Source organism: Pseudonocardia sp. ICBG1034, assembly GCF_020131375.1.
GTDB classification, from domain to species: Bacteria; Actinomycetota; Actinomycetes; order Mycobacteriales; family Pseudonocardiaceae; genus Pseudonocardia; species Pseudonocardia alni.
On sequence record NZ_JAHLEK010000015.1, the window covers coordinates 56274 to 112920 of the forward strand.

The 56647-nt window shown below is 73.8% G+C and carries 55 protein-coding genes, 2 tRNA genes and 2 pseudogenes (2 of these 59 only partly in view); 23 read left to right on the plus strand and 36 right to left on the minus strand.

The window, feature by feature from the left end:
- The 3 genes from KPF22_RS01800 to KPF22_RS01810 form a co-directional block, all read right to left on the minus strand.
- Window positions 1–30: the 5' portion of a SpoIIE family protein phosphatase gene (locus KPF22_RS01800; RefSeq protein ID WP_224401037.1), read on the minus strand. 1677 nt of this gene lie to the left of the window's left edge; 30 of the gene's 1707 nt are visible here — the first part of the coding sequence; the start codon lies at window positions 28–30; the stop codon falls past the left edge of the window.
- A gap of 84 nt (window positions 31–114) precedes the next feature.
- Window positions 115–1281: an RNA polymerase sigma factor gene (locus KPF22_RS01805; RefSeq protein WP_224401038.1), complete on the minus strand. Its 1167-nt coding sequence runs from the start codon at window positions 1279–1281 to the stop codon at window positions 115–117.
- Entirely contained in the window at window positions 1278–1685 is a 408-nt protein-coding gene (locus KPF22_RS01810; protein ID WP_224401039.1) for a YciI family protein, read from the minus strand. Before KPF22_RS01810 ends, KPF22_RS01805 begins: the two co-directional genes overlap by 4 nt.
- A gap of 122 nt (window positions 1686–1807) precedes the next feature.
- On the opposite strand from KPF22_RS01810, the gene KPF22_RS01815 reads away from it, so the two are divergent.
- Window positions 1808–2236 carry an SRPBCC family protein gene (locus KPF22_RS01815; RefSeq protein ID WP_208820438.1) on the plus strand — a complete coding sequence of 143 codons (429 nt, stop codon included), beginning with the start codon at window positions 1808–1810 and terminating at the stop codon, window positions 2234–2236.
- Between the two features lie 18 nt (window positions 2237–2254).
- On the opposite strand, the gene KPF22_RS01820 is transcribed toward KPF22_RS01815, so the two are convergent.
- Window positions 2255–3139 (minus strand): helix-turn-helix transcriptional regulator, encoded by an 885-nt coding sequence (locus KPF22_RS01820; RefSeq protein WP_208820440.1) that lies wholly within the window; start codon window positions 3137–3139, stop codon window positions 2255–2257.
- A 184-nt stretch (window positions 3140–3323) separates the two neighbouring features.
- On the opposite strand from KPF22_RS01820, the gene KPF22_RS01825 reads away from it, so the two are divergent.
- The 3 genes from KPF22_RS01825 to KPF22_RS01835 all read left to right on the plus strand — a co-directional run bounded on the left by KPF22_RS01825 (window position 3324) and on the right by KPF22_RS01835 (window position 5411).
- Window positions 3324–4037: a DUF3159 domain-containing protein gene (locus KPF22_RS01825; RefSeq protein ID WP_208820442.1), complete on the plus strand. Its 714-nt coding sequence runs from the start codon at window positions 3324–3326 to the stop codon at window positions 4035–4037.
- 42 nt (window positions 4038–4079) lie between these two features.
- On the plus strand, window positions 4080–5072 hold the full coding sequence (locus tag KPF22_RS01830; RefSeq protein ID WP_224401040.1) for an SDR family oxidoreductase: 993 nt from the start codon (window positions 4080–4082) through the stop codon (window positions 5070–5072).
- Between the two features lie 156 nt (window positions 5073–5228).
- A complete protein-coding gene (locus KPF22_RS01835; protein ID WP_062399053.1) occupies window positions 5229–5411 on the plus strand; it encodes a hypothetical protein in 183 nt (60 codons plus the stop codon).
- A gap of 221 nt (window positions 5412–5632) precedes the next feature.
- Here KPF22_RS01835 and KPF22_RS01840 read toward each other — a convergent pair.
- From KPF22_RS01840 to dnaA, 11 genes are all read right to left on the minus strand, one after another.
- Window positions 5633–5708 (minus strand) — tRNA-Ala (locus KPF22_RS01840).
- A 36-nt stretch (window positions 5709–5744) separates the two neighbouring features.
- On the minus strand, window positions 5745–5855 hold the full coding sequence (locus KPF22_RS01845; RefSeq protein WP_208820446.1) for a DLW-39 family protein: 111 nt from the start codon (window positions 5853–5855) through the stop codon (window positions 5745–5747).
- 40 nt (window positions 5856–5895) lie between these two features.
- Window positions 5896–5969: transfer RNA gene (locus KPF22_RS01850), tRNA-Ile, on the minus strand.
- A 95-nt stretch (window positions 5970–6064) separates the two neighbouring features.
- Window positions 6065–6787, minus strand: a complete 723-nt coding sequence (locus tag KPF22_RS32900; protein ID WP_224401041.1) for a DUF3566 domain-containing protein — start codon at window positions 6785–6787, stop codon at window positions 6065–6067.
- Between the two features lie 98 nt (window positions 6788–6885).
- Complete coding sequence (gene gyrA, locus KPF22_RS01860) at window positions 6886–9396, minus strand: DNA gyrase subunit A (protein WP_208820449.1); 2511 nt, start codon at window positions 9394–9396, stop codon at window positions 6886–6888.
- A gap of 49 nt (window positions 9397–9445) precedes the next feature.
- Window positions 9446–11512 carry a DNA topoisomerase (ATP-hydrolyzing) subunit B gene (gyrB, locus tag KPF22_RS01865; protein WP_208820451.1) on the minus strand — a complete coding sequence of 689 codons (2067 nt, stop codon included), beginning with the start codon at window positions 11510–11512 and terminating at the stop codon, window positions 9446–9448.
- A gap of 508 nt (window positions 11513–12020) precedes the next feature.
- Window positions 12021–12737, minus strand: a complete 717-nt coding sequence (locus KPF22_RS01870) for a DciA family protein (protein ID WP_307799202.1) — start codon at window positions 12735–12737, stop codon at window positions 12021–12023.
- Window positions 12738–12794: 57 nt separating this feature from the next.
- Entirely contained in the window at window positions 12795–13982 is a 1188-nt protein-coding gene (gene recF, locus KPF22_RS01875) for a DNA replication/repair protein RecF (protein ID WP_224401042.1), read from the minus strand.
- A 36-nt stretch (window positions 13983–14018) separates the two neighbouring features.
- Window positions 14019–14963 carry a phosphogluconate dehydrogenase (NAD(+)-dependent, decarboxylating) gene (gene gnd, locus KPF22_RS01880; RefSeq protein ID WP_208820455.1) on the minus strand — a complete coding sequence of 315 codons (945 nt, stop codon included), beginning with the start codon at window positions 14961–14963 and terminating at the stop codon, window positions 14019–14021.
- A gap of 116 nt (window positions 14964–15079) precedes the next feature.
- Window positions 15080–16234 carry a DNA polymerase III subunit beta gene (gene dnaN, locus KPF22_RS01885; RefSeq protein ID WP_020628488.1) on the minus strand — a complete coding sequence of 385 codons (1155 nt, stop codon included), beginning with the start codon at window positions 16232–16234 and terminating at the stop codon, window positions 15080–15082.
- A 1042-nt stretch (window positions 16235–17276) separates the two neighbouring features.
- Window positions 17277–19040, minus strand: a complete 1764-nt coding sequence (dnaA, locus tag KPF22_RS01890) for a chromosomal replication initiator protein DnaA (protein WP_224401043.1) — start codon at window positions 19038–19040, stop codon at window positions 17277–17279.
- A gap of 507 nt (window positions 19041–19547) precedes the next feature.
- Here dnaA and rpmH point away from each other — a divergent pair.
- The 9 genes from rpmH (at window position 19548) to KPF22_RS01940 (ending at window position 27419) form a co-directional block, all read left to right on the plus strand.
- A complete protein-coding gene (rpmH, locus tag KPF22_RS01895; RefSeq protein WP_020622600.1) occupies window positions 19548–19685 on the plus strand; it encodes a 50S ribosomal protein L34 in 138 nt (45 codons plus the stop codon).
- A 27-nt stretch (window positions 19686–19712) separates the two neighbouring features.
- Entirely contained in the window at window positions 19713–20099 is a 387-nt protein-coding gene (gene rnpA / locus KPF22_RS01900; protein WP_208820459.1) for a ribonuclease P protein component, read from the plus strand.
- A gap of 41 nt (window positions 20100–20140) precedes the next feature.
- Window positions 20141–20506 carry a membrane protein insertion efficiency factor YidD gene (gene yidD, locus KPF22_RS01905; RefSeq protein WP_208820461.1) on the plus strand — a complete coding sequence of 122 codons (366 nt, stop codon included), beginning with the start codon at window positions 20141–20143 and terminating at the stop codon, window positions 20504–20506.
- Between the two features lie 40 nt (window positions 20507–20546).
- On the plus strand, window positions 20547–21692 hold the full coding sequence (gene yidC, locus KPF22_RS01910) for a membrane protein insertase YidC (RefSeq protein ID WP_208820463.1): 1146 nt from the start codon (window positions 20547–20549) through the stop codon (window positions 21690–21692).
- A gap of 154 nt (window positions 21693–21846) precedes the next feature.
- Window positions 21847–22338, plus strand: a complete 492-nt coding sequence (locus tag KPF22_RS01915) for a R3H domain-containing nucleic acid-binding protein (protein ID WP_145983423.1) — start codon at window positions 21847–21849, stop codon at window positions 22336–22338.
- Complete coding sequence (gene rsmG, locus KPF22_RS01920; RefSeq protein ID WP_062399027.1) at window positions 22335–23009, plus strand: 16S rRNA (guanine(527)-N(7))-methyltransferase RsmG; 675 nt, start codon at window positions 22335–22337, stop codon at window positions 23007–23009. Before KPF22_RS01915 ends, rsmG begins: the two co-directional genes overlap by 4 nt.
- 70 nt (window positions 23010–23079) lie before the next feature.
- Window positions 23080–23973, plus strand: coding sequence for a ParA family protein (locus KPF22_RS01925; protein ID WP_060713924.1), 894 nt, complete (start codon window positions 23080–23082; stop codon window positions 23971–23973).
- Window position 23974: 1 nt separating this feature from the next.
- The gene (locus KPF22_RS01930) at window positions 23975–24946 is read left to right on the plus strand and encodes a ParB/RepB/Spo0J family partition protein (RefSeq protein ID WP_208820465.1); all 972 of its coding nucleotides are present in this window, start codon (window positions 23975–23977) and stop codon (window positions 24944–24946) included.
- Window positions 24947–26480: 1534 nt separating this feature from the next.
- Window positions 26481–27419: a phosphotransferase gene (locus tag KPF22_RS01940; RefSeq protein WP_224401044.1), complete on the plus strand. Its 939-nt coding sequence runs from the start codon at window positions 26481–26483 to the stop codon at window positions 27417–27419.
- Between the two features lie 46 nt (window positions 27420–27465).
- On the opposite strand, the gene KPF22_RS01945 is transcribed toward KPF22_RS01940, so the two are convergent.
- Together KPF22_RS01945 and KPF22_RS01950 are read right to left on the minus strand one after the other, a co-directional pair.
- A complete protein-coding gene (locus KPF22_RS01945) occupies window positions 27466–28416 on the minus strand; it encodes a D-alanine--D-alanine ligase (protein WP_062399020.1) in 951 nt (316 codons plus the stop codon).
- Between the two features lie 89 nt (window positions 28417–28505).
- A complete protein-coding gene (locus KPF22_RS01950; protein WP_224401045.1) occupies window positions 28506–29876 on the minus strand; it encodes a PLP-dependent aminotransferase family protein in 1371 nt (456 codons plus the stop codon).
- Window positions 29877–30150: 274 nt separating this feature from the next.
- Here KPF22_RS01950 and KPF22_RS01955 point away from each other — a divergent pair, with 274 nt between their 5' ends.
- Window positions 30151–30840: a GNAT family N-acetyltransferase gene (locus KPF22_RS01955; protein ID WP_224401046.1), complete on the plus strand. Its 690-nt coding sequence runs from the start codon at window positions 30151–30153 to the stop codon at window positions 30838–30840.
- An 86-nt stretch (window positions 30841–30926) separates the two neighbouring features.
- Here KPF22_RS01955 and KPF22_RS01960 read toward each other — a convergent pair whose 3' ends face one another.
- From KPF22_RS01960 to KPF22_RS01995, 8 genes are all read right to left on the minus strand, one after another.
- Window positions 30927–32087, minus strand: coding sequence for an N-acetylmuramoyl-L-alanine amidase (locus tag KPF22_RS01960; RefSeq protein ID WP_224401047.1), 1161 nt, complete (start codon window positions 32085–32087; stop codon window positions 30927–30929).
- Between the two features lie 202 nt (window positions 32088–32289).
- Entirely contained in the window at window positions 32290–32616 is a 327-nt protein-coding gene (trxA, locus tag KPF22_RS01965; RefSeq protein ID WP_020622767.1) for a thioredoxin, read from the minus strand.
- A 50-nt stretch (window positions 32617–32666) separates the two neighbouring features.
- Window positions 32667–33680: a thioredoxin-disulfide reductase gene (gene trxB, locus KPF22_RS01970; protein WP_224401048.1), complete on the minus strand. Its 1014-nt coding sequence runs from the start codon at window positions 33678–33680 to the stop codon at window positions 32667–32669.
- A gap of 191 nt (window positions 33681–33871) precedes the next feature.
- Complete coding sequence (locus KPF22_RS01975) at window positions 33872–34522, minus strand: hypothetical protein (RefSeq protein WP_224401049.1); 651 nt, start codon at window positions 34520–34522, stop codon at window positions 33872–33874.
- Window positions 34519–35031 (minus strand): sigma-70 family RNA polymerase sigma factor, encoded by a 513-nt coding sequence (locus KPF22_RS01980; protein ID WP_073573699.1) that lies wholly within the window; start codon window positions 35029–35031, stop codon window positions 34519–34521. Before KPF22_RS01980 ends, KPF22_RS01975 begins: the two co-directional genes overlap by 4 nt.
- A gap of 77 nt (window positions 35032–35108) precedes the next feature.
- The gene (locus KPF22_RS01985) at window positions 35109–36872 is read right to left on the minus strand and encodes a protein kinase family protein (RefSeq protein ID WP_224401050.1); all 1764 of its coding nucleotides are present in this window, start codon (window positions 36870–36872) and stop codon (window positions 35109–35111) included.
- 242 nt (window positions 36873–37114) lie between these two features.
- Window positions 37115–39397: a DUF6049 family protein gene (locus KPF22_RS01990; protein ID WP_224401051.1), complete on the minus strand. Its 2283-nt coding sequence runs from the start codon at window positions 39395–39397 to the stop codon at window positions 37115–37117.
- Window positions 39394–39942, minus strand: a complete 549-nt coding sequence (locus KPF22_RS01995) for an NUDIX hydrolase (protein WP_062399002.1) — start codon at window positions 39940–39942, stop codon at window positions 39394–39396. Before KPF22_RS01995 ends, KPF22_RS01990 begins: the two co-directional genes overlap by 4 nt.
- A gap of 196 nt (window positions 39943–40138) precedes the next feature.
- On the opposite strand from KPF22_RS01995, the gene KPF22_RS02000 reads away from it, so the two are divergent.
- The 3 genes from KPF22_RS02000 to KPF22_RS02010 all read left to right on the plus strand — a co-directional run bounded on the left by KPF22_RS02000 (window position 40139) and on the right by KPF22_RS02010 (window position 42995).
- On the plus strand, window positions 40139–41623 hold the full coding sequence (locus KPF22_RS02000) for a CCA tRNA nucleotidyltransferase (protein ID WP_073573696.1): 1485 nt from the start codon (window positions 40139–40141) through the stop codon (window positions 41621–41623).
- A gap of 141 nt (window positions 41624–41764) precedes the next feature.
- Window positions 41765–42361 (plus strand): YqgE/AlgH family protein, encoded by a 597-nt coding sequence (locus KPF22_RS02005; RefSeq protein ID WP_073573695.1) that lies wholly within the window; start codon window positions 41765–41767, stop codon window positions 42359–42361.
- Window positions 42362–42485: 124 nt separating this feature from the next.
- Window positions 42486–42995, plus strand: coding sequence for a DUF427 domain-containing protein (locus tag KPF22_RS02010; RefSeq protein WP_208825942.1), 510 nt, complete (start codon window positions 42486–42488; stop codon window positions 42993–42995).
- 58 nt (window positions 42996–43053) lie between these two features.
- Here KPF22_RS02010 and KPF22_RS02015 read toward each other — a convergent pair whose 3' ends face one another.
- The gene (locus tag KPF22_RS02015; RefSeq protein ID WP_208825944.1) at window positions 43054–43539 is read right to left on the minus strand and encodes an SdpI family protein; all 486 of its coding nucleotides are present in this window, start codon (window positions 43537–43539) and stop codon (window positions 43054–43056) included.
- Between the two features lie 206 nt (window positions 43540–43745).
- Between KPF22_RS02015 and leuS the strand changes: the two genes are divergently transcribed.
- The 3 genes from leuS (at window position 43746) to KPF22_RS02030 (ending at window position 47923) form a co-directional block, all read left to right on the plus strand.
- Window positions 43746–46607 (plus strand): leucine--tRNA ligase, encoded by a 2862-nt coding sequence (gene leuS, locus KPF22_RS02020; RefSeq protein ID WP_208825946.1) that lies wholly within the window; start codon window positions 43746–43748, stop codon window positions 46605–46607.
- Window positions 46608–46653: 46 nt separating this feature from the next.
- Window positions 46654–47409 carry a hypothetical protein gene (locus KPF22_RS02025; RefSeq protein ID WP_224401052.1) on the plus strand — a complete coding sequence of 252 codons (756 nt, stop codon included), beginning with the start codon at window positions 46654–46656 and terminating at the stop codon, window positions 47407–47409.
- Between the two features lie 85 nt (window positions 47410–47494).
- A complete protein-coding gene (locus KPF22_RS02030) occupies window positions 47495–47923 on the plus strand; it encodes a DUF805 domain-containing protein (protein ID WP_224401053.1) in 429 nt (142 codons plus the stop codon).
- Between the two features lie 13 nt (window positions 47924–47936).
- Here the strand turns inward: KPF22_RS02030 and KPF22_RS02035 are convergent, their stop codons facing one another.
- The 6 genes and pseudogenes from KPF22_RS02035 to KPF22_RS31780 all read right to left on the minus strand — a co-directional run bounded on the left by KPF22_RS02035 (window position 47937) and on the right by KPF22_RS31780 (window position 50745).
- Complete coding sequence (locus KPF22_RS02035; protein ID WP_224401054.1) at window positions 47937–48392, minus strand: HEPN domain-containing protein; 456 nt, start codon at window positions 48390–48392, stop codon at window positions 47937–47939.
- A complete protein-coding gene (locus KPF22_RS02040; RefSeq protein WP_062398985.1) occupies window positions 48389–49144 on the minus strand; it encodes a UPF0158 family protein in 756 nt (251 codons plus the stop codon). The genes KPF22_RS02035 and KPF22_RS02040 overlap by 4 nt, the downstream gene beginning before the upstream one ends.
- A 50-nt stretch (window positions 49145–49194) precedes the next feature.
- Window positions 49195–49434: a hypothetical protein gene (locus tag KPF22_RS32905; protein ID WP_224402437.1), complete on the minus strand. Its 240-nt coding sequence runs from the start codon at window positions 49432–49434 to the stop codon at window positions 49195–49197.
- Between the two features lie 87 nt (window positions 49435–49521).
- Window positions 49522–49653, minus strand: a pseudogene (locus KPF22_RS32910) (DUF1707 domain-containing protein); the annotation flags it as partial.
- A 94-nt stretch (window positions 49654–49747) separates the two neighbouring features.
- Window positions 49748–50614: pseudogene (locus KPF22_RS02055) on the minus strand (DMT family transporter); the annotation flags it as partial.
- Entirely contained in the window at window positions 50611–50745 is a 135-nt protein-coding gene (locus tag KPF22_RS31780) for a hypothetical protein (protein ID WP_255624105.1), read from the minus strand. The pseudogene KPF22_RS02055 and the gene KPF22_RS31780, both read right to left, overlap by 4 nt.
- An 82-nt stretch (window positions 50746–50827) precedes the next feature.
- On the opposite strand from KPF22_RS31780, the gene KPF22_RS02060 reads away from it, so the two are divergent.
- Window positions 50828–51742, plus strand: a complete 915-nt coding sequence (locus KPF22_RS02060; RefSeq protein WP_208825952.1) for a LysR family transcriptional regulator — start codon at window positions 50828–50830, stop codon at window positions 51740–51742.
- Here KPF22_RS02060 and KPF22_RS02065 read toward each other — a convergent pair.
- The 4 genes from KPF22_RS02065 to KPF22_RS02080 form a co-directional block, all read right to left on the minus strand.
- On the minus strand, window positions 51711–52430 hold the full coding sequence (locus KPF22_RS02065) for an SDR family oxidoreductase (protein WP_208825954.1): 720 nt from the start codon (window positions 52428–52430) through the stop codon (window positions 51711–51713). The two genes, KPF22_RS02060 and KPF22_RS02065, sit on opposite strands and share 32 nt — an antisense overlap.
- A gap of 105 nt (window positions 52431–52535) precedes the next feature.
- The gene (locus KPF22_RS32915) at window positions 52536–53135 is read right to left on the minus strand and encodes a C40 family peptidase (RefSeq protein ID WP_224401055.1); all 600 of its coding nucleotides are present in this window, start codon (window positions 53133–53135) and stop codon (window positions 52536–52538) included.
- A 363-nt stretch (window positions 53136–53498) separates the two neighbouring features.
- Entirely contained in the window at window positions 53499–54578 is a 1080-nt protein-coding gene (locus KPF22_RS02075; protein ID WP_208825956.1) for an inositol-3-phosphate synthase, read from the minus strand.
- A gap of 1 nt (window position 54579) precedes the next feature.
- Entirely contained in the window at window positions 54580–55224 is a 645-nt protein-coding gene (locus KPF22_RS02080; protein ID WP_208825958.1) for a PadR family transcriptional regulator, read from the minus strand.
- A gap of 194 nt (window positions 55225–55418) precedes the next feature.
- Here KPF22_RS02080 and KPF22_RS02085 point away from each other — a divergent pair, with 194 nt between their 5' ends.
- Both KPF22_RS02085 and KPF22_RS02090 read left to right on the plus strand, forming a co-directional pair.
- Complete coding sequence (locus KPF22_RS02085; RefSeq protein ID WP_062403958.1) at window positions 55419–55814, plus strand: DUF5318 family protein; 396 nt, start codon at window positions 55419–55421, stop codon at window positions 55812–55814.
- 288 nt (window positions 55815–56102) lie between these two features.
- Window positions 56103–56647 carry the 5' end (the start) of a transglycosylase domain-containing protein gene (locus KPF22_RS02090; protein WP_224401056.1) on the plus strand. 1885 nt of this gene lie beyond the right edge of the window, so only the first 545 of its 2430 coding nucleotides appear in the window; the start codon lies at window positions 56103–56105; its stop codon lies beyond the right edge, outside the window.

The window sequence follows — 56647 nt, forward strand, 5'->3', positions numbered from 1 at the left end:
GACCGCAACGGGATCCGACACCAGGCTCATTCGCATGATCCTTGCACCGCTGCGCGCCGGCGTCCTGTCGGTGTGCCTCGGAGGCCTGGTGATCGTCAATTGTGACGATGCGGTTCAGCCCGCCGATCCGGAGTGGAGACGGGCGGCGCACCGGGTCAGGTGGTCCCGTTCGGCCGTGGAGGACGCCCGTGCCGCGGCCTCGGCGTAGAGACGCGCGGCCGTGGCCCGCTCCCCCGCCCGTTCGTGCAGGTGGGCGCTGACCGCGGTCCAGCGGGGCAGCGCCGGGTCGAGATCGGCGAGAGCCGCCAGCCCGGCCCGTGGCCCGTCGGCCTCTCCGACGGCGACGGCCCGGTTCAGCCGGGCGACCGGGCTGCCGGTGAGCCGGACCAGCTCGTCGTACCACTCGACGATCTGGGGCCAGTCGGTCTCCCCGGCGGCCGGCGCGTCGGCGTGCAGGGCGGCGACGGCCGCCTGGGCCTGGAACTCCCCCAGCCGGTCGCGGGCCAGCGCGGCCTGCAGCACCGCCACCCCCTCGGTGATCAGGGCGGTGTCCCAGCGGCCGCGGTCCTGCTCGGCCAGCGGCACCAGCTCGCCGGCCGGGCCGGTGCGGGCGGCGCGTCGGGCGTGGTGCAGCAGCATCAGCGCGAGCAGGCCCGCGACCTCGGGATGGTCGACCGACGCCGCGAGGCGCCGGGTCAGCCGGATCGCCTCGGCGGCGAGGTCGACGTCGCCGGAGTAGCCCTCGTTGAACACCAGGTAGAGCACCCGCAGGACGGTCGCGACGTCGCCGGGGCGGTCGAACCGCTCCCCCGCGACGGTGCGTTTGGCGCGGCTGATCCGCTGCGCCATCGTCGCCTCGGGCACCAGGTAGGCCGCGGCGATCTGCCGGGTGGTGAGCCCGCCGACCGCGCGCAGGGTGAGCGCGACCGCCGACGACGGCGACAGCGACGGGTGCGCGCACAGGAAGTACAGCTCGAGCGCGTCGTCGTGGTCCGGCGCCGGGCCGGGCGCCGGCTCGGCCTCGGCCCGTTCCTCCCGGCCACGACGCGCGGTCTCCGACCGGGTGGCGTCGAGGAAGCGGCGCCAGGCCACCGTCACGAGCCAGCCCTTCGGGTCCCGCGGCGGGTCCGCGGGCCAGGCCCGCAGGGCCTCGACGAGCGCGTCCTGCACGGCGTCCTCGGCCGCCGCGAAGTCCGCACCGCGGCGGCCGAGGATCCCCAGTACCTCCGGGACGAGGCCGCGCAGCAGCGCTGCGTCGGCGCCGGCCACCTCGCCGCTCACTCCGTGACGGTCGGCGGGGCCTCGAGGAACGGGCGCAGCTCGATCCACTCGTGGATCGGCTCCCCACCGGCGCCGGGGGCCGCCGACAGCCCACCGGTCAGCTCGACGGCCCGCTCGTAGCTGTCGACGTCGACGATCATCCAGCCGGCGATGAGGTCCTTGGTCTCCGCGAACGGACCGTCGGTGACCGGCGGGCGGCCCTCGCCGTCGTAGCGGACGAAGGTGCCCTCCGGCGCCAGCGCCTGGGCGTCGACGAACTCGCCGGTCTCCTTCAGGGACTCGGCGAAGTCCTGCATGAAGCGGATGTGCGCGGTGACCTCCTCGGGAGCCCAGCGGTCCATCGGGACGTCGTTCTTCGGGGCCGGGGCGCCGCGGTAGTGCTTGAGCAGCAGGTACTTGGCCATGGTGGGTCTCCTCGGTGCTCGTCGCGGCCCATCCTGGCCGCGTTCACCCCGGGGACGGAACCGGACGCGCGTTCTCGACATGTCCGCTCGATTTTTCTCCTACCCGTCAGTAAGTTCCGCACATGATCAGAGCGACGTCCGTCCGCACCGTGTCCGCGACGCCCGAGACGGTGTGGTCGGTGCTGTCCGACCACGAGGGCATGTCGGCGTGGGCGCCGGGGCTGAAGGTGGCCGTGACGCGGGCCGGGACGCCGGATCCCAACGGTGTCGGCACCGTCCGCAAGGTCGGCATCGGCTCGCCCGGTCCGATCGTCGAGGAGGTCACCGCGTTCGAGCCGGGGCGACGCCTCGGGTACCGCGCGCTGGCCGGTGTGCCGCTGAAGAACTACCGCGGCGAGGTCACGCTGCGCCCGGTCGGCACCGGTACCGAGATCACCTACGCGGTCGAGGCCGACAAGCGGCTGCCGGCGGGCGAGACGCTGCTCGCGAAGGGACTGTCGAAGGTGCTGCTGTCCGGCCTGGTCCGCGGGGTCGGCGCCGGTCCGCGTTGACCGGCCCTCCTTCTCGGGTCAGGTCTCGTCCGGCCGCGGGCCGACCGGCTCGCCGTGCCGGTACCAGGCGGCGGACTGTGCCCCGATGACCGAGAGCAGCTGCAGCTTCTCGTGGGTCTCGCTGCCCGGGACCGCGGTGTAGACCAGCAGCAGGTGGGACTGATCGGGGTCGAGCAGCGTCTGGCAGTGCAGCTCCAGTGCGCCGACCTCGGGGTGGAGGAGGCGTTTGACGTCGTCGGTCCGGACGCCGACCTCGTGGGAGTCCCACAGCGCGCGGAACTCCTCGTTCTCCGGGTACAGGAGATCGGCGAGGTGGGCCGCGCGGGATCCCGGCCCACGCCGGGCCGCGACCGCCCGCAGTCCGGAGACGTAGCGCCGCGACAGGAACGCGTGGTCCTCCTGCGGGTAGAGCAGACGGACGCCGGGGTCGGTGAACCAGCGGTAGCCGATGCTCCGCGACGGGCCGGTGAACCCGGTGGTGTCGCCGGTCAACGCGACCCCCAGTGAGGTCTGGCGCAGCGTCTCCCCGAGCTCGGTGACGATCTCGGCGGGTGTGTCGACGAGGCGGTCGAGGATGCGCAGCAGGCCGGGGCCGATGTGGTCGCTGGTCGCGCCCCGGGCGGGCGGATGCTGCCCGGCGAGGCGGAACAGGTGGTCGCGCTCGTCGAGCGAGAGGTGCAGCCCCTGGGCGATCGCGGCGATCATCTGCTCCGACGGCCGCGGGCCACGCTCCCGTTCGAGGCGCGCGTAGTAGTCGGTCGACATGTGGCACAGCGCCGCGGCCTCCTCGCGGCGCAGCCCGCTGGTACGACGCCGCTGCCCCCGCGGCAGCCCCACGTCCTCCGGTTGCAGTACCTCACGGCGCCGCCGCAGGAACTGGGCCAGACCCACCCGGTCGATCATCCGTACCGCCTCTCGGTCGCCTCCGTCCGTTCCTACCGGGACACACGGCGCGGAGCCACGGACCGTCGATCCGCCCCACCCGGTCGGGGCCGCACGGTCCAGGGGTGGATCGGGAGGCCGTGGTTGCGGGCCGGCGGTGGGGCGAACGTGGTCGGCACACGGCCACCGACCCGAGGAGCCCACCGTGCCGAACGAACTCTTCCCGCTCGACCCGACCACCGCCGTGCCGCCGGGCCGCCCGGAGGAGCACCGCACCGGCGAGCCGACCCGGGTCGAGGGTGCCGCCACGCTGTCCGCGGCGATGCGGGCCAGCCTGGACCGCTCCGGCGGCGCCGTCGGGATCCTCCTCGCCGCCACGCCTGCCGTCGCCTTCGTGGCAGCCGACGCGGCGGGCGGGCTGACCTGGGCGTTCATCGCGCTCGCCGTCGCCGCGCCGGTGACGTTCGGGGTGCGCCTGGCCCGCCGGGAGTCGCTGCGGGCCGCCGTCGTCGGTCTGGCGGTCGCCGGCGTGTGCGCCGCCGCCGCCGCGTTCTCCGGCGAGGCCCGGGCGTTCTTCCTGCTCCCCACCCTGATCCCGGCCGCACTCGGCGTGCTGTTCCTCGGCTCGGTCCTCGTCCGCCGCCCGGTGACCGGGACCCTGTTCAACCGGCTGGTCGGCGGCCCCGAGGACTGGCGTGGGCACCCCCGGCTGATGCGCGTCTACACCGTCAGCACGCTGGCCGGCGTCGTGCTGCACGCGCTCAACCTCACCCTGCGCGCCGTGGCCTACCTCGCGGACCGGCCCGCCGTCCTGGCCGCGCTCGGCGTCGCCGCCGTACCGGTCTTCGCCGCACTCGCCGCGGGCACCCTCGTCGCCGCCCGGCGCGCGATCGGCCCCCGCGTCGCCACCGCCGCCTGACCACCGCCCGACCTCGACCACCGCACCCACCAGGGAGACAGCATGTCCCGCACCCGCGACATCACCATCGGCGACCTCACCGGCCGGCTCGCCGTCGTCACCGGCGCCGGCGACGGCATCGGACTCGGTATCGCCACCCGGCTCGCCGCCGCAGGAGCCGAGATCGTGCTGCCCGTCCGCAACCGGCGCAAGGGCGAGGCGGCGGTCGACGCGATCCGCACCCGCGCCCCCGGCGCGACCGTGTCCCTGCGCGAGCTCGACCTGTCGTCGCTGGGCTCCGTCGCCGCACTCGGCGTCATGCTGCGGGGCGAGGGCCGCCCGATCCACATCCTGGTCAACAACGCCGGCGTCATGACCCCGCCCCGGCGGGCGACGACCGTCGACGGCTTCGAGCTGCAGTTCGGCACCAACCACCTCGGTCACGTGGCCCTCGTCGCGCACCTGCTTCCGCTGCTGCGCGCCGGCCGGGCACGGGTGACCTCCCAGCTCAGCGTCGCCGCCCGCCGCGGCCGGATCGCCTGGGACGACCTCCAGGCGCAGGTCGGCTACGGCAACGGCATGGCCGCCTACGCCCGGTCGAAGATCGCGTTCGGGCTGTTCGCCCTCGAGCTCGACCGCCGCAGCCGCGCCGGGCGCTGGGGCATCGCCGGCAACGTGTCCCACCCCGGGATCGCCCCGACCAGCCTGCTCGCCGCGCGTGCCGAGGTCGGTCGCGAGCAGCCCGCGCGGGGACGACGGGTGATCGGCGCGCTCTCGGCCCGCGGCATCCTCGTCGGGACCGCGCAGAGCGCCGGGCTGCCCGCGCTGTACGCCGCGACCTCCCCGGACGCACACGGTGGGCGGTTCTACGGGCCCGACGGGTTCGGGGGTCTGGGCGGTGCGCCCACCGAGCTGGGCCTCTACCGGCCCCTGCGCAGCACCGACGACGCCGAGCGCATCTGGCGCGTCTCGCAGGAGCTCACCGGGGTCTCGTTCGACGGTGGGGACACCGTCGCGACCGAGGACACGGTCGTCCTGCACCGCGACGCCCGGTGAGCACGGGGGGTCGGGCCCCGGCGGCGCGCCGCCACCACTCCTCGACGCCGCGACCGACCTCGCCCTCCCACTCGTCAGCACCGTCCCGGGTGCTCGGCTCGCTGCCGGTGTGCCCGAGCGCGCATGGATCGGCCGGGAACGGGCACGACACAGGACATGAGCAACCACGAACGCCGACGGGGCCTGGACGAGGTCATCGACCCGGAGGAGGGCGCGACGCCCGACCACCGTGAGCACGCCAAGGCTCCGCACCCGCCGGACGACGAGGAGCTGGAGCGCCGCGCGCAGCGCGAGCGTGAGCAGACGGGTGCTGGCGGCCCGCTGCGCGAGGACGGCTGAGCAGGCCGGACGACGGGTGGGTCGGTCGGCTCGCGGAGTCGGTCGGCCCGTCCGCGCCACGGCCCGCGGCACCGGCATCGAGGGGCGACCTGCGCCGGAGAGTCGTGTTCCACGTGGAACAGCTGGGCACCCGGGAGAACGGCAGGTGGTGGGTGGTCGACCACCGGAACACCGCCCCGAACCCAGACACCGACGAGAGGTGCGGAGAAGTGCGAATCAGCTGGTGGAGACAAGGGGAATCGAACCCCTAACCCCCGCCTTGCAAAGGCGGTGCTCTGCCAATTGAGCTATGTCCCCTGGTGGGTCCCGATCACGGTACCCCGGGAGGCGGGGTCAGCGGGTGGTGGCCTCGTGCCACAGGTCGTCGGACCCGACGCCGCGGAAGCGGGACCAGCCGAAGTACGCAGCGCCGGCGGCCACGGCCAGCACGAACAGCTTCTTCATCGCAGGTCTCCTCGCGAGTGACTGTCGGAGGGGGAAGGTGTGGGCCTAGCTGGATTTGAACCAGCGACCTCATCGTTATCAGCGATGCGCTCTAACCAACTGAGCTATAGGCCCGTGCAACAGGAGAAACACTACCGCACGGGGTCGAGCGGGTTACGAGGGGGTCCCCCTCCGCCCGGCCCCGTGCGGGGTGCGTGACGACGCTCCGGTCAGTCCCGCTCGGAGAGCGTGACCTCGATGCCGCCGACCAGGTCGGCGGCCACGTTGTAGACGAACGCGACCACGGTGATGGCCACCGCGAACAGCAGGCTGTTCACCGCGCCGACGACGGCGGCGAGCCCGAAGACCCGTCCGACGCTGATCAGCGAGCCCCCGGTCTCCTGCTGCGAGGTGACCAGGTCGGCATAGGTGCCGTTGAGCCGGTCCCAGACGCCCATGCCGCCGAGCACGCCGTAGAGGACGCCCGCGGCGACCATCCACACCAGCCACAGCACCACGGCCAGCGCCAGGGCCATCTTCAGCACCGACCACGGGTCGAGCCGCTTGAGCTGCAGCAGCGCCTGGCGCGGGGGCCGGTTGCGGACCGACGCGCGCGGCGTGTCCGCCGGGGCCGTGCCGTTCTCGCGCTGCTCCGGGTCGCGGACGGCGGTCGTCGCGCCGGCCGCACCTGCGCCGGGGGCGGTCATGAACGCGGTCGGGGCCTCGCTCAGCAGCGAGTCCGCGACCGAGCCGCCGTCGCGGTCGTCGTGGGTGTCGGGCACCCGGCGCCACGGGGGCGGCGAGGCCGCGGCCGGGTCGGCCGCGGGCTCGGCGTCGTCGCGCGGGCCGGGGACGTGGTCGGCCGGGGCCGCCGTCGTCGACGGGTCGTGGTCGGCGTCGGTGGCGACGGTGCGGGCCTCGTCCTGCGACGGGGTGCGGTCGTCGGTGCTCACGAGTGGGAGCTCTCCTCGCTGGTCGTCGCTCGGTACTGCCCCGGTCCCACGGCGTGTGCCGGGTGGCCGGCCCCGCGGGGCCGGCCACCCGACGTGCACTACGCCTGCTGGCCCGGGTCCTCCTCGGTCTCCTCCGCGTTGCGGGCGACGGCCAGCAGCGTGGAGCTCTCGCCCAGGTTCATCAGGCGGACTCCCTTCGTCTGCCGGCCGGCCTTCCGCACCTCGCGGGCGGAGGTCCGGATGACCCCGCCGGTGGAGGTGATCGCGTACAGCTCGTCGTCGATACCGACGATGAGCGCACCGACCAGCGTGCCACGCCGACGGTCGTACTGGAGGGTCAACACTCCCTTCCCGCCACGGCCCTGAACGGGGTAGTCCTCGATCGGGGTGCGCTTCGCGTAGCCACCGGTGGTGGCCACGAGCAGGTAGGTGTCGGAGCGGATCACGCCGAGGGCCAGCAGCTTGTCGCCCTCGTTGAACCGCATCCCCAGCACACCGGAGGTGGCGCGGCCCATCGGGCGCAGCGCGTCGTCGGACGCGGTGAACCGGATGGACTGGCCCTCGGCGGACACGAGGAGCAGATCGTCATCACCCGAACAGAGGACGGCGCCGACCAGCTCGTCGTCGTCGCGCAGGTTGATCCCGATGAGGCCGCCGGCCCGGTTGGAGTCGAAGTCGGTCAGGCGCGACTTCTTCACCAGGCCGTTGCGGGTGGCCAGGACCAGGTACGGCCGCGCCGAGTAGTCCTTGATCTGCATGACCTGGGCGATCTCCTCCTCCGGCTGCAGGGCCAGGAGGTTCGCCAGGTGCTGGCCGCGCGCGGTGCGGTTGGCCTCGGGCAGCTCGTAGGCCTTGAGCCGGTAGACCCGCCCGCGGTTGGTGAAGAACAGCATCCAGTCGTGCGTGGAGCACACGAAGAAGTGGTTGACGATGTCGTCCTGCTTCAGCTGCGCCCCCTGCACACCCTTCCCGCCGCGCTTCTGGGCGCGGTACAGGTCGGTCTTCGTGCGCTTGGCGTAGCCGGTGCGGGTGATCGTGACGACGACGTCCTCGACCGCGATCAGGTCCTCGTCGGTGACGTCGCCGTCGTAGCCGACGATCCGGGTGCGGCGGTCGTCGCCGTGGGCCTCGACCAGCTCGGCGAGCTCGTCGCGGACGATCTCCCGCTGGCGCTCCGGACGGGCCAGGATGTCCTGGTAGTCCGCGATCTCGCGCTCGATCTCGGCGAGCTCGTCGATGATCTTCTGGCGCTCCAGCGCGGCGAGGCGACGCAGCTGCATGTCCAGGATCGCCTGGGCCTGGATGTCGTCGACGTCGAGCAGGTCGATCAGGCCGGCCCGGGCGACGTCGACCGTGGCCGACGCCCGGATCAGGGCGATGACCTCGTCGAGCGCGTCCAGCGCCTTGACCAGACCACGCAGGATGTGGGCCCGCTCCTCGGCCTTGCGGAGCCGGTAGCGGGTCCGCCGGACGATGACCTCGATCTGGTGCCGCACGTAGTGCCGCACGATCTGGTCGAGGCGCAGCGTGCGCGGGACGCCGTCGACGATCGACAGCATGTTCGCGCCGAAGCTGTGCTGCAGCTGCGTGTGCTTGTAGAGGTTGTTCAGCACGACCTTGGCGACCGCGTCGCGCTTGAGCGTGACGACGATCCGCATGCCGATGCGGTCCGAGGACTCGTCGACGATCTCGGAGATCCCGGCGATCTTGCCGTCGCGGACCATGCCCGCGATCGACTCGATCAGGTTGTCCGGGTTGACCATGTAGGGCAGCTCGGTGACCACCAGGGTGGTACGGCCCTTGGCGTCCTCCTCGACCTCGACGACGGCCCGCATCCGGATCGAACCGCGCCCGGTCCGGTAGGCGGACTCGATGCCGTCGCGCCCGACGATGAGGCCGTGGGTCGGGAAGTCCGGCCCCTTGATGCGTTCCATGAGCGCTTCGAGCAGCTCGTCGTCGGTGGCGTCGGGGTTCTCCAGGCACCAGGCGACGCCGGCGCCGACCTCGCGCAGGTTGTGCGGCGGGATGTTCGTCGCCATGCCGACCGCGATGCCGGAGCTGCCGTTGATGAGCAGGTTCGGCACCCGCGACGGCAGGACGACCGGTTCCTGGGTCTTGCCGTCGTAGTTGTCCAGGAAGTCGACGGTCTCCTCGTCGATGTCCTGGAGCATCGCCATCGCCAGCGGCGAGAGCCGGCACTCGGTGTACCGCATGGCCGCGGCCGGGTCGTTGCCGCGCGAGCCGAAGTTGCCCTGCCCCTGGATCAGCGGGTAGCGCATCGACCAGGGCTGGGCCAGCCGCACGAGGGCGTCGTAGATCGCCGAGTCGCCGTGCGGGTGGTAGTTGCCCATGACGTCGCCGACGACGCGGGCGCACTTGACCGGGGCGCGGTCGGGCCGGAAGCCGTTCTCCCCCATCGAGTAGAGGACGCGGCGGTGGACCGGCTTGAGGCCGTCCTCCACCAGCGGCAGCGCCCGCCCGACGATCACGCTCATCGCGTAGTCGATGTACGAGCGCTGCATCTCCTGCTGGATGTCGACCGGTTCGACCCGGCCCCCACCCTCTCCGCCGCCTGCCGCGGGGGCGGCGGGGTCGATCGTGTCCGTCACGAAGTCTCCTCGTGCGTGTTCATACGTGCGTCTGGATCAGATGTGTGGATCAGACGTCCAGGAAGCGCACGTCCTTGGCGTTGCGGGTGATGAAGGACCGGCGGGACTCGACGTCCTCACCCATCAGCACCGAGAACAGCTCGTCGGCGGTGGCGGCGTCGTCCAGGCTCACCTGCAGCAGCAACCGGTTCGTCGGGTCCATCGTGGTCTCCCACAGCTCCTTGGCGTCCATCTCGCCGAGACCCTTGTAGCGCTGCACGCCCTGGTCCTTGGGGAGCTTCTTGCCCGCAGCCCGGCCGGCCTCGATCAGGCCGTCGCGCTCGCGGTCGGAGTAGGCGTACTCCGGCTCGGCCCCGCGACCGGACCACTTGAGCTTGTACAGCGGCGGCTGCGCCAGGAACACGTGCCCGTTCTCGATCAGCGGGCGCATGAAGCGGAACAGCAGCGTGAGCAGGAGCGTCCGGATGTGCTGGCCGTCGACGTCGGCGTCGGCCATCAGCACCAGCTTGTGGTACCGCAGCTTGGCCAGGTCGAAGTCGTCGTGGATGCCGGTGCCCATCGCGGTGATGATCGACTGGACCTCGGTGTTCTTGAGGACGCGGTCGATCCGGGCCTTCTCGACGTTGATGATCTTGCCGCGGATGGGCAGGATCGCCTGGTGCATCGAGTCGCGGCCGGCCTTCGCCGAGCCGCCCGCGGAGTCACCCTCGACGATGTAGAGCTCGCAGCTCTCCGGGTCGCGCGAGCGGCAGTCCGACAGCTTGCCGGGCAGGCCGCCGATGTCGCCGGCGCTCTTGCGGCGCACGAGCTCGCGGGCGCGGCGCGCGGCCAGGCGGGCCTGGGCCGAGGAGACCGCCTTGGTGACGATCGTCTTCGCCTCGGTGGGGTTGCGCTCGAACCAGTCGGCGAGCCACTCGTTCGACACGCGCTGGACGAACGACTTGACCTCGGTGTTGCCGAGCTTGGTCTTGGTCTGGCCCTCGAACTGCGGCTCGGAGACCTTGACCGAGACGATCGCGGCGAGGCCCTCGCGGATGTCGTCGCCGGACAGCGCCGGGTCCTTCTCCTTGATGAGCTTCTTGTCCCGCGCGTACTTGTTGACCGTCGCGGTCAGCGCGTGGCGGAAGCCCTCCTCGTGGGTGCCGCCCTCGTGCGTGTTGATCGTGTTCGCGAAGGTGTAGACCGACTCGGAGTAGCCCGAGTTCCACTGCATCGCGACCTCGACCTGGTGGCCGGGGCCCTCGCCGGTGTAGCTGACGATCTTGCGGTGGATCGGGTCCTTCGACTTGTTCAGGTGCGCGACGAAGTCCTCCAGCCCGTTGGGGTAGTGGAAGACGTACTCCTTGGGCTTGGCCACGTAGCCCTCGGCGTCGGGCTCGGCGTCCGCATCGATCTCCGGGACGGGCGCCTCGATCGGGTTGCCGTCGGAGTCCACCGTGTCCGACGACGGGACACCCGCCGGCTTCTCCGGCCGACGCTCGTCGCGCAGGACCATGGTGAGGCCCTTGTTCAGGAACGTCTGCTCCTGCAGCCGGCGACGGATCGTCTCCAGCGTGTAGCTGGTCGTCTCGAAGATCTTCGGGTCGGCCCAGTAGGTGATCGTGGTGCCGGTGTCCGCCTTCTTCGTGGTGCCGGCCTCGACGAGCTCGCCGGGCACGGCGTACTCGTAGTGCTGGCGCCAGATCTGGCCGTCGCGGCGGACCTCGACGTCGAGCGCGGTGGACAGCGCGTTCACGACCGAGACGCCGACACCGTGCAGACCACCGGACACGGCGTAGGACTTGTCGTCGAACTTGCCGCCGGCGTGCAGGCTGGTGAGGACGACCTCGAGGGTCGGCTTCTTCTCCACCGGGTGCATCTCGACGGGGATGCCGCGGCCGTCGTCCTCGACGCGGATACCGCCGTCGGACTGCAGGGTCACGACGACCTTCGTGGCGTGACCGGCCATCGCCTCGTCGACCGAGTTGTCCACCACCTCCCAGATCAGGTGGTGCAGGCCCCGCTCACCGGTCGAGCCGATGTACATGCCGGGCCGCTTGCGGACCGCCTCCAGGCCCTTGAGGACCGTGATGGACGACGCGCCGTAGGCGTTGTTCGCTGCCTTGTCGGAAGCCACGGGTAGCTGCTTCTCCTCGCCACGTGAACCGCCCGCGCGACGCGCGCACCACCGGTGCGACGACGACGGAACGGTTCCACCGACCGGGCGCTCTGGTCATGTCTTGGGGAGCCACCCGGGAAACACCTGTCGATCCTACCCGTCGGGACCGACGGAAAGACGGGAAGGACCCACCCAGAAGCGCCACAGACGGGCGAACGGCGTCCGGTGCGGGATCGGACGTGCCCCTGCGGGGTCGAGCGGACCGGCGGCCGTGTCATCCCGCGCTCACCGCCGACGAGAGACACGGGGCCGGCGGGGTGCAGCTCCTCACCCGATCCGGCCCTCCGCGGCCCCCGGGGCGACGTGACGCGCCTACACGTGCACCCCGGCGCCCACCACCCGTTCGGCGGCACCCACTCCCCTGCCCGATGCTCCCAGGGGAACTTTCGTGGCTCAGAGCGCTACGAGAGTTCCCCTGGGAGCACGCCGGGGCGGTGACCGGGCGGAGCGGGCGGCAGGGCGCGGATCAGCCGTAGGTGTCGCGGGGGCCGCGGCCGCGGACGTGCCGCGGACCGTGCCGCCAGCTCGGCCCGCTCGGCCCGACGACCCGGATCCGGCGCACGACGTCCGGCCCGACCGCGGCGGCGAGCCGGGTCAGCAGCTGACGCTGCAGGGTCCGCAGCTGGGTGGCCCACGCCGTGGACTCGGCCTGCAGGGTCAGCTCGCCGTCGCGCAGCGAGACCGGTGTGCAGTGGTCGGCGACGTCCGGCCCGACCAGCTGCGGCCACCGGCCGAGGACGGTCGCGTCGGTCAGCCGGTTCGACCAGCCGCGGTCCACCGACACCCGCGACACCAGACGTCCGAACGGCTGCGGGTCCCGGTCGTCGGGCCCCGCCCCCGACCAGCGACGACGACGCCCCCGCCCGGAGACCACGCGCAGCTTGGGCCGGTCGGCCTGCGCCCGCTCCTCGGCCTTGCGGGCCGACGCCTCGCGGGCAGCGCGCAGCGCCTCGCGCGCGAGGTCGGCCCCGCGCAGGTTCGCGCGGTCGCCGGCGAGCAGGTCTCCCTGCTCCCCCGGGACACCGCCGCCCGGGACGTCCCCGCCCGTGACCGCGTCGTGACCGGGACCGGTGTCGCGTCCGTCCCCAGGCGCGGCGCCCTCGGTGCCCGGTCCCCGGCGTCCTGTCCTCCGGTTTCCGGTTCCGGAACGGCGTCCGTCCCCCGGTGCTCCCGAGTTATCCACAGTATCCACAGCCTTGTCCCCAGAATGCCGTGACACGTTCGAGACCTGCCGGGGCGATCACGCGGGCACCTCGCCGTCGCGGCTCACCTTCCGGTCGCCGACGGCGAACCGGACCCCGTCGAGCTCCGCGGGCACGTCCTCGGCCACCGCGGCGGTCACCAGGACCTGCTCCGCGTCGGCCACCAGGCCGGCCAGCGCGCGGCGGCGGGCCGAGTCCAGCTCGGCGAAGACGTCGTCCAGCACGAGGACCGGCTCGACGTCGTCGGCGTGCAGCAGGCGGTAGGACGCCAGCCGCAGCGCCAGCGCGAACGCCCAGGACTCGCCGTGGCTGGCGTAGCCCTTCGCCGGTCCCTCGCCCAGGGCGAGGTCCAGCTCGTCGCGGTGCGGGCCGACCAGGCAGACCCCGCGTTCGACCTCCTGGGACCGCACCTCGGCCAGCCGGTCCAGCAGCAGCGACTCCAGGTCCCCGGTCGACGACGGCAGCTCCGCGACCCCCGCCGTCCCGAGGCTGGACCGGTAGTCCAGGCCGATCGGGTCCGACGACGGCGCGATCGCCGCGAACGCCTCGCGGGCGTAGGGCGCCAGCGCGACGACGAGCTCGCGCCGCCCGGCCAGCAGCGCCGCGCCGGTACGGGCGAGATGCCCGTCCCAGACCTCCAGCGTCGCCAGGTCGTCGGGCAGCTCCGGGTCCGCGGCCACCGGCGCCCGGGACCGGCCACGGGCCCCGCGCAGTGCCGGCTTCGCGGACTTCAGCAGGGCCGAGCGCTGGCGCAGGACCTTGTCGTAGTCGGCGCGGACGCCGGCGTAGCGCGGGAACCGCGCGACGAGCAGCTCGTCGAGGAAACGCCGGCGCTCCGACGGGTCGCCCCGCACCAGCGCCAGGTCCTCCGGCGCGAACAGCACGCTGCGCAGGATCCCCAGGACGTCGCGCGGCCGCGAGACCGGTGAGCGATTGACCCGCGCCCGGTTCTGCTTGCCGTTGTTGATCTCCAGCTCGACGCCGAGCTTCCGGCCGTGGTGGTGCACCTCGCCGCGGACGACGGCCTGCTCGGCCCCGCGCCGGATCAGCGGCGCGTCGGAGGAGACCCGGTGCGAGCCGAGGGTGGCGAGGTAGCCGATCCCCTCGACCAGGTTGGTCTTGCCGACGCCGTTGGACCCGACCAGCACGGTCACGCCGGGGTCGAGCTCCAGCTCGGCCTCCGGCCAGGACCGGAAGTCGGTGACCGAGAACCGCCTGAGGTACACCGCCTGGTCACCCTTCCCGTCCGGCTCGGCGCCGGGTCACTGCTGCGTCGAACCGCCGCCGGACGACGGTCCCGCCTTGTCGCCCGGGGCACCGGCCGGCCCGGACTTCTTCACCGCGTGCCCACCGAACTGCTGGCGCAGCGCGGCGACGGCCTTCATCGCGGGCGACTCGGCCTGCCGGGAGGAGAACCGGGCGAACAGCGCCGCGGAGATGACCGGCAGCGGCACCGCGTGCGCGATGGCCTCCTCGATCGTCCAGCGGCCCTCGCCGGAGTCGTCCACCCAGCCCTCGAGCTGGTCGAGACGGGGGTCCTCCTTCAGCGCGTCGACCAGCAGGTCGAGCAGCCAGGAACGGACGACGGTGCCGCGCGACCAGGCCTGGATCACCCCGGGCACGTCGGTGATCAGCTCGCTGGCCTCCATCAGCTCGAAGCCCTCGGCGTAGGCCTGCATGAGGCCGTACTCGATGCCGTTGTGGACCATCTTCGCGAAGTGGCCCGCGCCCACCGGCCCGGCGTGCGCGAACCCCTCCTCGCGCACGCCCTCGGGACGCAGCGCGTCGAAGATCGGCATGGCGCGCTCGATGTGCTCGGGCTCGCCGCCCGCCATCAGGCCGTAGCCGTTGTCCTTGCCCCAGATCCCGCCGGAGACGCCGCAGTCGACGTAGCCGATGCCGTGCGCGTCGAGCAGCGCGGCGTTGGGCTGGTCGTCGGTGTAGCGGGAGTTGCCGCCGTCGATGACCAGGTCACCGGGATCCAGCGTGGTCGCCAGCGTGGCGACCGTGTTCCGGGTCGGCTCGCCGGAGGGCACCATGACCCACACGACGCGCGGCGCGGCCAGTGCGCCCGCGAGCTCCGCGAGCGAGGCCACGTCGCTGACCTCCGGGCGGGGGTCGTAGCCGACCACCTCGTGCCCGGCGGCCCGCAGCCGCTCCCGCATGTTGCCGCCCATGCGGCCGAGTCCGATCATGCCGATCTGCACGGCAGTGGCCCCCTTCGCGTCCGTGCCGCCGGCATGCCCGCAGGGCACCGGTGGCCCTCGTCGATCACACCGCGGACGAGTCTTCCCCCTCGCCGGGACACCCGCCCGGCGGGGGGTCAGCCGGGCAGCCGCACCGGCATCAGCAGATGCAGGTAGCCGGACTTCTCCGGCGACGGCGCCTCGCCGGCGTCGTCGGTGGCGGGCTTGGGCACCGGGCGGACCAGCGCGGGCCGGTTCGGCGTGGTGAACGTCAGCTGGGCGCGGTCGGTGTGCAGCGCGCCGAGGGCGTCGAGCAGGTAGCCCGGGTTGAACGCGATCGTCAGCGGGCTGCCGTCGAGCGCGCAGGGCAGCTCCTCCTCGGCGGACCCGACGTCGTCGCCGCCGGCGGCCAGGCGCAGCCCGTCCTCGCCGAACTCCATCCGGATCTGGGCGACCCGGTCCGCGACGAGCGAGACGCGCTTGATCGCCTCGACCAGCAGCGCCACGTCGAGCTCGACCGCGGTGGTGTGCTCGGCCGGGATCAGCTGGCGGAAGCGGGGGAACTCGGCGTCGAGCAGCCGGCTGGTGGAGCGGCGGCCGCCACCGGTGAGCCCGAGCATCCCGTCCCCGGCCGACAGCGCGATCTCCACGGTGCCGGACCCGGCGAGGGTCTTGGCGACCTCGGCCAGGGTCTTGGCCGGGATCAGCACCGCGGTCGAGATCGAGGCGTCCTCCGGGGACCACTCGAGCTCGCGGACGGCGAGCCGGAACCGGTCGGTGGCCGCGAGCGTCAGCTGCGAGCCCTCGATCTCGAGCCGGATACCGGTCAGCATCGGCAGAGTGTCGTCCCGCCCGGACGCGACGGCGACCTGGGCGACGGCGGCGGCGAGCGCGTCGGCGGCGACCGACCCGGCGCGCTGCGGCATGTCGGGCAGCTGCGGGTAGTCCTCGACCGGCATCGTCGGGAGGCTGAACCGGGAGTTGCCGCAGTTGATCGTGGCGCGGGAGCCGTCGACGGTCAGGTCGACCGGCTTGGACGGGAGCGCGCGGGTGATGTCGGCCAGCAGCCGACCGGAGACGAGCGTGCGGCCCGGCTCCCCCACCGTCGCGTCGAGCTCGACGCGCGCCGAGGTCTCGTAGTCGAAGCCGGAGACGGTCAGCTTCTCGCCGGACTCGCCGTCGGACTGGATGAGGACCCCGCCGAGCACGGGCACCGGCGGACGAGCCGGGAGGCTGCGCGCCACCCAGGCGGCCGCGTCCGCGAGGACGTCGCGTTCGACCCGGAACTTCATCTGGAGACCTTCCCCGGTAGCGCCCGGCTCGGACCACGGCGCGGGGCCGGGTCGTCGACGGGACGGCGGTGCGGCGGCGGACCGGTTCGTCCTCCGGGTCCGGCCGGCGCCGTGGCCCGGAGGGGCTGCGGAGCGGAGTGGCCGGAACGGGATCGGAAGCCGGGGTTCGCCGGGACGCTCACGGTAGAGCCTCGCCCCGACAGTTTCCACGCCACCCCGGTGCCCGTTCGGTGTCCCCGTCCGTGACCCCCGTCCGGGGGTCGGTCCACACAGGTGTTCTTGGGAAGAAGAGATAGAGAGAGACAAACCGTCGTAGTACTAAGTCCTGTGCACAGTGTGGATGGAGCGCATCCCCGCTGGTCAGCAGGCCGCGTCGGCTGGGGATGCGGCGGTGGGGGCACCCGTTGACAGGTCCGTGGAGCGGTGGACCGACGGCGTCGACCCTCATCCGTCCCCGGTTCATCCCGGGTTCACCACAGAGTTGTCCACGGATCCCGGGCGATCCGTCCACCGGGCTGCGACGATCCATCCACAGAGTTGTCCCCAGATGTGGGTGGAAACGTGGTGGATCGTGGACCCAGGGTGATGGCGGGCACAGACCGTTCGGCACTCCCGCGTTGCGCGATGAACCCACAGACGTCCCACCCGTCACAGGAATGTCGACGGAGCGTGACCGGCGGGTGAGCGCAAGCGATCACCGGGACGAGTGGTGAAGCGCCGAGTGCCCACTACTGGACGACGAACGGGAGTGGTGGGACCGACACGCGGGTGACGCCACGCCGTCCCCGATCGGTACCACGCCGGACGGTCCCGGTGTCCCGGTCGTCCGCGGTCGTGGGGGTGCCGATCACCCGGGGACCGCCCGCAACGCGCCGCAGCGGCGATCTGGGGGCCGTGGCCCCTGTGGGTTGCGCCGGATCGGTCCCGGTGCGCGCGGTGACCGCCGGGAACGCGTCCTGCCTGGTCACAGTGGGGCCGGCCGGGCTGTGGAGAAGCGGTGCGACCGGTGGACAACCCGCCTCGGGCGGGCCACCGGAGAAGGTCAGTGCCGGGCGCGCAGCTTGATCCGCGCGGTCAGCTCCTGCACCTGTTCGAAGGTCTTCCGCCGGAGCGAGATCTCGTTGCGGATCTTCTTGTCGGCGTGCATGACGGTCGTGTGGTCCCGGCCGCCGAAGGTCTGCCCGATGCGCGGCAGCGACAGGTCGGTCAGCTCGCGGCACAGGTACATGGCGATCTGGCGGGCCTGGGCGAGCGCCTTCGTCTTGCCGGGCCCGGACAGCTCGTCGAGCGTGAGGCCGAAGAACTCGGCGGTGACCGCCATGATCGTCGGCGCGGTGATCTCCGAGGCGGCGGAGTCCGGGATCAGGTCGCGCAGCACGATCTCGGCGAGCTGGGTGTCGACGGCCTGCCGGTTCAGCGACGCGAACGCCGTGACCCGGATCAGGGCGCCCTCGAGCTCGCGGATGTTGCGCTCGATCCGCTCCGCGATGAACTCCAGGACCTCACCGGGGACGGCGAGCCGGTCCTGCGCGGCCTTCTTCCGCAGGATCGCGATCCGCGTCTCCAGCTCGGGCGGCTGGATGTCGGTGATGAGGCCCCACTCGAACCGCGTGCGCATCCTGTCCTCGAGGGTCTCGAGGCGCTTGGGCGGCCGGTCGGAGGAGACGACGATCTGCTTGTTCGCGTTGTGGAGGGTGTTGAAGGTGTGGAAGAACTCCTCCTGCGTCCCCTCCTTGCCCTCCAGGAACTGGATGTCGTCGACCAGCAGCACGTCGACGTCCCGGTAGCGGCGCTGGAAGGCGACCTTGCGGTCGTCGCGCAGGGAGTTGATGAAGTCGTTCGTGAACTCCTCGGTACTGACGTACCGGACCCGCATCCCGGGGAACAGCCGCTGGGCGTAGTGCCCGACTGCGTGCAGCAGGTGGGTCTTGCCCAGCCCGGACTCGCCCCAGATGAACAGCGGGTTGTACGCCCGCGCCGGCGCCTCGGCCACCGCGACCGCGGCGGCGTGGCTGAACCGGTTCGAGGCACCGATGACGAAGGTGTCGAAGGTGTAGCGCTCGTTGAGCCGGGTCTGCGACCGCGGCGCGACCGGGTCGCCCGCCTGCGGCGCGGTGTAGGCCGGCCACGAGGTCTGGCCCTCGCGCGAGCCCGGCTCCGGGCGCCCGGTGGGCTGCGGCGCCCACCCCCCGGACGACGACGGCGCCGGCTCGGCCGACCAGCCGCGGTCGGTGCCGGAGGGGCCGCCGTCGTCCCGGCGGGCCTCGCCGGCGAAGCCGTTGCCGAACCCGCCGTCGACGCCCGCCTGCGGCCCGGTGTCCGGACCGGCGCCGTCGGCGGGGGCGTGCTCGCGCGCGGGGCGGTCGTGTGCGGGACGAACGCCGTGGTCCCCGTCGGCCGACGCGGCCGGGTCGTCGCCGACCCGGTCACCGGTGCCGGTGTCGCGGACGCTGTCCCCCGCGGTGACGCCGCGGTGCATGCCGAACCCGGGCGGGTCGGGGACCTCGGTGCCGCCGGACGCCGCGGAGGCGTCGACGACGACGGCGAGGTTGACCGCCACACCGAGGTGGCGGCCGAGGGCGTCGCTGATCGGCCTGCGCAGGATCCGCTCGATGGCGTCCTTCGCGAACTCGCTCGGCGCGGCGAGCAGTGCGGTGCCGTCGAGCAGGCCGAGGGGACGGGTCAGGCGCAGGAACGCGCGCTGCTGCGGGGAGAGGGCGGGTGTGCCGGACTCGGCCGACGCGCCGGAGAGATCGGCGATGACCCGGTTCCAGACCGCGCCGAGATCGCCCGGCTGGTCGGTCATCCGCGTTTCCCCCTCCCGATCGACCGCCGTCGGCGGTCTGCTCCCCCCGGAGCACTGGCGATGAGCCGTCCGGACACGAGGACTCGGCCTCGGGGGCGATGTATCCCCAGAGTTGTCCACACTTGTGCGTAAAGGTACGCAGCAGGCTCCGGCCGGTGCGCATCGGGGCGCCGGCCGTCGGTCGTGTGGAGGTCTCGGTCGGGGTGCGGGCGGTCGTTACTCCCGCGCCGGTCCCGGGCGGGGTCGGCGACGCTAGCAGCAGCCGTCGTGGCGGCCGTCCGGCGGGGTCGCGGCGCCCGGTGGGGGCGGTTTGACCCCCTCGAAACGCGCTGCGTACCCTTGACGACCGGACACCTGGTCGGATGGGCGTGTCGCGCCCGTCGAACGCGGCTCCCCGCATCTGCTGTTGTGGAGCGTCGTGTGGCCGGTGGCCCGCGAACCCGAGCCAGTGACCGTAGACATCTCGGCGTCGCAGGACGCCTGCGAACCGCCGACCAGGAGCCGACCGTGAGCAAGCGTACTTTCCAGCCGAACAACCGCCGCCGGGCCAAGACGCACGGCTTCCGGCTGCGCATGCGCACCCGCGCCGGCCGCGCGATCCTCGCCGCGCGCCGTCGCAAGGGGCGCGGCAACCTCTCGGCCTGACGGCCGGCGCCCCCACCGGCCCGCGCCGTGCTGCCGGCACACGCCCGGCTCACCCGCCGGCCCGAGTTCGCCTCGACGATCAGGCGCGGACGACGTGCCGGCCGGTCGAGGCTGGTGGTGCATCTCGACCTGACCCGCCCCGGCGGTGTGCCCGAGCACGCCTCGCCGAGGGCGGGTTTCGTCGTGAGCAAGGCCGTCGGCAACGCCGTGGTCCGGCACCGGGTCTCCCGGCGGCTGCGCCACCTGGTTGCGGACCGGCTGACGGCGCTGCCCGCCGGCGCGGCACTCGTCGTCCGTGCGTTGCCGCCCGCCGGTGACGCCTCGTCCGCCGAGCTGGCGGCCGACCTCGACTCCGCACTGCGCGCGGCGCAGCGGCCGCGCCGTCCGCGCCCGGCCGCGGACGGCCCGCGATGAGCACGGCACACGACGCGGCCCCGACGGGTGAGGAGGCTCCGATGGACGACGGAGAGCTCCCCCGCGCACGGCCCGGTGTCGGCGCGCGGGCCGCGATGGCCGCGGTGCGCTGGTACCAGGTGTGGATCTCCCCGAACCTGATGCCGAGCTGCCGGTTCCACCCGAGCTGCAGCGCGTACTCGGTCGAGGCGTTCCGTGAGCACGGCTTCGTGCGCGGTCTCGGCCTCACCGTGTGGCGGTTGCTGAAGTGTGCCCCGTGGCACCCTGGCGGGTGGGATCCGGTGCCGCCGCGCCGGCGGCGCAGCGACGGGGTCCCGCCCAGCGGCACCGAACCCGATCCCGGGCCGGAGCAGACGTCCACCGACCCGCCCCGGACCGAAGGCCTCTCACGCGGTACGGACCGCTGACCCGCGGGCCCCGCCCGAGACCACGAGGAGCAACGCAGCAGTGCTGGACTTCATCTACTACCCCGTCAGCTGGATCATGTGGGTCTGGCACAAGGTCTTCGGCTTCGTCCTGGGCGACGACAACGGGTTCGCCTGGGCGCTGTCGGTCGTCTTCCTCGTCTTCACGCTGCGCGTCATCCTCTACAAGCCGTTCGTCGTGCAGGTCCGCTCCATGCGCAAGATGCAGGAGATGGCCCCGGAGATGCAGAAGCTCCGGAAGAAGTACGCGAACGACCGCCAGAAGCTCGCCACGGAGATGCAGAAGCTCCAGCAGCAGAACGGCGCCAACCCGCTCATGGGCTGCCTGCCGATCCTGGTGCAGATCCCGGTGTTCATCGGTCTGTTCCACGTGCTGCGCGAGTTCAAGCCGGGCAAGACCGAGAACTACGTCTTCAACGCGGCCGAGAACGCCTCGTTCGTCGACTCGAGCCTGTTCGGCGCGAAGCTGGGCTCGGCGATCTTCCCGCTGCAGAACACCGCCTCGGTCGAGGCGCTCGGCGGCAACCTGGTCTCGCAGTGGATCGTGATGATCCCGCTGATGATCGCGGCCGGCATCTTCACCCACATCACCGCGCGCCACTCGGTCGCCCGCCAGCAGGCGCAGATCGCCGCCGGCACCGTCGCGGCGAACCCGCAGGCCGAGATCATGCAGAAGCTGATGCTCTACGTGTTCCCGATCGGCGTCGTCGTCGGTGCGCCGTTCCTGCCGCTCGCGGTCCTCTTCTACTGGGTCGCCAACAACCTGTGGACCCTCGGCCAGCAGTACGTCGTCTACCGCAAGATCGACGCCGAGGAGTCGGACAAGGCCGAGAAGGCCACCGAGTCCGCCAAGGCCCGCGCCCCGCGCCCCGGCCAGAAGCCGCTCCGCGACGTCCGCCGCGGCTCCGCCGAGGACGTCCGTGAGATCGCCGACGAGCCGATCCAGCCGGCCGAGGAGGAGGCTGCCGAGGCGGCGTCCGAGGCCCGTGCCACCGGGTCCGACGGTGCCTCCGCCGGCACCGGCGCGACCCCCGACGGGCAGCGCAACGGCACGGCCCGCAACGGGAACGGCAACGGTTCCGGTAACGGCAACGGCCAGAAGAAGCCCGGGGCGAAGCCGGTGCAGAAGCGTCCGGGGGCGAAGGCCCGGCGCGGCAAGCGTCGCTGACCGTCCCACCGCACCACCCCGACAGACCCCGGCGCCCCCGCCGGCCCCGGCGGACCCCACCGCCGCGCGGGCCCGGGCGCGACGGACCGCGAACCGTTGACGAGAGGAGTTGCGCGTGCCCACCACCGCCAAGGAGCCCGCCGAGGGTCCGGACGTGCAGGACAAGCCGTCCGGCGAGAGCCTGCTGATCCAGGAGGGCGACGTCGCAGGTGACTACCTGGAGCGCCTGCTGGACATCCTGGACTACGACGGCGACATCGACCTCGACGTCGAGGGCGGCCGCGCCATCGTCAGCATCGAGGGCGCCGAGGACGACGCCGACCTGCAGAAGCTCGTCGGCGACAAGGGCTCGGTGCTGGAGAGCTTGCAGGAGCTGGCCCGCCTGGCCGTCCAGCAGCAGCTGGGCAGCCGCAGCCGGCTGATGCTCGACATCGCGGGTTGGCGGCGGCACCGCCGCGACGAGCTCACCGAGCTCGGCCTGGAGACCGCCCAGGAGGTCAAGGCCAGCGGCGAGTCCGCGCGGCTGCGCCCGATGACGCCGTTCGAGCGCAAGGTCGTGCACGACGCCGTCGCCACCGTGAAGGGCGTCGTCTCCGAGAGCGAGGGCGAGGAGCCGCGTCGCCAGGTCGTGGTCCACAAGAAGTGACCACCTCCCCCATCCCGACCCCGGAGGTCGCGGAGAAGGTCTTCGGCGACCGGACCGGGCTGGCCGTCCGCTACGTCGAGCATCTCGCGACCTCCGGGATCGAGCGCGGGCTGATCGGCCCGCGCGAGCGGGACCGGCTGTGGGACCGGCACGTGCTGAACTGCGCGGTCCTCGGCGAGGTCGTGCCCGCCGACGCCCGGGTCGCCGACGTCGGCTCCGGCGCCGGGCTCCCCGGGATCCCGCTCGCCCTGGCCCGGCCCGACCTGCGGATCGTGCTGATCGAGCCACTGGCCCGCCGGGTGGAGTGGCTGGACGAGGTGCTGGGCGACCTCGGCCTGGACATCGTCGTCGAACGGGGGCGTGCCGAGGAGAAGCCCGTTCTGCGACGATGGGAGGGGGCCGACGTCGTCACCGCCCGGGCCGTCGGACCGCTGGCCCGGCTCGCGGGCATCTGCCTGCCCCTGCTGCGGCAGGGGGGTGCGATGCTGGTGCTGAAGGGGGCCTCCGCCCCGGACGAGATCGCCCGCGACGCCGCGGCGGTCCGTGCGCTCGGAGGGGGCGAGCCCCGGATCCACGAGACCGGAGCCGGTGTGGTCGATCCGCTGACCACGGTGGTCGAGATCCCGCGGACCGGCGCGCCCCGCCGCAACCGGAGGAAGGAACGGCGATGATGGGTGCCGGAGCGCCGTTTCACGTGAAACACCGACCGGGCACGAACCGTCCAGGAAGCGAGGGTCGCGCATGAGTGCCGGATGGACCCCCATCGCGGACGAGGCCGAGCGGGCCGCACGCGTCCTGCACCCCGACCGGCACGGCATGCCCCGCCCGGCCGCGCGCCGCATCATGGGCGTCGCGAACCAGAAGGGCGGAGTCGGGAAGACGACCAGCACGGTCAACCTCGCCGCGGGCCTGGCCCTGCACGGCATCCGGGTGCTGGTGATCGACCTCGACCCGCAGGGCAACGCCTCCACCGCGCTCGGCGTCGAGCACCGCACCGGCACACCGTCGGTGTACGAGGTGATGCTCGGCGAGATCCCCCTCGAGGAGGCCGTCGCGGTCAGCACCGCGTCGCCGAACCTGCTCTGCCTGCCCGCCACGATCGACCTGGCCGGCGCCGAGATCGAGCTCGTCAGCATGGTCGCCCGGGAGTCCCGGCTGGCCCAGGCGCTGAACGACGAGACGCTGTCCCGGCTCGACGTCGACTACGTGCTCATCGACTGCCCGCCGTCGCTGGGGCTGCTGACGGTCAACGCGCTCGTCGCGGCGTCCGAGGTGCTCATCCCGATCCAGTGCGAGTACTACGCGCTGGAGGGCCTCGGGCAGCTGCTGTCCAACATCGACCTCGTCCGGTCGCACCTGAACACCTCGCTGCACGTGTCGACCATCCTGCTGACCATGTACGACGGCCGCACCAAGCTCGCCGACCAGGTCACCTCCGAGGTCCGCCAGCACTTCGGCCCGACGGCGCTGCGCACGGTCATCCCGCGCAGCGTGAAGGTCTCCGAGGCCCCCGGCTACAGCCAGACCGTGCTCGCCTACGACCCCGGCTCCCGCGGCGCGATGAGCTACATCGACGCGGCCCGGGAGATCGCCGAGCACGGGGCGAGCGGCGCCTACCGCCCGGACGGTCGCTGAGATGGCCGAGCGCAAGGGTGGACTGGGCCGCGGTCTCGCCGCGCTCATCCCCACCGGCCCGTCGGAGTCCGGTGACCGGCCCGGGAACAACGGACCCGGCGCACCTCTGCACCGCCCGGCTCCGGCCGTCCGGCGCGACGACCACGACCCCGAGACACCGGTCGTCGACGGCGGCGCGGAGTACCGCGAGATCCCGCTGCGGCGGATCGTGCCCAACCCCAAGCAGCCGCGGACCCAGTTCGACGACGACCAGCTCGCCGAGCTGGAGCACTCGATCCGCGAGTTCGGGCTGCTGCAGCCGATCGTGGTCCGCCGGGCCGGTGTCGACTACGAGCTGATCATGGGCGAGCGCCGGTGGCGCGCGGCCCAGCGCGCCGGGCTGGAGACGCTGCCCGCGATCGTCCGGCACACCGCCGACGACGTGATGCTCCGCGACGCGCTCCTGGAGAACATCCACCGCGTCCAGCTCAACCCCCTCGAGGAGGCGGCCGCCTACGAGCAGCTGCTCGCCGAGTTCGGCGTCACGCACTCCGAGCTCGCCGACCGGCTCGGCCGCAGCCGGCCCGTCGTCACGAACATGATCCGGCTGCTGAAGCTGCCGGTGTCGGTGCAGCGCCGGGTCGCCGCCGGCGTGCTGTCGGCCGGGCACGCACGCGCCCTGCTCGGTCTCGAGGACGCCGGGCAGCAGGAGGATCTCGCCACCCGCATCGTCGCGGAGGGCATGTCCGTCCGCGCGACCGAGGAGGCCGTCGTGCTGGCACGGCACGCGGGACCTCCGCAGGAACGCCGGGTCCGCCGCCGCGGCGATCAGCGCCCGGAGTTCGTCGAGCGCGCCGACCGGCTGGCCGACATGTTCGACACCCGGGTGAAGGTCGAGATGGGTCAGCGCAAGGGCCGCATCGTCGTCGAGTTCGGATCGGTGGAGGACCTCGACCGGATCACCGGGCTGATGGGGATCAGCGAGCGCGACTGACCGGACACCACTCCCCTTCCCCGACGGCCGTTGTCCCCGTGGACGGCGGCCGTCGGTCTGTCCGGGCAACCGGGGTGGCGGCGTGGTGTGGGGCGCTGGACGGCTTCTGAGGGCGCCCTGAGACGGCCTCTGGGACGTCCGACGGGTGCTGGGTTGATGGCGAGGCCGGGGTGGGTCTCAGGAGTCGTGTGGGACCGCTGAGCCGCTGGACGTGCCCGATTAGTCGCTTTTCCCGGCTTGTCGTTGGTCGCCGAGGTGTGCACCGCCCGGAACCCGCCCGATCAGTCGTACGTATGTCTGAACTCGACGCATCGATGGTGGTCATGCGTGGTCCGGCTCGTGGTGGGTCCCGGGCGACGGTCGTACGGAGTGCCGGGCTCGGTCGGTGAGCGGGACGGGGCGTCCGTCCCGGGGTTGCGTGGTTCGTGCGCGGCTGGGGTCCGCGGCGCTCTCCGGCGGTCTCGGTACGGCATGTGATCGGGTCCGCGGCGGGGCGGCGGCGATGTTTCACGTGGAACATCGACGGAGGCCGTGACAGCCTCCGGTAGCGCGTCGGGCTCGATCTCGTGAGCGGGTGGCCCGCGGACGCCGCAGCCCCGGGGTGGTCCGCCCACGCTGCGGGACCTGCCGCGTCGCTATCCCGTACGCGCCGCACGGGCCCGGCGACCGGGGCGAGGTCTCGTCCCGCCGAGGGCGGCCTGGGCGGTGCGGACCTCGTCGCCCGGCGGGACGGAGGAGCTCGTCGCCGCGTACCGGGTGCGGGCGACGCCGATCCGTGCGCCTCCGCAGCGCAGGGGGCTCGTCCGTCCGAGGTGGCAGCCGGACGCACCGGTGGGATGGCCGCACCTCGGCATTTCCCGTGGAGCCCGGCCGGTGTCGCCGTCCGGCGTCCGTGTCGGGGGCGGCCGGCCCGCATGAGCCGACCCGGTGGGCTGCGGCCGGCATCCGGGACGACCGCGCGTGCTGCGGCGTGGAAGCCGGTCACCACGTCCGGCCCGCAGGCCCCGGGTCCACCGATGCCCGGACCGCCGGCGCCCGGCCCGGGAGTGCTCACTCGGGAGTGCCCGGCCCGGGAGCGCGCGGGGGCCTACGAGTGCTCGGCGCGGCAGTGCTCGGCCCGTCGGCACGGTTCCGGACGCGGAACCGCGCGTGGACCGGACGGTGCGGGATCGGACGGTGCGGGATCGGACGGTGCGGGATCGGACGGTGCGGGATCGGACGGTGCGGGATCGGGCAGGGCGGGATCGGGCAGGGCGGGATCGGGCAGGGCGGGATCGGGCAGGGCGGGATCGGGTAGGGCGGGATCGGGTAGGGCGGGATCGGGCCAGACGGAACGGGCAGACGGAACGGGGCAGGGCGGGATCGGGCCGGACGGTGCGGGATCGGACGGGGCAGGGTGGGATCGGACCGGCCGACGCAGTAGGGCGGGGCGACCCACTGCAGCAGACTCGGGCGCACACCGAGCGGCTCCGACCCCGCCCGCCCGACCGATCCGCCCGGCGTCGCGTGCGTGTGTTTCACGTGGAACACCCCGATGCCCCAGGATGACCCGGTGCTCACCGACGCCGAGCTCGCCGCTCGCACCGACCGCGCCGTCGACACCGCGGTGTCCGCCGCGCGGGACCACGGCTACCGCCCCGGCACACCCCGCGTCCTGCACGACCTGTTCTCGGTCGTCGTCGCACTGGAGCCGGAGCCGGTCGTGGTGCGTGTCCCCACCGTCCTCCCGCCCGGCCTCGATCCGGCGGGACAGGCGGAGCAGCAGCGGCGCGAGATCGCGGTCTGCCGGTGGCTGTCGGACGCCGGACACCCCGTGGTCCGGCCCGCACACCCGGAGCGACCCGTCGCCGCCGGGGACCTGTCCCTCACCTTCTGGGAGCGCCTGACCGTCGTCCCGGACGGCCCGCCCGACGCCGGTGCGAGCGGCGCGACGCTCGCCCGGCTGCACACCGCGCTACGACCGTGTCCGGTCGAGCTGGACTGGATGCACCCACTCGACGACTCCGTCACGGCGATGCTCGACGCGCTGCGGCACGACACCACCCACGTCTCCCCCACCGACCGCGACCGCGCGCTGCGGGAGTGGGCGACGATCCTCCCGGTGCTCGGCGACGAGGCGGGCTGCGCCGACCGGTTCCCCGGCACGCGCCCACAGCCGGTGCACGGGGACTCGCCGGCGTACAACGTCCTGCGGACCCCGGGCGGTTCGTACGACGCCGACCTCGAGCACGTCTGCGTCGGACCGGTCGAGTGGGACCTGACCTTCGCCGGCCCGGAGGTCGTCGCCGCCTACGAGCGGGCGGCCGACCGTCCCGTCGACGCCGAGCTGCTCGCCCTCTGCGAGGCGGCCCGGCTGGTGCAGCTCGTCGCCTGCTTCGCGATGGTCCCGCAGCAGCCGGGTCTCGGGGACGGGATGAGCCCGCTCCTGGAACTGTGGCGGGCCTCCGAACCCTGCGGCGGCGTGCTCGGCTGATGTTTCACGTGGAACCACACCGCTGTGGTTCCATGTGGAACACCGCTCAGCCCTGCCGGGCCGCCGCGCGCTCGACGAGCGCCAGGTAGACCGTCGCGAGGTCGGAACCGTCCGCGGCCACCGCGGTCGGGAGCAGCGAGGTGTCGGTCAGGCCCGGCGACACGTTCATCTCCAGGACGTGCACGTGACCGTCGGCGTCGACGATCGCGTCGGTGCGCGACACGTCGCGCATCCCCAGCAGCCGGTGTGCGGCCAGGGCGGTGTCGGCCAGCGCGTCCAGCACGTCCGACGGCAGCCGCGCCGGGCAGTGGAACGTGGCCGCACCGGGTGTGTAGCGGGACGTGTAGTCGTAGAACCCGGACGGCACCTCCACCTCCACCGGCGGCAGCGCGCGGGGCTCCTCGCCGTCGTGGACGACCGACACCGCGACCTCGGTCCCGGCGACGAACCGCTCGACGAGCACCGTCTCGGCGTAGGCGAAGCAGCTGACCATCGCGGCCGGCAGGTCCGCCGCGTTCCGGACCACCTGCACACCGAGCGCCGAGCCGCCCTGGTCCGGCTTCAGCACCAGCGGCAGCCCCAGGCGCTCGACGATCGCACCGAGCACGCCCTGCGCTCCCAGCTCACGGAAGGTCGAGTGCGGCAGCGCGACCCAGTCCGGCGTCGATAGACCGGCGCGGACGAGCTCGGTCTTCACGCTCGGCTTGTCCCACGCCCGCCGGCACGCCCCGGACGGGGTCCCGACGAACGGGATGCCCAGCAGCTCCAGCACCTGCTGCACGGCGCCGTTCTCCCCCTCGCCGCCGTGCAGCGCGACGGCGACCGCGTCCGGCCGGTCGGTCGACAGCCGCTCCAACAGGCGCGCGTCGACGTCCCACTCGCGGACGTCGACACCGTTCGCGCGCAGCGCACCCGCCAGTCGACGACCGGATCGCAGGGACACCTCACGCTCGTGGGACAGGCCTCCGGCCAGCACGGCCACCGTTCGATCGCTCACGCGGGCATTCTGCGCCATGAACGGGAACGCCCCGGACCGGGAGCCGGTCCGGGGCGTTCCACGTGAAACATCGCCGTCGTCGGACGGCGTCAGGTCGTGTCCGGCGACGGGCTCTGGGTGCCCCGGGTCAGCTCGGGGCGGACCGGTGTCCCGAACGTCCGCACGACCTCCATCTCGGCCTCCAGCACCGCCGCCAGCCGCCGCACGCCCTCGGTGATGCGCTCGGGCGTCGGGAAGCAGAACGACAGCCGCAGCTGCCGGCTGCCGAACCCGTCGGCGTAGAAGCCGGTACCGGACGCGTACGCGACCCGCGCGGTGACCGCACGGGGCAGCATCGCCTTCGTGTCGACGCCCTCCGGCACGGTCAGCCACACGAAGAACCCGCCGTCGGGGACGTTCCAGGTGCAGCCCTCGGGCAGGTACGTCTCCAGCGCGGCGAGCATCGCGTCGCGGCGCTCGCGGTAGTTCTCGCTGAACGTCTTGATCTGGCTGCGCCAGTCGTGGTGCGACAGGTAGCGCGACACCAGCATCTGCGTGAACGACGGCGGGCACAGCGTCGCCGACTCCGCGGCCAGCACCAGCCGGTCCCGCACCAGCGGCGGTACCAGCGCCCAGCCCACCCGGAGCCCGGACGCGAACGTCTTCGAGAACGACCCCAGGTACAGCACGTCCGGGTCGTAGGAGCGCAGCGCCGGGTGCACCTCGCCGTCGAAGCCGAGCATCCCGTAGGGGTTGTCCTCGACGACCATCACGCCGTAGCGGCGGCACAGCTCCAGGATCCGCGGGCGCCGCTCGTGCGCCAGCGTCACGCCGGCCGGGTTGTGGAAGTTCGGGATCGTGTACAGGAACTTCGGGACGATCCCCTGCCGCGCCAGCGACTCCAGCGCCTCGTGCAGCAGCTCCGGGACCAGTCCGTGCTCGTCCATCGCGACGTGCACGACCCGCGCCTGGTAGGCGGCGAAGCTGCCCAGCGCGCCGACGTAGGACGGTCCCTCGGCCAGGACGACGTCGCCCGGGTCGACGAAGATCCGGGTCAGCAGGTCGAGGGCCATCTGCGAGCCGACGGTGACGACGACGTCGTTCGGGTCGGCCTCGATGCCCTCCTCCCGCATGACCTCACAGATCTGCTCCCGCAGCTGTGGGACACCCTGGGCGGAGCCGTACTGCAGCGCGGACATGCCGTCCACGTCGACGAGCTCGGCCACCTCACGGGCGAGGGACTGCAGCGGCAGCGCCGCCAGGTTCGGCATGCCACCGGCCAGCGAGACGACCTCGGGACGGCTCGCGACGGCGAACAGCGCCCGGATCTCCGACGCCGTCATCCCGGCGGTGCGGGTCGCGAAGCGCTCGGTGGGGGCGAGCGGGACCACGGCCCCCTCCCCTGCCGCCGCTGCCTGCGCGGCCGCCGCGGCCGCGGAACGGCGGACGTCGGGCTGCTGCGGGCGGTCGGGCAGGGTCATCGCGTGCTCCTCTGCGAGGGGAAAAGGCTCGCCGAGTGTAACCGCGACGGGTGATCGGCCCGCCCTTCGTCGTGACGTTCGTACCGGTGGGCCTTCTCGGGGTGACGGGATCGCGAGAATCCACCTAGTCTCGGGCTGCGCGGGGTCACCGGACCCGGGGGGTGGCCAAGGGGGACGGCTGCTCCGGCGCCGGGGCCGGGACCACGCCCCGGACGGGGCGGGCCGCGCAGCAGCGCGTGCATCGCGCGACGACGACATCCGGAGGTCGGATTCCGTGTCCTGGCACGTTGCCGCGCTCAACCTCGACAACCTCGGCGATCTGCCGAAGCGGTGTCGCAACTGCGTCTACTGGGAGCTCTCACCCCAGCTCGCCGACCAGGCCGAGGGGTACGGCACGACCGACCTGGAGAAGGAGGCCTGGCTGTCGGAGGTGCTCCTCGAGTGGGGCTCCTGCGGCCGGGTCGTCTACGTCGGCGGTGCCCCCGCGGGGTACGTGCTGTTCGCGCCGCCGGCCTCGGTCCCCCGTGCCACCGAGATGCCGACCGGACCGGTCAGCGCCGACGCCGTCCTGCTGACCACGATGCAGGTGGCCCCGGAGTTCGCCGGCGAGGGACTGGGCCGGGCGCTCGCCCAGGCCGTCGTGAAGGACCTGACCCGGCGCGGGGTGAAGGCCGTGGAGGCGTTCGGCGACGCGCGTCCCGGCACCGAGTCCGACTGCGTCGTCCCGGCGGACTTCCTCCGCTCGGTCGGTTTCAAGACCGTCCGCCCGCACCACCGCTGGCCGCGGCTGCGGATGGAGCTGCGCTCGGGGCTGGAATGGAAGTCCGACGTCGAGGCCGCGCTCGAACAGCTGTTCAACACGGTGACCATCCCGATGCAGACCGCGGCGCCGCGCCCGACGGCGACACCGGCCCGCGCGGGGTCCTGCCAGCTGTCGTTCGTGCCGCCCGCAGGGACGATCTGAGGGCGCTCTGAGCGCGCCGTGGACGGCCTCGGTGGCCCGGCCCCGGGTGAGGGGGCCGGGCGGGGCACTGCGGGTCGTGACGGGCCTCAGACGGCCCGGATCTCGTCCCTCGCGTACTCGCGGGCCAGCACGTCGTTGAAGGTGAACGTGCCGGTGGGCTGATCGTCCTGCCCGAGCAGGTACAGCCGCTTGACGGCGACGAGGATGCCCTCGGCGACGACGTCACGGAAGCCCGGGTCGAGCAGCTTGCGACGGTCCCCGAGGTGGGTCAGATACCCGATCTCGACGCGGACGGCCGGCATCCGGGTCCGTCGCACGAGCTCCCAGGTGCACGTCTGGCTGCGGCAGTCGAGCATCGAGGTCCGGGTGAGCAGCTCGCGCTGGATCAGCCCGGCGAGCGCCTCGCCGACGTTCGACGTGGTGCCCGACCCGTTGCCGAAGTAGTAGGTCGCCAGACCCTGCGCGTGCGGGCTGAAGCTCGCGTCGGTGTGCAGCGACACGACCATGTCGGCGCCGACGTCGTTGGCGAACTGCGCGCGCTCGGTGTCCGGCGGGTTGCCGTTCTCCGGCCGGGAGAGCAGAGCCTCCATGCCGGTGGCCGACATGCGGCCGACGACCCGGCGGGCGAGGTCCCACATCAGGTCGGCCTCGGTGACGCCGCCGACGTCGACACCGCGGTCGTGCCCGCCGTGCCCCGGATCGATGACGATGCGCTTGCCGCGCATCCGCGGGCCGGCCCGGCGCAGCAGCTCCTGCTCGCGCATGAGGTGCGGACGCCCGCCGGTGACCTTCCGGCCGAGCTGGCGCAGCGCGCGCAGCGTCTCCGGGCCGCAGACCCCGTCGGGGGTCATGCCGTAGTCACGCTGGAACCGGATCAGGGCCTGCTCGGTCTGCTGGTCGAACAACCCGCTCGGCCGGCCCGGGTTGTACCCGAGCTCGAGCAGGCGTTCCTGCAGGTGGGCGACGTCGTCGCCGGTGGTGGGAGTGGAGAGCGTGAACGACAGCATCCGGTCGCCCAGGCTCCAGCCCGCCTCCCGCAGCGCGCGGGCGGTGTCCGGGCCGACGATGCCGTCGGTGATCAGGCCGCGACCCTGCTGGAACATGCGGACGGCGCGGTCCACGCCGTCGTCGAACATGTCCTGGGCGCGCGAGCCCGGCGGAACCGCCGGGAGCAGACCGAGCTGTCCCAGCGTCGTCCGGATCTCGCGTACGGCCGGACCGCAGTCCCCGCGCCGGAGCAGCTGCATGCACCCCTCGCTCGCAGTCGTGAGGCGCCGTGCGACGCCCGTGATCGGTCGGTTTCGCCCGGTGACCGGACGCGTGCCGGACTCATTGTGCCCTGCCCCGCCCCCGGAGGAGTGCAGCGGGGCGGATACGCGCGTGTCCCGGTTGTGATCAACCGGGACACGCAGCGTTATCTCCGTGCGCTATGCAGCGCACGGACAGTGATCAGATGTGGTCGGCGAGATCGGCGAGCAGTGCCGCCTTCGGCTTCGCGCCCACGATCTGCTTCACCGGCTTGCCGCCGGAGAACAGGATCATCGTCGGGACCGACATGACCTGGTAGTCGCGGGCGACCTCCGGGTTGGCGTCGATGTCGAGCTTGGCGACGGTCAGCTTCTCGGAGTTCTCGCCGGCGATCTCGTCGAGCACCGGGGCGACCATCTTGCACGGGCCGCACCAGGTGGCCCAGAAGTCGACCAGGACGGGCTTGTCGCTCTTCAGGACGTCCTGGTCGAACGAGCTGCTGGTGACGTCGACGGTGTTGTTGCCCATGGGGTTCTCCTTCGGTCGCGGATGCGGGTCTGTCGGGTGCCGGGGGGCGGTCAGTGCGCGGCGTCGGCGACGGCGGCCGCCGGGGCGGTCTCCTCCGAGCCGTAGCCGCCACCGGCCATCTCGGAGCCGACCTCGTGGCCGGCCAGCCAGCGCTCGGCGTCGATCGCGGCCGAGCAGCCGGAGCCCGCGGCGGTGATCGCCTGGCGGTAGGTGTGGTCGACGAGGTCGCCACAGGCGAAGACGCCCGGGACGTTCGTGTAGGTGGTACGTCCGTCCACCTGCACGTAGCCCTCGTCGTCGACGTCGACCTGGCCCGCCACCAGCGCGCTGCGCGGGTCGTGGCCGATCGCGACGAACATGCCGGTGACGTCGAGCGTGCTGGTCTCGCCGGTCACGGTGTCGCGCAGCTGCAGCTGCTTCACCGAGCCCTCGCCGGTCACCTCGGTGACCTCGGAGTTGGTGCGCCAGCGCATCTTCGGGTCGTTCTGCGCCCGCTCGTACATGATCTTCGAGGCGCGGAACTCGTCGCGGCGGTGGATGACCGTGACGGTCTCGGCGAAGCGGGTGAGGAACGTGGCCTCCTCCATCGCCGAGTCGCCACCGCCGATGACGGCGATGTTCTGGTCCCGGAAGAAGAAGCCGTCGCAGGTGGCGCACGAGCTGACGCCGCGGCCGAGGAGCTTCTGCTCGCCGGGGACGTGCAGGTAGCGCGGGGCGGCACCCATCGCGAGGATCACGGCGCGGGCCCGGAAGGTCTCCTTGCCGACCCGCACCTCCTTGACGTCGCCGTCGAGCTTCACCTCGTCGACGTCCTGCGGGCGCAGGTCGGCGCCGAAGCGCTCCGCCTGGCCCCGCATCTGCTGCATGAGCTCGGGGCCCATGATCCCCTCGGTGAAGCCCGGGTAGTTCTCCACCTCGGTCGTGGTCATCAGGGCGCCGCCGAACTGGCTGCCCTCGAACACGAGCGGGGCGAGCTGGGCCCGCGCGGCGTACACCGCAGCGGTGTAGCCGGCCGGCCCGGACCCGATGATGATCAGGTTGTGCACCGTGTCGTCGGTGGTCACCGGTACCGATCCCTCCTGGCGCGCCCGGGCGACGGGCGCGATGACGGGCCTGCGGGTGCCGGCCCGGGTGGCCGGCTCCTGCGTCGTGGCTGCCGTATGGCTCGAACGCGATCCTAGACAGGGGCATTCCCGCTCGTCGGTGCCGTCGGACGTGGGCCGCGTGACCCGGGCGGCGCCGGTGCCCGGCCCCGTCAGCCGATGGTGGTCTCGGCGAGCACCCGCGCGGTGCCCGGCCCGCAGTCCGGCGGTACGGCGACGAGGTGGTAGCGGCCCCGCTCCGGTCCGCCGAGGACGAGCAGGACCGCCGGGTGGCCGTCGACGGAGTGCGGGCGGGCCGTCAGGAACGGAGCGTCCGGTCGCGGGTCGCCGGCGGCCGTGAGGCAGGCGCGGGCCCGGGCGGGGTCGTCGAGCGCGCCGACGGGGACGGCCGCGCCGGCGGCGGCGGACCGGAGCTCCTCCGGGGCGGCCCCGGCGACCGGGACGACGACCGGCGCGGTGGGCACGAGGGCGGCGAGCCCGACCCCGGCGACGACGAGTGCCGCTGCCGCGACGGCGAGCGCGCGCCACGGGGTGCGGCGGCCCGGCGGCGGGCCGCCGGCCGCCGGAGCCTCGCCCCGCTCGGGTCCGGGAGCCGCTCGCGCCACCTCCGCGGCGAGCCGCGCCCGCATCCGCGCCGCCACGTCGTCCGGCATCGCCACCGGACCGAGTTCCCGGGCCATCCGCGCCCCGACCTCGACGAACCGTTCCTCGTCGGGATGACACGAAGCAGGTGAACAGGGGTTGTCGTCGTTCTGACGAGTGTTCTCCGAGGAGTTGTCGTCGAACTGGTGAGAACTGCTCATCCCTCGTCCTCCCGCAGCACGGGGGCCAGCCGGGCCCGCGCACGGGCCCGGCGGCTCTTCACCGTCCCCGGCGCCACCGCCAGCATCTCCGCCGCCTCCGCGACGCCGTAGCCGAGCCCGTCCACGAGCACCAGCGCGGCCCGCTGGTCCACCGGCAGCAGGGCCAGCGCGTCGGAGACGGCGAGCCGCACCACGAGCCCGCCCGCGTGGTCCCGGGCCGCGACGACCGTCTCCAGGGCCCGCAGCCGGTCCCGTCGCCGCCCGGCCGCGCGGAGCCGGTCGACGCAGTCGTTCACGAGGATCCGGTGCAGCCACGTCCCCGTCGCGGCGTCACCGCGGAAGCCGGGCGAGCGGAGCGCGGACAGGAACGCCTCCTGCACCGCGTCCTCGGCCTCGGTCCGGTCGCCGAGCATCCGCAGGGCCACCGACCAGAGCCGGTCGGCGTACCTGCGGAACATCTCGTCCAGGTCGGGCGGGGCCCGGTCCGGGATCCGGTCGACGGTCGTCACCCGCGCACGGTAGGCAGCGCCGAGGGGTGCTCACGGGCGTTGCCGGGCCGGTCGGTCGCGATCGCGAACGGGGCGGCTCAGGGTGCGGTGCGGCGGAACCCGATGTCGTCGATCCGGGTCTGGTTGTCCGGCCCGAGGTTCGTGATCCACAGGAGCACGTGCTGGGTGGGGCGGCCCGGGTCGAGGCCGACCGTCGTCCGTCCCGAGGACAGGGTGACGGTGTCGAGCAGCGTCGTCTCCGCCAGCGTCGGCTCGGCCGACGGGGCCGAGCGGACCTGCACGACCGCGCCCGCGGTCGGCGAGTCGATGGTGAGCCCGGTGAGCGGCTCGGCGGCGTCGAACGAGGCCAGCACGCCGATCCCGGGCTTGAGCGCCGGGAAGGGCTGGAAGTAGCGGCTCGTCGTCCACACGGTGGAGGGGTCGCCGTCGACGACGTTGCCGACGGTGCCGGCGTTGTCCGCGTCGCCGACCGGGTCGAACACCGTCGCCGACACGTCCGGCACCGCGGTGCCCGTCCCGGACGACACGGCCGGGGCCCCGGGGGCGGGAACCTGCTGCTGGACCGGGGCGCTCGCCGCGGGCGGGACGACCACCGGCGGGGCGCCGCCGCCACCGAACAGCATGCCCAGCTGCACGGCGACGTACCCGAGCACGATCAGCACGCCGACGGCGAGCACTCCGAGACCGATCTGCAGGTTGCGGCGGCGCCGGGGGTCGTTGCGGGTGTCGGGCAGCCGGTCGGAGTCCTGCCACACGTCGTCGGGCTCGGCGGGCGCGCCGTCGTGCACCGGCGGGAAGAAGGCCTGGTCGGCGTCCTCGGCGACGACGTCGGCCAGCATCCGGTGCATCGCCGCGGCGGTGTGCACCCGGCTGACGCCGTCGCCCTGGCCGAGCGCGCCGCTGCACAGCGTGTCCAGCTCCAGCGGCACACCGGGCCGCAGCTGCGACGCGGGCCGCAGCCGGCCCGCGGGCGTGCGGTCGGCGGCGACGAGCCCGGCGCGGGCGGCGTCGGACACCGACAGCGGCCAGCGCCGGGTGAGCAGGCAGTAGAGGATCCCGCCGAGCCCGCGGACGTCGTCGGCGGCGGACACCGACGGGCGCGGGAGCAGGAAGGCGAGCATGGCGCGCCCGTCCGGGGTGATCCGGACGCGCTGCGGGTGGTCGCAGCCGAGCACCAGGCCCTGCTGGTGGGCCTCGGTGGCGGCGGCCGACAGGGTCTCGACGGCCTTGGCGGCCCGCTGCGCGCGGACCGGGCCCTCGGCCACGGTCTCGGCCAGCGAACGCCCGGGCACCCACTCGGCGACGGCGGCGCCCAGCACGTCGGCCGGCAGGCCGTGCGTGCCCGGGGCCAGTACGTCGAGCAGCCGGGCGCTGCCGGAGTGCTCGAAGCAGCCCGAGCGCAGGGCACGCACGATCATCTCGCCGGCGCGGGCGGTGCCCTCCGGGTCGTCGGAACGGTCGTCGGCGGGAAGCCTGCGCAGCAGCGTGACGCCGACCGGGCGGCGCAGCACGGTGTCCTCGGCGCGCCAGAACTCCGCCCCGGCGGCCGGGTCGGACCCGATCCGCTGACGGAGCACGTAGCGCTCGGTGAGCGGCGAGCCCGCGGTGGTGCCCGCGGTCTCGCGGACGGGCGGGATGCGCTCGGTGGGCCGGGCCTGGGCCGGCACCGCGGGCACAGCGGCCGTCGGCTGCTCGTCGGCGGGTGCCCCGGCGGTCCCGGGCGCGTCGGCGGTCGCCGCGGCGTCGGTGGGGTCGAGCGACGGGTGCGGACGGGGTGCCGCGTCGTCCTCGACGGGGTGGGGGCCGGTCCGGGCAGTGCGCTCGCCGATCTGCCCGCTCAACGGCCTCGCCCTCCCCTGGCGCTCGGTGTCGTGTCCGGCGTCAGCCTACGGCACCCGGTCGGATGTGGACGAGCCGAGAACACGCCCCCGGACCCGTCTCCCCTGTCTTCGGAGACGGGGGACGATCGGTTTGCCTCCCGACCCCCCGGATTCGCCGGAAAGCACCTGTGATGCGACGAGCGGTCAAGACCCCACGGCGAACGACAGCGGTGTTCCTTGTCTCGTCCGACGGCTCCGCGGGCTCAGGAGCCGTGGGCACGTCCGGACGGCGCCGGTCCCGGTGGCACGGGGACGTCCGGGGGCGTGCCGGGCCCGGGCCCGGGGCCGGGACCACCGGACGGCCCGGGTGCGGCGGCCGGACGCAGTCGGCGCAGCACCCGCCGGACCACCAGGACCACGAGGACACCTCCGGCGATCGCGGTCAGCCAGACCGTGACCGTCCCGTAGACCGTCGACCGCACCCGCAGCCGGGTGTCCGGGCCGAGGGCGACGCCGTCGGGGGTGAGCAGACCCGCGTCGACGCTGAACACCCCGGAGCGGGTGACCTGGGCGCTGACCCGCACCTGGACACGGCCGCGCGGCGGGACCGCCTGCACCTCGATCGGGGCGACCCGCAGCCCGGTGGTGCTCGACAGCACCACCCGCACGTTCATCGTCACCGGCAGCCCGTTGGCGACGGTGATCAGCAGCGGCGCGTCGCTGGTTCCGAGCGAGTACGGGCTGGGCGGCTCCACCACACGCACCGACGCGCGTATCTCGGCGATCCGGTCGGCGACGACGGTCTCCTCCCGCTCGGCGCGGGCCGGGTCGCCCCGCCACCACGACGACACCGCCCGCAGCGTGCCGGTCACCAGCGGGTCGAACACGTCGGCGGGGCTGGCCCCGACCCCGGTGCGGGCCTCGGCCGCGGCCCGCAGCGCCTCGATCGTCCGTACCTGGTCGGCCACCCCGGACACGACCGTCCCCGGGATCTCCGCGCCGCCGGCCTGCGGTGGGTAGAACAGCTGCGTCCCGCCCGCCTGCACGTCGCCGCCGACGAGGGTGGACAGGCCGGTCGGGGCGATCCGGCCGTCGTCGATCAGCGAGGTCAGGGCGGTCAGCACCCCGGCGGCGGCCGGCCCGTCCGCGGCCCAGCGGTGCGGCGGTGCGACGACCAGCGGGCCGCCGGCGTCCCCTGCCCGGAACGCGAGCGCCCCGGCGAGGTCCTGGCCGGCGAGCCCGCCCACGTCCCCCTCCTGCACCTCGACGCCCGCGGGTCCGCTCGCGGCCTCGGTGAGCAGCGGGTCGGTGAGCAGCGCGGAGTCGTCGCCGTCGCGGCCGGTGCCGTCGGAGCCGCCCACGCGCACCCGGCCGGAGGCCGCGGTGCCGGTCACCCCGTCGGCGGAGAGCAGCAGCCGGGTCCCGCTGCCGAGGGCGTCCAGCGTCGCCTCGTCGACGACGCCGTCGGCGGGCCACACGACGCCGTCGAGGACCGTGGTCCCCAGCTCGGCGGACAGGGTCCGGCGGCCGCGGTCCAGCGCGGTCCTGGCGAGGTCGGCCTGCCCGCCGCGGACCAGGGCGACGAGGTCGGCGTCCGACGGCGGCAGCGCGATCACACAGGTCCCGCGCGCGGCCGCGGTCAGCGCCGCGAGCCACTGGCCCGCCGCCTCCGCGCCGCGGCCGGGCACGGACTCGTCGGGGCCGGTGACGACGCCGTAGCCGTCGCGCATGGCGGCCGCGGTGGCGACGAGCTCGGGGTCGATCGCCAGGCAGAGCGCGGCCCGGGTCGGGGACCCGGCGGGCGCGGCCGAGCCCAGCGCATCGACCAGGCCGCGCAGCCGGCCGCCGTCGGCGAAGGAGGTCGCGAGGTCGTCGTCGGTCAGCAGCGGCGGCTCGCCGGGCAGCGGCGGGACGCGGCGCGGGGCGTCGGTGATCGGGTACAGCATCGTCACCGGCGCGGCGGTGACCGGCGACGACGGCGGCGCGGCCCCCGGCAGCGACGACACCGGCAGCATCGTGCGGACCCCGGCCAGCCGCGACGGGGTGCCGTCGACGGTCCCGTTGAGGTTCACCAGCAGCGGGTAGGTGCCCGGGCCGGGGAGCGCCAGCGTCGACTGCGGGGGTCCGGTGAGCGGGACGGCGTAGCGGAACGGGACCGACGCGCCCGGCGCGAGCGGGCCGAGGTCGGCGAACGGCGGCGTCGCGTCGTCGACCGTGGCCTCCCCGGCCAGCGCGGCCCGCAGCGCCGCCTCGCCGGCGAGCACCGGCCCGCGCTGCACCCGGACGGCCAGGTCGTCGACGATCCCCGGGCCGGTGTTGGTGACGGTCCCGGTGACGACCAGCTCGCCCGGCCCCGCCGACGTCACCACCCGCGGGGTCATCGTGCCGACGTCGAGCCGGACCGGGGCGACGGGCTGCTGGGCCGGTTGCTGCGCCGGGCGGTCCCGGGCCGCGGCCTGCGGGGCGCCCGCCGGGAACGCCGCGGGCAGGAACAGCGTCACCACCGCGGTGAACACGATCGCGACCAGGGCCGCGACCCGGCTCACGCCGTCTCCTCCAGCAGGTTGGCCGCGTGCCGGATCAGCCGGCGCTCGTCGGCGTAGGCGAGGCGGCCCTCGAGCTCGTCGAGCGGCACCCAGGCCACCTCGGAGACCTCGACGTCCTCGTCGCAGAGCTCACCGCCGAGCGCGCGCATCAGGTAGTGGTGGACCGTCTTGTGGACGCGCCGGTCCTCGGCGACGAACCAGAAGTCGATGGTGCCCAGGGGAGCCAGCACCTCACCGATGATGCCGGTCTCCTCCTGCACCTCGCGCACCGCGGCCTGCTCCGCGGTCTCACCGGCCTCGATGTGGCCCTTGGGCAGCGACCACAGCAGCCGGCCCCGGCGGTCCAGCCGGCCGATCAGCGCGGCGGCGCCGGTACCGGGGTGCACGACGAGCCCACCGGCGGACGTCTCGTCCACCGTGCGCAGCCGGCGACGGCGGTCCGGGGACCGGTCGGCGCGCCCGGCACGGCCGGCGCGTGCGCTCCGGCCCTCACGGCCGGGTTCCGCGCCGCGCCCTGCCGAGGAGCGGCCGCGGGAGGTGGACATGTGGCGATGGTAACGAGGAGGTGGCTCGAAGGGGGGTCGACGAGCCGCCCGCGGCCGTGGCGTCACCCGGTCGCCCTGCCGTCGATCAGCGGTCGAGCGGTACGGAGCGACCGGAGGACCCGTGCCCACCGGCCGGGCGCGTTGCCTAGACTGGCCCGTCGTGTCCTCGTCGTCCCCGTCCTCCACCGCCCGACAGGTGACCCGGCCGACCCGACCTCCGGCCGGATCCGCCCCGGACCCGGACGAGCTGCAGCGAGCACAGGAGAACGCCGTGGTCGCACTGCTCGACGTCCCGGCCGTCGCCGACGAGCTGGCCGCCCGTTTCGCCGCCCGCGGTCACCTGCTCTATCTCGTCGGCGGCAGCGTCCGCGACGCGGTGCTGCGCGGCACCGGCGCGTCGACCCGGGACTCCGGGGACCTCGACTTCACCACCGACGCCCGCCCCGAGCAGATCCTCGCGATCGTGCGCGGCTGGGCCGAGGCCGTCTGGGACACCGGGATCGCGTTCGGGACCGTCGGGCTGCGCCGCGACGGGCAGACCCTCGAGGTGACGACCTTCCGCGCCGACACCTACGACGGCACCTCCCGCAACCCCGAGGTCCGCTTCGGCGACACCGTCGAGGGCGACCTGGTGCGCCGCGACTTCACGGTCAACGCGATGGCGGTCGAGCTGACCGGGTCGCACCGCCGCTTCGTCGACCCGCACGGCGGGTTCGCCGCGCTCGCCCAGGGTGTCCTGGACACCCCGGACACCCCGGAGCGCTCCTTCTCCGACGACCCGCTGCGGATGCTGCGCGCCGCCCGGTTCGTCTCCCAGCTCGGGTTCACCCCCGCCGCGCGGGTCACCGCCGCGATGACGGCGATGGCCGACGAGCTGACCCGGATCACCGCCGAGCGGGTGCAGGCCGAGTTCACCAAGCTGATGATCGGCGACCACCCGCGGCGCGGGCTGGAGCTGCTCTGCGACACCGGCCTGGCCCGGCACGTCGTCCCCGAGGTCCCGGCGATGCAGCTGGAGACCGACGAGCACATGCAACACAAGGATGTCTACACCCACTCGCTCGTCGTGATGGAGCAGGCGATCGAGCGCGAGACCGACGGGCCGGACCTCACGCTGCGCCTGGCCGCGCTGCTGCACGACATCGGCAAGCCGGCGACCCGGCGCAAGGAGCCGGACGGGCGGGTCTCGTTCCACCACCACGAGGTGGTCGGGGCGAAGATGACCCGCAAGCGGCTGCGGGCGCTCAAGTACCCGAAGGCCCTGGTCGACGACGTGTGCCAGCTCGTCTACCTGCACCTGCGGTTCCACGGCTACGGCAAGGGCGAGTGGACCGACTCGGCCGTGCGCCGCTACGTCGCCGACGCCGGCCCGCTGCTGGATCGCCTGCACCGGCTGGTGCGCTCGGACTGCACCACCCGCAACCGGCGCCGGGCCTCGGCCCTGCAGCGCAACTACGACGGCCTGGAGGACCGGATCGCCGAGCTGCGCAAGCAGGAGGAGCTCGACGCGATCCGCCCCGACCTCGACGGCAACCGGATCATGGAGCTGCTGGGCATCCCGCCGGGCCCGGCCGTCGGGAAGGCCTACCGGCACATGCTGGCGCTGCGGATGGAGCAGGGGCCGATGGACGCCGAGCAGGCCGAGGTCGCCCTGCGGGCCTGGGCGGACGAGAACCTCTGATCCGTACGAACGTCCCGTACGGACGTCCACACTGATGTACGTTCGTATTGTACGAACGTATGGACGATCATGTCCGGTGTACGACGATGCGGCGAACGGGTGGCGGCATCGCGTCCGCGCCGGAGGTGCGAACATGGACCCGTGCGGGAACACCGCGCCACGCGAGGCGCCGCTCTTCCCCCGGTCACACCGGGGAGTCTGCTCGTCGCCGCCCCCGGTCTGGGCGACCCGAACTTCTCGCGGACGGTCGTCTACATGATCGAGCACCGTCCGCAGGGCAGCCTCGGGGTCGTGCTCAACCGGCCCGGCCAGGCGGCCGTACGGGACGTGCTCCCGCGCTGGGCCGGGCTCACCAGTGATCCCGGGACCATGTTCGTCGGTGGGCCGGTCGAGGCGCGCACCGCGCTCTGCCTGGCCGCCCTGCGGACCGGGGAGACCGGTCGCGGGCTCGGCGGGCTGATGCCGGTCCGGCCACCGGTGCAGCTGGTCGACCTCGACTCCGACCCGGCGCCGCTCGCGCAGCGGCTGCGCGGCCTGCGGATCTTCGCCGGGTACTCCGGCTGGGACGCGGGCCAGCTGGGCGGCGAGATCGCCCGGGGTGACTGGTACGTCGTCCCCGGCCTGCCCGACGACCTGCTGACCACCGTCTACGACCAGCTGTGGGAACGGGTGCTGCGCCGCCAGGGCGTTCCGCTGGCGCTGCTCGCCACGTTCCCGCGTGATCCCGCCTGGAACTGATCCCCGCGGGCGGTGTGTGACCTGTGGTGGGCCCACCCCCGGTCAGGACGCCGCGGCCGGTGCCGCGCAGCGCGGGTTCGCCGCGACCGTGCCCGGGGGCGCCGACCGGCCTACCGTGGGGGTCGTGCCGTTCGACCGTCGTCCCCGGCCCGATCCCGTCGGTCCCGGGCAGGAATCGGTGTGGGACTACCCGCGCCCGCCCCGGGCGGAGCGGGTGCCCCGCCGTGCGGAGCTGTGGCACGGCGGGACGCTCGTCGCCGCGTCGGACGACCTGGTCCGGGTGCTGGAGACCAGCCACCCGCCGACCTGGTACCTGCCCCGCACCGCCTTCACCGACGGCGTGCTGGTGCCCGGTGAGCACCGCACGTTCTGCGAGTGGAAGGGCGTCGCCCACTACTGCGACGTCCGCGTCCCCGGCGTGCCGCCGCTGACCGACGTCGCCTGGTGGTACCCGCGGCCGGACGCGCGCTACCCGGAGCTGACCGACCGGGTCGCGGTCTACGTGGCGCCGTTCGAGCGGATCACCCTGGACGGGGAGACGGTCCGTCCGCAGCCCGGCGGGTTCTACGGCGGCTGGGTCACCGACGAGGTCGTCGGACCGTTCAAGGGCGGGCCGGGCTCCCGCGGCTGGTAGACCTGCGGGGCCCGGGGATCAGGCCCCGCAGGTCGGGCCCGTGGACCGGTCCCGCAGGTCAGGCCTCGCGGGTGAGCCCGGTGCGCGCCCCGGGTTCCGAGCCCGGCTCGGTGCCGGTCGCGTCGCGGCAGCCCGCGACCAGGTCGCAGCCGGCGCAGACCCCGCCGCAGCTCGGGGCCGCGGCCTGCGCGGCGATCGCCGCCGCCGCGGCCCGCGCCCCGACCGCGCCCCCGAGACCGGCGAGCACGACCGTCCCGACCAGCGCGATCGCACCCAGCACCCACGGGGCGGCACCGGTCCGGTCCAGGACCAGCAGCACCGTCCCGCCGACCAGGGCGATCACCCCCGCGGCGCCGACCGGCGGCGCGGCCACCCGGTTGGCGATCGCGAACGCGTCGGCGGTCCGCAGGCTGTCCGCGGTGCGGACGCCGACGAAGCGGTTGCGCGGCAGCCGGCCGGTCGCCCCCAGCACGGCGAGGACGACGAGGACCACCCCGGCCAGCAGGAGCAGGGCGGCGAGGAGCAGGCGGAGCGTCGTGGGCACGTGACCAGGGTAGAACCCGGGGGAACGGGGACGCCCGCCCCGGCTACCCTGGTCACATGTGCACGGCCCGCCGACTTCCCGGCGCGGCGTCGTAGCCACAACACGGCGCCGCGACGGCCCCTCCTGCGTGATGCGCACGAGGGGCCGCGACGTGTTCCGGGCCCGAGTCGGGCCGTCACGACAGGCATCCCCGAGGTGAGACGGACATGAGCACCGAGACCACGACCGCGTCCGAGCAGCGCGCGGACCGACCGGCGTACCGCTACGACGCCGAGATGGCCGCTCGGATCGAGCGGAAGTGGCAGGACTTCTGGGAGACCGAGCAGACCTTCCACGCCCCGGACCCGGGTCAGCCCGGCTCGGAGAAGCCGAAGGTCTACCTGATGGACATGTTCCCCTACCCCTCCGGGGCGGGACTGCACGTCGGGCACCCGCTGGGCTTCATCGGCACCGACGTGCTGGGCCGCTACCTGCGGATGAACGGCCACAACGTGCTGCACCCGATGGGCTTCGACGCCTTCGGGCTGCCCGCCGAGCAGTACGCCGTCCAGACCGGTACGCACCCGCGGACGACGACCGAGGCCAACATCGCCCGCTACCGGCAGCAGCTGCGCCAGCTGGGCCTGGGCCACGACCCGCGCCGCTCGGTGTCCACCACCGACATCGGGTTCTACCGCTGGACCCAGTGGATCTTCCGCGAGATCTTCGAGTCCTGGTACGACACCGACGCCGACCGCGCCCGCCCGATCTCCGAGCTGCGCGCCGAGTTCGAGGCCGGCACCCGTCCGACCCCCGACGGCCGCCCCTGGGCCGAGCTGTCCGAGGCCGACCGGCGCGCCGCCGTCGACGGGTACCGGCTGGCCTACATCTCCGAGGCGCCGGTGAACTGGTGCCCCGGCCTGGGCACCGTGCTGGCGAACGAGGAGGTCACCCCGGACGGCCGCTCCGAGCGCGGCAACTTCCCCGTCTTCCGCCGCAACCTCAAGCAGTGGATGATGCGGATCACCGCCTACGCCGACCGGCTGGCCGACGACCTGGACCGGGTCGACTGGCCGGAGTCGGTCAAGGCGATGCAGCGCAACTGGATCGGCCGCTCCGAGGGCGCCCGGGTCCGGTTCCCGGTGCAGTCCGGCGCCGACGCGATCGAGGTCTTCACGACCCGCCCGGACACCCTGTTCGGCGCCACCTACATGGTGCTGGCGCCCGAGCACCCGCTGGTCTCCTCCCTGGTCCCGCCGCAGTGGCCCGACGGCACCGACCCGCGCTGGACCGGTGGCGCCGCGACGCCGTCCGAGGCCGTCGCGGCGTACCGGGCCGAGGCCGCGCGCAAGTCCGAGCTGGACCGCCAGGAGAACAAGGACAAGACCGGTGTGTTCACCGGCGCGTACGCCACCAACCCGGTGAACGGCGCGGCCGTCCCGGTGTTCGTCGCCGACTACGTGCTGATGGGCTACGGCACCGGCGCGATCATGGCGGTGCCCGCCGAGGACACCCGGGACTGGGACTTCGCGGCCGCGTTCGGGCTGCCGCACGTGCGCACGGTGCAGCCGCCGCCGGACTGGGACGGCGGCGCGTACACCGGCGACGGCCCGACCATCAACTCCGCGAACGACGAGATCAGCCTGGACGGGCTGGGCGTCGACGAGGCCAAGCGCACGATCATCGACTGGCTGGCCGCGAAGGGCGCCGGCGAGGGCGTCGTGCAGTACAAGCTGCGCGACTGGCTGTTCTCCCGGCAGCGCTACTGGGGCGAGCCGTTCCCGGTCGTCTGGGACGAGCACGGCCCGATCGCGCTGCCCGAGGACCAGCTGCCTGTCGTCCTGCCCGACGTCGACGACTACTCGCCCAAGACCTACGCCCCGGACGATGCGAACTCCGAGCCGGAGCCGCCGCTGTCCCGGGCGCACGAGTGGGTGGCCGTCGAGCTGGACCTGGGTGACGGCCCGAAGCAGTACCGCCGCGAGACGAACACGATGCCGCAGTGGGCCGGGTCGTGCTGGTACTACCTGCGCTACCTGGACCCGGAGAACACCGAGCGGTTCGTCTCCGCCGAGGCCGAGAAGTACTGGATCGGCAAGGACGCGGCCCGGTCGGTCGCCGACCCGGGCGGCGTGGACCTGTACGTCGGCGGCGTCGAGCACGCCGTGCTGCACCTGCTGTACTCGCGGTTCTGGCACAAGGTCCTGTTCGACCTGGGCCACGTGAGCAGCGAGGAGCCGTTCCGGAAGCTGTTCAACCAGGGCTACATCCAGGCCTGGGCCTACACCGACGCCCGCGGGACCTACGTGCCCGCGGAGGAGGTCGTCGAGGTCGTCGGCGAGGACGGCACGAGCGCCGGTTTCACGTGGAACGGGCAGCCCGTCACCCGGGAGTACGGGAAGATGGGCAAGTCGCTGAAGAACGTCGTGACGCCCGACGACATGTGCGACCGCTACGGCGCCGACACCTTCCGGCTGTACGAGATGTACACCGGCCCGATGGACGCCTCGCGTCCGTGGTCGACGCGGGACGTCGTCGGCCCGCAGCGGTTCCTGCAGCGGGTGTGGCGCAACCTGGTCGACGAGGGCACCGGGGCGGTGACCGTCGTCGAGGACGCGCCGTCGGAGGAGATCCTCCGGTCGCTGCACAAGGCGATCGCCGGTGTGCGCGAGGACTTCCCGGCGCTGCACTACAACACCGCCGCCGCGAAGCTGATCGAGCTGAACAACGCGCTGACCAAGCGCGGGGCGCCGGTGGAGCGCGAGGTCGCGGAGGCGCTGGTGCTGATGCTGGCGCCACTGGCCCCGCACATCGCCGAGGAGCTGTGGCAGAAGCTCGGGCACGAGGACACGCTGACCTACGCGCCGTTCCCGGTCGCCGACGAGCGCTATCTGGTGGCGGACACCGTCGAGTACCCGATCCAGGTCAACGGCAAGGTCCGCTCGCGGGTCACCGTCGCCGCCGACGCCGCCCAGGACGACATCCGGGCGGCCGCGCTGGCCGACGAGAAGGTCGTCGCCGCGCTGGACGGGGCCGAGCCGAAGAAGGTCATCGTCGTTCCGGGGCGCCTGGTCAACGTCGTCCGCTAGGGAACGCAGGCGACCTCCTGCCCGTTGAACGGGCAGGAGGTCCGTCATGAGCGCAGTCCTGACCGTGATCGTCGTCCTGGCCGTCGTCGCGGCCGTCGTCTGGCTGGTACGGCGGCACAACGCGGACTCCGCCGCCGCCCTGGCCGACGCCCGGGCCGAGTCCCGGCGCTGGGTGGAGCGCCTCGGCGGCCAGGTCCTGGCCCTGACCGGGACCGACGACCCGAGCCGTCAGGCGCTGGCCGACGCCGCCGAGCGCTACACCGCCGCGGGCTCGCAGATGGAGCAGGCGCGCACGGCCGCGCAGTGCCGGCAGGTCACCGAGACCGCCTACGAGGGTCTCTACTACGTCCGCGCCGCACGCACGGCGATGGGCATGGACCCCGGGCCGGAGCTGCCGCCGCTGCCGGGCCGGTCCCGCGCCGGTGAGGTCACCGAGGACCGCGAGGTCGAGGTGGAGGGCCGCCGCCTGGGCGCGTCCCCGCAGCCGACCGACCGGAACAGCCACTACTACCCCGGCGGGACCGTCGCCGGACGTCCGGTGCCGCGCGGCTGGTACTCCGAGCCGTGGTGGAAGCCGGCACTCGTCGCCGGGGCCTGGGGCGTCGGTTCGGCGCTGCTGTTCACCTCGCTGTTCAGCGGGATGGCCGGCGCCGACCAGGCCGCCTACGCCGACGGGTTCGCCGACGGCGCCGCCCTCGACGACCCGGGCTTCGACGGCGGCTTCGACGGCGCCGACCAGGGCGGCTTCGACGGCGGGGGCCTGTTCGACAACGACTCCGACTTCGGCGGGGACTTCTTCTGACCCGCGCGCTGTAACGGCCGGCCCACGGGCGGCATCCCCTCGTCCGAGCGACCAGCCGTGGTCGCACGGCGAGAGGGGCCACGTCATGACGTACTACCTGCAGGCGATGCGCGGGTTCTCCGACTTCCGGGGGCGCGCCCGGCGGGCCGAGTACTGGATGTTCGTCCTGGTCTACCTGGGGATCTACCTGGTGGCCGGGATCCTGGACGCGGTCCTGGGGACGACGCAGCTGCTCGGCGCGCCGGTGCTGGCGACCGTGGTCGCACTCGTCCACCTGGTGCCCGCGATCGCGGTCCTGGTGCGACGGCTGCACGACACCGGGCGCAGCGGGTGGTGGTACTTCATCGGCTTCGTCCCGCTGGTCGGGGTGGTGCTTCTGATCGTGTGGCTGGCGACCGACGGCGAGCACCGTCCGAACGCCTGGGGCGACGACCCGAAGCGCGCCGAGCGTGCTCCCGCGCAGTTCGTCGCGGCGCAGGCCGGGCCGTACGGGGTCCCGCCGCAGTTCCGCTGAGGCGGCGGGCCGGTCAGGCGCGGGATCCGCGCCGGACCGGCTTCTCCGGCCGCCGGGTCGCCCCGGTCCCCGGGTCCGGCGGCCGGGACAGGGCCGGCTCGGCGAGCCAGGCCTCCACGGCGTCGAGCACGAACGCGGCGTCGTCGAGGGCCGCGCGCGCCTCCGTCGCCGGGGCGGTCACGTCCGAGTGGTCGGCCAGTGCCCGCCGGTTGTAGAGCGACCGCAGCAGCCGCCCGGCCCGCGGGTCCAGCGACCGTTCCCGCACCACCCGGCGCACGAACGCGCTGACGACCTCGGAGTGCTCGGCGCGGGTCTCCCCCAGCACCAGCAGCGCGGTCTCGGCGGCCCGGAACGCGGCATGGAACGCGCGGGAGACCGCGGCGTCGCCGAAGCCGTTCTCGGCCAGCACCCGGGCCCCGCCCAGCTCGACCCTGGCCCGCGCGATCCCGCCGTGCACCCGCCGGGTCACCGGATCCGCACCGCCTCGGCGCGGGCACGCACGACCGTCGGGTCGGCGGCACGGACGAGCTCGCCCTGGCCGACCGGCAGCACGCTGATCGTCAGCCCGGTCCGCCGGGTGTGCTGCCACAGCACGTCGTCCATCGCGCGGACCTCCTCCCAGGGCAGGATCGGGAACCCGTCGTCGTCGAGGACCACGAGCAGGTCGATCGCGGACTCGACCGAGCCCTCCCCACTCGCCCAGGACCCGAACAGCAGCACCTGACGCAGCCGGGGGCCGTAGAGCAGGCCCAGGTCGTCGGCGACGGCGGCGGGCACGTCGTCGTTGGACGGGTCCGGGTCGGGATGGCGGGCCCTGAGCCGCTCGCCGTCGTCGGCACCGATCAGGCCGGCCGCGACCAGCCAGTCCGCCGCGCGCCGGCGGGAACGGGCGTCGCGGAAGCGGTACCACTGGTCGCGGACCTCGGGGAACTCGAACAGCGTGTTCTTGAACCGGCGGAACGCACCCCGGCCGTCGATCGCGCGGTCCAGCAGCGCCGCGGCCCGCCGGTGCTGCACGCCCGCGGTGAAGTCGGACATGTCCCGGTAGGACTCCCGGCTGGTCACCGGCCGGATCTCCACCCAGTCCGGACCGGGCCGGTCGTCGCCGGACACGCCGTGCACCTCGGCGTCGGCCGGGTCGAGGTACCAGGTGACCTCCGGCGTGCGGTCCTCGAGCGCGTCCGCCAGTGCGGACAGGTCGAGGCGGGCGGGGTCGAGCACGGGGCGACTCTATGCCCGGTCCGGTGCGCGTGGCAGCCGCCGCGGGACCCTCAGTCGTCGTCCTCCTCCCCGGAGCCGAAGAAGAAGTGCGCGACGAGGACCGCCCCCCAGATCCCGATCGGGAAGATCGGCCAGAAGAACGGGAGTCCCTCCCCGTCGGAGGACGAGGCGAACGCGGTGACCACCCAGATGCCGGTCAGGATGACCGAGGTGCCGGCCCACGAGCGCCACTCGGTGAGGTGCTCACGCCTCGCCTCGGCCTTCTCCACCTGCGCCGTCTCGGCACGCACCGACGGCAACGTCGTGCGTTCCACCGCGGGCAGGTCGGTGACGAGCCGGTCGAGGTCCGCGCGGACGGTCGCGGCGTAGGCCTGCTGCAACCGCTCGTCGTACTCGATCAGTGACAGCCGGCCCTCGTCGTGCGCCAGCTTCAGCCGTTCCGCGGTCTCGCTGCGGTCGGCGTCCGACACCCGCATCACGGACCGCTCGTCGTCCCTGGACTCCCCCATGCCCGTCGAGCGTAGCCACGGGGAGGGACACGGGGGTCCGTCGTTCGGACGATCCCCGCCCCCGGGGCGGAGCCGAACGGGTGGCGACCGCGACGCCGACCAGGCACAGCAGACCGCCGGCGAGCGCGGCCGGTGCGGGCACCTCCCCGAGCAGTGCCCAGGACAGCCCGACCACCACCGGCGGGATCGCGTACGTGGTGGCGGCCAGCCGCCCCGCGGTCGTGCGGGTCAGAGCGTATCCCCAGGTCAGGAACGCGACTCCGGTCGGGAACACCCCCAGGTAGACGACGCCGGCGACGGCCGTCGGCGGCGCGGTGGCGAGCGCGGCGACCAGCGACGGCAGGAACGGCAGCAGCGCGACGGCCCCGGCGACGGCGCCCGTCCAGGTCATCGTCAGGGCGTCGACCCGGGGCAGCAGCCGCTTCTGCGCGACGGCCGCGCCCGCGTAGACCAGTGCGGCGAGCAGCCCCAGCAGCACCCCGGACAGGTCGGCGCCCCCGGCCGACGACGCCGCCGCGATGAGCACCACCCCGACGAACGCGACGGCCATCCCGGCCAGCAGCCGTGCCGGGAAGCCCTCGCCGAGCAGCAGCCCGGCGAGTACGGCGACGACCACCGGTGCCACGTTCACCAGCAACGCGGTCGTGCCCGCGTCGAGGTGCCGCTCGGCCGCGTTCAGCGCGAGGTTGTAGACGCCGAACCAGGCCGCGCCCCAGATCACGACCGCCGCCAGCAGCCGTCCGCGGGGCAGGGGTGGGCCGGGTCTGGGTCTGCGGGCGCGGACCACGGTCAGGATCGCGGTCAGGGTCAGGGCCCCGACCAGCATCCGTCCCAGGGCCAGCGCGCCCGGCGACAGGTCGTGGCCGACGGCGCGGATGCCCACGAAGGCCGAGGCCCAGAGCACGACGGTGGTGGCCGCGGCGGCGAGCGGCAGCAGTCCCGGCCGGGTCGCGGCGCTCACAGGGTGGGCCGGCGGGTGTCGTAGCCGGTGCGGACGGGCAACCGTCGCGGTCGTTCCCGGAACAGCCGGTACAGCGCGGCGAGGGTGGCGGGTGTGGCGAGGGCGAGCAGCCCCAGGTTCACGGTGGTCATGGAGACATCGTCGAACCGCTCACGGTTCAGCACCAGCGATATGTCCTACCTCTGGATTCAGTTCTGCTGTACGTTTGTCCGCGTGCTCGACGCTCATCGTCTGATGATCTTCCGGTCGGTCGTGGCCGGTGGGTCGGTGCAGTCCGCCGCCGCCAATCTGGGGTACACGCCCTCGGCGGTGAGCCAGCACGTCACCGCGCTCGCCCGGGAGACCGGCCTGGTGCTGTTCGAGCGGGTGGGGCGCGGGCTGCGGCCGACCGCGGCCGGGCTCCTGCTGGCCGAGCAGGCCGACGCGGTGCTGGCCCGGCTCGGTGAGGCGCAGGTGCTCGTCGAGGACCTTCGCACGGGGCGCACCGGGTCGCTGTCGGTGGCCTACTTCGCCTCCGTCGGGTCCGCCTGGATGCCGCGGGTGGTGCGCAGGCTGACCGCCGGTTTCCCGGGGGTCCGGCTCGACCTGGCCCTGCGTGAGTGGCTGCCCGACGACCCGGCCGACCGGTCGGACCTGCAGATCGCCGTCGAACGACCGGAGTTCGAGGCCTGGCCCGGGTTCTCGGTGCACCACCTGCTCGACGACCCCTACGTCGTGGTGGTGCCCGAGGGGCACCCGCTGGCCGGGGCGGAGCAGGTCGACCTGGCGGAGCTGGCCGGGCAGCGGTGGGTGGACAACGACTTCGCCCGCGGGTGGTGCCGGCGCAACCTGGTCGAGGCCTGCGCCGCCGCCGGGTTCCGCCCGCCGTTCCACGTCGAGGCCCACGACTACCGCACGGCGCTGGCCTTCGTCGCCGCCGGGATCGGCGTCACCGTGCTCCCCCGGCTCGGCGCCGTCGACCTGCCGGCCGGGACCTGCGCGGTGCCGGTCGTGCGGCCCACGCCGGTGCGGACGATCCTGGCGGTGGTCCGGGACGCCGCGGCGGCGGCGCCACCGCTGCTGGCGGCCCTCGACGAGCTGCGCGAGCAGTCGGCCCTCAGCCCTGCGGGCGCACCACGATCTCGGTGAGGTGGGCGTCGCGGGTCGCGGTCAGCGCGGCCAGGATCGCGGCGCCGACCGACTCGGGGCGCAGGAACCGCGAGCCGTCGTACTCGCCGCCCTCGTGGGCGACGACCCGCTCCTGCATCGCCGTGTCCACCCGGCCCGGGTGCACGGAGGTGACCCGGATGCCGTGGCCGGACTCCTCGGCGCGCAGGGCGTCGCCGAACGCGCGCAGCGCGAACTTGCTCGCCGCGTAGGACCCCCAGCCCGCGCGGGCGGTGAGCCCGGACCCGGAGTTGACGAGCACGACGTCGGCGCCGGTGTCGGCACCCGCGGCGCGCAGCGCGGGCAGCAGCAGCCGGGTCGTCTCGGCGACCGCGACGACGTTGACGTCGAACTGGTGGCGCCAGGTCTGCGCGGTGGTCTCCGCGACGGTGCCCAGCTCCCCGACCCCGGCCGAGTGGACCAGCGCGTCGAGCCGGTCGATGCCGTCGAGGGCCGTGGCCAGCGCGTCGTCGTCGGTGAGCTCCACCGCCACGGTGCGGACCGCGACCGGGCCCGCCTCGGTCAGCTCCCCGGCCAGGGTCTCCAGCCGCTTCTCGTCCCGGCCGCCCAGGACCAGGTCGTAGCGCGGTGCGAGCAGCCGGGCGGTGGCGGCGCCGATGCCCTGGGAGGCACCGGTGATCAGGGCGAGCGGGCGGCGGGGAGCGGTCACCCGGTGAACCTACGACGACCGGCCCCGTCCTGCGCGAGGACGGGGCCGGTCGTCGTACCGGGGAGCGGGCGCGCTCAGAGCCGAGCCTCGTTCCGCACGCTTCTCTCAGACCCGGCGGGCCGAGTTGAACGGCATCCGGTCGACGTCGGAGATCTTCACCGGCTGGCCGCTGGTGGAGGCGTGCACGATCTGGCCGCCGCCGATGTAGATGCCGACATGGCTGACCGGGCTGTAGAAGAAGACCAGGTCACCGGGCTTCAGGTTCGACTTCGACACCGGGGTGCCCACCCTGGCCTGGGCCCGGCTGGTGCGGGGCAGGTCCTTGCCCGCCTTGGAGAAGGCGTAGTGGACCAGGCCGGAGCAGTCGAACGCGCTCGGGCCGGTGGCGCCCCAGCGGTAGGGCTTGCCGAGCTGGGCCATCGCGGTCGACATCGCGCCGCTGCGCGCGGCGGCGGCCTGCGCGGCCGGGGCCGCGGCCTGCGCCGCGGAGGAGGCCGACAGCGCGGCCGGGTTCGAGCCGAGCGCCGGCAGGACGTTCGCCGCCGGGGCGACGTCACGGGTCACGGTCTCCGCGGCGGGTGCCGCGGAGGCGGCGTCCGTGGGGGCCGCGGTGGCGGCGGGGAGCACGGACAGAACTGCGGCCGCGGCGGCGGTGGTGGCCACGACGGCGACGCGGAGCGCCGGAGCGGAATGACGCTGGGGCACGGTGGGGTCCTCGGGGTGTTGCACCACCGGAGGAGCGGTCGGGGCGGGACCCGTGGGCGCCGGTACGAAGGGGGAGTTCCGGTGGGGACCGGACGGCACTCACGACCCGCCCGCGTCGTCGCCCGGCGGTGACCCTGCACCCCTCACCCCGGATGGGCGGTGGTCGCGCAAGGCCGGACCGCACATTACGAACAGATATCGCTCAAATAAATGACGCAGGGCACATTCATTGCATGACTGCGCTCACGACGAATAACGAGAACATTCCGGATCGGTAATGTCGTCTTCCGGAACGTCTCCGGTACGGCAACGGCCCGGGATGACCTGCACGGTCGTCCCCGGGCCGTTGTACCGAGAAACGGATCAGTTGTCGATCTCGCCCCGGATGAACGCCTCGACCTTGTCGCGGGCCTCGGAGTCGCGGTACTGCTCCGGCGGCGACTTCATGAAGTAGCTCGACGCCGACAGGATCGGTCCGCCGATGCCGCGGTCCTTCGCGATCTTGGCCGCCCGCACCGCGTCGATGATGATGCCCGCGGAGTTCGGGGAGTCCCAGACCTCGAGCTTGTACTCCAGGTTCAGCGGGACGTCACCGAACGCGCGGCCCTCGAGCCGGACGTAGGCCCACTTGCGGTCGTCCAGCCAGGACACGTAGTCCGACGGGCCGATGTGCACGTTGCCCCTGCCCATGTCCCGGTCCACCTGCGAGGTGACGGCCTGGGTCTTGGAGACCTTCTTGGACTCCAGCCGCTCGAGCTCCTTCATGTTCAGGAAGTCCATGTTCCCGCCCACGTTGAGCTGCATCGTGCGGTCCAGCTGCACGCCGCGGTCCTCGAACAGCTTCGCCAGCACCCGGTGGGTGATGGTCGCGCCGACCTGGGATTTGATGTCGTCGCCGACGATCGGGACGCCGGCGGCGCGGAACTTCTCCGCCCACTCGGGGTCCGAGGCGATGAACACCGGCAGCGCGTTGACGAACGCGACGCCCGCATCCAGCGCGGCCTGCGCGTAGAAGCGGTCGGCGTCCTCGCTGCCCACCGGCAGGTAGGACACCAGCACGTCGGCCCCGGTGTCGCGCAGCACCTGCACGACGTCGACGGGCTCGCCGTCGGCCTCGGTGATGGTCTCCCGGTAGAAGCGGCCGAGACCGTCGAGGGTCGGCCCGCGCTGCACGGTCACCCCGAGCGGCGGCACGTCCGCGATCTTGACCGTGTTGTTCTCGCTGGCCGAGATCGCGTCGGCGAGATCCTGACCGACCTTCTTCGCGTCGACGTCGAACGCGGCCACGAAGGTCACGTCCCGGACGTGGTACCCGCCGAAGTCGACGTGCATCAGGCCGGGGACCTGGGTCGACGGATCGGCGTCCGCGTAGTAGTGAACCCCCTGGACCAGCGACGCCGCGCAGTTGCCCACGCCGACGACCGCCACCCGAACCTGGCTCATGTCAGGCTCCTCCTGTTGTCTCGTCCTGTCGTACCCCGCCGGTCGCGGGCCGGGATGGCCCGCCGCCGGGGAAGGTCCTCTCGTCGCGACCGTCCGCGGCGCCCTGCTCGGCCCGTTCGGTCGCGATCAGCTCGTTCAGCCAGCACACCTCGCGCTCGGAGCACTCCAGCCCGAGCCGGTGCAGCTCGCGGGTGTAGCGGTCGACCCCCTCGCAGGGCCCGCCGAGCGCGGTGCGCAGACCGTCCCGGCGTTCCTCGACGGCCCGTCTGCGGCCCTCCAGGATCCGGATCCTGGTCTCCGCCGGTGTCCGCGCGAAGAACGCCAGGTGCACGTCGAAGCTTCCGTCCTCCCACGCCTGGGGTCCGGCCTCGGCGAGCATGGCCGCGAACCGGTCCCGGCCCGCCGGGGTGATGCGGTAGACCCGCCTGCCCCGTCGCAGCCGTCCCGGAGCGCGTCCGTACTGATCACCCGCCTCGTCGGTGGTCTCGGCGATCGACCCGGCCCGCAGCAGCCGGCGCAGGGCCGGGTACAACGAGCCGTAGGAGAACGCGCGGAAGCCGCCGAGCCTGCGGCCGAGCTGCTTGCGCAGCTCGTAGCCGTGCAGCGGACCGTCCTGGAGCAGGCCGAGGACCGCGAAGTCCAGCATCGCGACCTCCTCCGTGCGGACCGCCGACCGGTCATCCTATCGGTCCGATACATCGATCCGTCCCATCCATGATCGTGATCACAGGCGCACGCGGACCGGACGAGTACCCCGACCAGGCACGGAACGGTCGTGCCCGCAGGGGCCCCTGCGGGACGGCGATGGGTCCGCGGGTCCGTCCCGCGTACCCTGGTCGGGTGCTCAGCCCGCGACAGGTGGTGGACTACGCCCTGCAGCGCCGTGCTCTGCTGGCCGACGTCCGGGCCGGCCGGGTCGGCCGTGAGGAGGTGTGCGATGCGGGTGCCTACCTGCTCCGCGCCGCGCGCTTCCACGGCACGTCCGCCGGTCGGGCCTGTCCGGTCTGCCGACACGACGAGCTCGCCCAGGTCTCGTGGGTGTTCGGCGAGAGCCTGCGCCACGTCTCCGGTTCGGCCCGCTCCGCGGCGGACCTCGAGCAGCTCGCGGCGCAGGTCGCCGACTTCTCCGTGCACGTCGTCGAGGTGTGCACCGAGTGCCGCTGGAACCACCTGGTCCGCTCGTTCGTCCTCGGCACCGGCCGCCCCCGCCGCGGCCGGCGGAGTGCGGGTGGCTGAGTCCGATGGCGCCCTGCCCGACGAGCACGACCACCCGGACCGCGCGCACCGCGCCGGTCCGCTGCCGGATCCCCTCCGCCCCGGGCACCCCCGGCCCGGGCCGCAGCGGATCCGGTCCACCGCATCCCACGGAGCCGCCCGGTGAACGACGAGCGTGACCCCCGGCGCACCCCGCCGCCGCCCCCGCCCCCCGGTCCTCCGCGGTCCCGTCCCCCGATGCCCCCGCCGGTACCCCGACCGGGCGTGGCCCCCCGTCCCCCGATGCCCCCGCCCCCCGGTCGTCCACCGGTGGGCGGCCGTCCCGCACCCGCGGGCCCGCCGCCGCGCCCGGTCCCCCAGTCCCCGCCGCCGCTGCTGACCCACGACGACTCCGGGGTCGGCCACTTCGACCCCGTCGTCCGGCCCGCCCAGGCCGGTCCGCGCACGGCCGCCCCGCAGCGCACCGGACGTCCGCCGGCCCGCGGTGCCGCGGCGGCCGCGGCGGCACCGGCCACGGCCGCCCGTCGTGGCGGCGGAGGTGGCCGCCCGCCCGGCCCGCCCGGCCGTCCCGACGGTCGCGGTCCCGGGGACGGCGGTGACGGGCGGAAGAAGCCCGGCCGTCGTCGCCGGCTCCGGCGCTGGGTGATCGGGCTCGCCGCGTTCGCGGTGATCGGCCCGCTCGTCGCGTTCGCGATCGGCTGGCTGGTGTTCCCGGTCCCCAAGGCCGACGACATCGCCGTCACCCAGGTGGCGACCTTCACCTACACCGACGGCGCCCCGCTGGCGACCGTCCGGCCGGACAACGTCAACCGGACCAGCGTCGACCTGTCCCAGGTGCCGGTGCCGGTCCAGCA

What these genes read in the sequence shown, in the direction of transcription:
- KPF22_RS02030 (WP_224401053.1), top strand. Translation starts at nt 47,495, where the DNA reads ATGACGTACTACCTGCAGGCGATGCGCGGGTTCTCCGACTTCCGGGGG.
- yidD (WP_208820461.1), top strand. Translation starts at nt 20,141, where the DNA reads ATGGACGACGGAGAGCTCCCCCGCGCACGGCCCGGTGTCGGCGCGCGG.
- KPF22_RS01950 (WP_224401045.1), bottom strand. Translation starts at nt 29,876, where the DNA reads ATGACCCTGCCCGACCGCCCGCAGCAGCCCGACGTCCGCCGTTCCGCG.
- dnaN (WP_020628488.1), bottom strand. Translation starts at nt 16,234, where the DNA reads ATGAAGTTCCGGGTCGAACGCGACGTCCTCGCGGACGCGGCCGCCTGG.
- KPF22_RS02075 (WP_208825956.1), bottom strand. Translation starts at nt 54,578, where the DNA reads ATGAGCCAGGTTCGGGTGGCGGTCGTCGGCGTGGGCAACTGCGCGGCG.
- KPF22_RS01930 (WP_208820465.1), top strand. Translation starts at nt 23,975, where the DNA reads ATGGCCGAGCGCAAGGGTGGACTGGGCCGCGGTCTCGCCGCGCTCATC.
- KPF22_RS01835 (WP_062399053.1), top strand. Translation starts at nt 5,229, where the DNA reads ATGAGCAACCACGAACGCCGACGGGGCCTGGACGAGGTCATCGACCCG.
- trxA (WP_020622767.1), bottom strand. Translation starts at nt 32,616, where the DNA reads ATGGGCAACAACACCGTCGACGTCACCAGCAGCTCGTTCGACCAGGAC.
- KPF22_RS01995 (WP_062399002.1), bottom strand. Translation starts at nt 39,942, where the DNA reads ATGTCCACCTCCCGCGGCCGCTCCTCGGCAGGGCGCGGCGCGGAACCC.
- KPF22_RS02025 (WP_224401052.1), top strand. Translation starts at nt 46,654, where the DNA reads ATGAGCGCAGTCCTGACCGTGATCGTCGTCCTGGCCGTCGTCGCGGCC.
- KPF22_RS01830 (WP_224401040.1), top strand. Translation starts at nt 4,080, where the DNA reads ATGTCCCGCACCCGCGACATCACCATCGGCGACCTCACCGGCCGGCTC.
- KPF22_RS31780 (WP_255624105.1), bottom strand. Translation starts at nt 50,745, where the DNA reads ATGACCACCGTGAACCTGGGGCTGCTCGCCCTCGCCACACCCGCCACC.
- KPF22_RS02080 (WP_208825958.1), bottom strand. Translation starts at nt 55,224, where the DNA reads ATGCTGGACTTCGCGGTCCTCGGCCTGCTCCAGGACGGTCCGCTGCAC.
- KPF22_RS01815 (WP_208820438.1), top strand. Translation starts at nt 1,808, where the DNA reads ATGATCAGAGCGACGTCCGTCCGCACCGTGTCCGCGACGCCCGAGACG.
- KPF22_RS01810 (WP_224401039.1), bottom strand. Translation starts at nt 1,685, where the DNA reads ATGGCCAAGTACCTGCTGCTCAAGCACTACCGCGGCGCCCCGGCCCCG.
- KPF22_RS01940 (WP_224401044.1), top strand. Translation starts at nt 26,481, where the DNA reads ATGCCCCAGGATGACCCGGTGCTCACCGACGCCGAGCTCGCCGCTCGC.
- dnaA (WP_224401043.1), bottom strand. Translation starts at nt 19,040, where the DNA reads ATGACCGACCAGCCGGGCGATCTCGGCGCGGTCTGGAACCGGGTCATC.
- KPF22_RS01925 (WP_060713924.1), top strand. Translation starts at nt 23,080, where the DNA reads ATGAGTGCCGGATGGACCCCCATCGCGGACGAGGCCGAGCGGGCCGCA.
- KPF22_RS01845 (WP_208820446.1), bottom strand. Translation starts at nt 5,855, where the DNA reads ATGAAGAAGCTGTTCGTGCTGGCCGTGGCCGCCGGCGCTGCGTACTTC.
- leuS (WP_208825946.1), top strand. Translation starts at nt 43,746, where the DNA reads ATGAGCACCGAGACCACGACCGCGTCCGAGCAGCGCGCGGACCGACCG.
- KPF22_RS01960 (WP_224401047.1), bottom strand. Translation starts at nt 32,087, where the DNA reads ATGCAGCTGCTCCGGCGCGGGGACTGCGGTCCGGCCGTACGCGAGATC.
- KPF22_RS01820 (WP_208820440.1), bottom strand. Translation starts at nt 3,139, where the DNA reads ATGATCGACCGGGTGGGTCTGGCCCAGTTCCTGCGGCGGCGCCGTGAG.
- KPF22_RS01975 (WP_224401049.1), bottom strand. Translation starts at nt 34,522, where the DNA reads ATGAGCAGTTCTCACCAGTTCGACGACAACTCCTCGGAGAACACTCGT.